The organism is Notoacmeibacter marinus, assembly GCF_002238045.1.
Classification (GTDB): Bacteria; Pseudomonadota; Alphaproteobacteria; order Rhizobiales; family Rhizobiaceae; genus Notoacmeibacter; species Notoacmeibacter marinus.
This window is the reverse complement of the sequence record NZ_NBYO01000002.1, coordinates 791,154-848,824: the sequence shown is the minus strand read 5'-3', so window position 1 is coordinate 848,824 and position 57,671 is coordinate 791,154. Positions and strand designations below refer to the sequence as shown.

Sequence of the window (57,671 nt, the reverse complement as noted above, 5' to 3'; positions counted from 1 at the left end):
CGATTTCACGAACGATCCGCCGATGAAGCGCAACGCCTATATCGAATATTCGGTCTGGAACACGGTTTACGATCCCGATCAGCGCTATGCCGGCGGCAAGTACCCCTTCCAGAGCGACGGCAGCGACACGCTGGCGGAGTGGGTAAAGGCCGACCGGCCGCTGGCCAACCAGGACATCGTCGCCTGGTTCACGGCGGGCTTCCACCACATTCCGCGGATGGAGGACTGGCCGGTCATGTCGACGGAATGGAAGACCGTCCACCTGATGCCGCACAATTACTTCGCCACCAATCCGGCGATGACGCTGCGCAAGGGCAAGTAGCCGACAAGCCAAAACGCCGCCCGGATAGCCGGGCGGCGTGCATCTGGACCCTGCCGCTTTTTATCCCATGGACCGCCGGATTGCCACGCTGTCCGACCGGCAGGGCATGTGCCCCGCCAGGGACGATATTGCGGGCTGACGGTCATCGAACTGCTTGCAGTGGCCTATGGACTGTCGCAAGACGATACCGGCTACTACCGTATCCGACCGCCGATCAAACCCGTGACCCTCAGGAACTGGCCGGACTGTCGGGGCAGGACATCATGGGAAACGAAAGAGACATGGCACGATGATCGAACGTTTGGACACATCCACCCGCATGAGCAAAATCGTCAAACACAATGGCGTGGCCTATCTCTGTGGCCAGGTCGGTGAGGGCGAGACAGTTGCCGAACAGACGCGCGAGTGCCTTTCCCGCATCGAAGCCCTTTTGCAGAAGGCGGGCTCTTCGCCAGAACATATTCTGCAAGCCGTGATCTGGCTGGCGGACATGGCGGATTTCGCCGAGATGAATGCGGTATGGGATGCCTGGGTACCGGAAGGCCATGCGCCGGCCCGGGCATGTGGCGAGGCAAAACTGGCGCGGCCCGCGCTCAGGGTCGAGATCATCGTCACTGCTGCCATTGCCTGAGGTGAGGCACAGGGCAGCACCGACACTGAGGCTGTGATGTTCGCTTGTCCTTCGACATCCGACGCCAGGGTGATGGCCTTGGAGCGCTGCTGACATATCTTATGTCTTGCATGTATGGAAGGAGGCGCGTGCCGATCATGCTGCAAGACAGGACGAAACATGACGATTGGATCGACCGGTTCGAGGGTTTGAACCGGCTGCCCGACGATATTCGCGAGGACCTTCGGAAGCGCAGTCAGATCGTGTCGGTTCCGGCCGGAACGGAGGTGTTCGCGCCCGGCCAGTCCGCCGACAATCTGCTGCTTCTGCTGGACGGCACGGTGCGTGTTCAGCAGCGCTCGGAAACCGGGCGGGAAGTAGCGCTCTATCGCGTCAATGCCGGCGAGAGCTGCGTTCTGACGACCGCCTGCATGCTGGCATTCGAGGATTATTCGGCCGATGGCATTGCCGAGACGGATGTGCGGGCGGTGGCCATTCCGCGCGCCACCTTCGACGATCTGGTCGGCCGTTCGGCCATCTTCCGCGAATTCGTCTTCAAGGCCTATTCGCGACGCATCACCGATCTCTTCGCGCTGATCGACGATATCGTCTTCCAGCGCATGGATGTGCGGCTGGCCTCGCGGCTGCTGGAACTGGCCGATGAGAACGGGATCGTGCACGGCACCCACGCCGTGCTGGCAACGGAACTCGGCACCGCGCGGGAAGTGGTTTCGCGCATTCTGGCCGAGTTTCAGCGGCGGGGCTGGGTGAAGCAGGCGCGCGGCGAAGTGCGCCTCGTCGGCAAGGACGGCCTGATCCGGCTCGTCCGGTCGGCAGGCTGACAAAAAACCGGATCGTTTGGTGATATTGTCACCGAGCGCAGCGGTGAAGCCGTGCGATCCTTCCATGAACCGACAATGGAAGGGAAACGAAATGACGACCAATATGGGAAAAATCGACCGGATTCTGCGGCTTGCCGTCGCGGCGGCTCTCTTCTTCTATGCCTTTGCCGGGGGACTTGCGGCCATGGGCGCGCTGCACTGGGTGGCGGCGGCGGTCGCTGCCGTCTTCACGATCACCGCGCTGGTCGGCAATTGCCCGGCCTACAGCCTTTTCGGCATCAAGACGTGCCGCACGGGTTGATAAGAAACGCTTCGCCGGTCCGCCTCTCAGATCGGCCTGTCCTCCTCGGCCTTTTCCATCAGGCCGACGATATAGCGGGCGAAAAACCAGGTGGGTGGCAGGCCCAGCGGGATGCTGACGAACGCCGCCCAGACCGGCGGGATGACCGGCAGGCCGACCCAAGAGCCGATCAGCGAAGCGAAGAAGAGATTGACGCCGACCGCGCCTATGCCGAACGGCCAGAGCATCAGGGTCAGTCGCGCCGTCCTGCTCATGGCCGCCGCCGCACCGCGTACCAGACCAGCGCAAGCGCTGCGATCAAGGCCACGGTCGCCAGACCGAACCAGAGTTCGGCCGTGGCCGATTGCGCGTTGGGGATTGGCCGGTCGAAGCCGGCTGCCAGAGCGGAGGCCGGTGCCATTGTCAGCAGAATGGTCAGATAGCGAAGCATATCAGCTCTCCACGGTCAGTCGCCGGTAGATTTCCGGCAGGGCACGGGTCAGGCGCTTCGGGTGGGGCAGAAGGTGGAATCCGCCGCGCCCGAAGATGCGCGCGAACCAGTCCTGCCCGTCCTCATCGACGATCACGCCATGGACGATCTGCCCGGCGCGACGTGCTTCAGCGACGGCGACGCGGCTGTCCTCGATCCCGTGCTGGCCCTCGTAATGGTCCAGATCGTTGGGTTTGCCGTCCGTCAGCACGATCAGAAGACGCCGCGCGGCGGTCTCTTCGCCAAGGCGATGGCTGGCATGACGGATCGCCGCGCCGAGCCGTGTGTAGTGGCCCGGCTTCAGCGCGCCGATCCGTTCGGTCACGGCGTGATCCATCGGCTGGTCGAACCCCTTGCAACGGGTGACGAAAACACGGTCGCGTCGCAGCGACGAAAACCCCCATATGCCGAGGCGGTCGCCAGCCGCATCGATCCCGCCCGCCAGCACCGCCAGAGCGTCGCGCGCCACTTCGATGACCGAGGTGTCGCCGACGGCCGCTTCGGTGGAGCGGGAGGTGTCGATCAGGAAGGCGACCGACAGATCGCGTTCGATCTGCCGCGAGGCCTGCCAGATGCGGTCGCTGCCCCGACCGGTCGCTGCCAGATCGGCGCGCGCGGCGATCAGCGCGTCGAGGTCCAGTTCGGTGCCGTCGATCTGGCGCGGCTGTACGATGCGGCGCGGCCGCAGCGCCTCGAATTGCCGGCGGACGGCGCGGACACTCTTGGCGTCCGGTGTGAAGCCGTTTCCGGGTTCCGGGATCGCGTCCGCTTCCAGAACGCGGCAATGGCCGTCCATGTAGCTGCGCGAGCGGAAATTCCATTCGGCATAGGTGTGTTCGCCGGCCAGGCGCTCGTGATCGGCGTCGGCGGGCGACAGATCCAGATGAAGGCGCAGCCGCGTGGCGGCGCGCTTGTCGTTGCGCGTCAGTGAGATGTTGTCCTGATCGTCCGCCGCCTTCTGCGCGTTCTCGTCATCGTCGTCGTCGACGCTGCGGTTGAGGTTCATCGACTCGACCCAGCTCAGGATCGATTCGAAACGGTGGACGATCAGGCTGTCCTTGCGGTTGGCCTGGTCGAGATCGCGGCGGAACGCCATTTTGCGTTTGGTGGTCGCCACGCCGGGCGGTGGCGCGCCCGCGTCGTCCGTTGTTTCGGATGAGGCCGGGCCGCTGCCGGGCCGGGACAGGTGCAACCATATGGGAACAGGCAGGAAGGGCAGCGGCTGGCGCGCGCCATTGTCTCGTTTGCCCTGAAGTTCGATAGGCGGCGTGCCGGAAAGAACGTTGCGGATCGCGGCCTCGATCATCGCTTCGTCCGGCGGGAGCGACAGGCGTGGGCGATAGGCCAGCACCTTTGCCGCCAATTGTTCGTACGCCTTTTCTAGACCGGGACATGTCCGGTGAACCCGCTCTATCAGCGCGGTGTTGATGACGATCTGCGTTTCGTCGCCCTCGTCTTCCGGCAGATCGTTCTCGTGGCAGAGTGCGGCCATCGCCGTCAGCCAGATATAGGCGGAGCGGTTCAGCGCCGGCTCGTCGAAACAGTCCATTGTTGGCGGCAGGCGCATGCATTCGCCGTCGAAGCCGGCCCGGTAGAAGGTCTCGCGGCCCGTGCCGAGCCGCCGGCGGAACGAGCGGCGATGCTGGACGGGAAGCGGCGCCGCCTCGCGCAGTTCGGTTCCCTTCGCGCCGCCCAGGGCGCGGAAGAGGATCGAGAGGCTCGTCCGCACCGATGACAGCGGCACGGCCGCATCGGGAAAGGCCGGCATGGCGCCGAGGCGGCTGGCATAGTCGTGCCAGATGTTGCCGACCGTCTCCTCCGGTTCCATCAGATCGAGCGGACGCAGCGCCATGATCGTTACCCGTAGATCGTGACGACGAGTTCGCGCAGGGCCGTCTTGACGTCGTCATCGTCGGTGAGCGGCTCGATCACCGCGACCTCCAGCGAACGCTCCACGCCCATGCCGCCGGCGATCAGCGTGGCCGCATAGATCAGCAGGCGGGTCGAGACGCCTTCCTCCAGATCCATGCCGGACAGGTTGCGGATATGACCGCCGAGCCGCACCAGCGGCGCGACGCGGCCCGGTTCGAGGCCGCTTTCTTGCGCGACGATGGCGATCTCGTCCTCCGGGGCCGGAAAACCGAAGGTGCAGGACAGGAAGCGCTGCCGCGTCGATGGCTTCATCCGCTTCAGCACGTTCTGATAGCCGGGATTGTAGCTGGCGACGAGCATGAAACCAGGTGGGGCATGAAGCTCTTCTCCCGTCCTGTCGATCATCAGGGTGCGGCGATTGTCGGTCAGCGGGTGGAGAACCACCGTCACATCCTTCCTCGCCTCCACGATCTCGTCGAGATAGCAGATCGCGCCTTCGCGAACGGCGCGGGTGAGCGGTCCGTCGACCCATTCGGTCTGTCCACCGCGCAGGAGATAGCGGCCGATGAGATCGGCGGCGGACAGATCGTCATGGCAGGCGACCGTGTAGAGCCGGCGGCCGAGGCGGGCCGCCATGTGCTCGACGAAGCGTGTCTTGCCGCAGCCGGTCGGCCCCTTCAGCAGAAGGGGCAAACCGTTATTGTGGGCCATCTCGAAGATCGTGCATTCATTACCGGTAGGGCGATAATAGGGAAGCCGATCCTCTTTTGCTGCAAGGCTCATGATCATTCCGCCGGTATCGGGGTGGATTCAGACGATGCCGGGTTCGACGCGCCGGGCGCGATCACCTCTTTGCGGCGGACGACCAGGAGGGCGTACATGAAGAGCAGGGCGCCGATGACCACCGCCAGGCCCGATCCCCAACGCATCACGTAGAAGATCGTCAGGCTGTCCTGCACATCCATGTAGTTCTGGCCCATGACACGCTGCATATGGGTCTGGATCGTGCCGGCAAAGGTCAGCGTGAAGGTCATGAAGCACATGCCGCCGGTCATCAGCCAGAACGACGCCATGTTGAGCACCTGGTTGTAGGGTTCACGCTGCTTCAAGAGCGGCATGGCGTAGGTGAACATTGCCAGGTTGAGCGCGACGTAAGCGCCGTAGAAGGCGAGGTGGCCGTGCGCCGCGGTGATCTGCGTGCCGTGGCTGTAGAAGTTCACGCCATGCAGCGTGTGCAGAAAGCCCCAGACGCCAGCGCCGAAGAAGGCGACGGTGCTCGCGCCGAGCGACCAAAGAAGCGCCGCCTTGTTCGGATGGTTGCGCCGGCCCTTCCAGACCATGACGAAGGCGAAGGACATCATCAGGAAGAAAGGAACGACCTCGAACGTGGAGAATATCGAGCCGAGCCACTGCCAGTAGCCGGGGGTGCCGATCCAGTAATAATGGTGGCCCGTTCCGAGAATACCGGAGAAGAGCGCCGTGGCGACGATGACGTAGAGCCATTTCTCCACGACCTCGCGGTCGACGCCCGTCAGCTTGAGCAGGATGAAGGCGAGGATCGAGGCCATCACCAGTTCCCAGGTCGCTTCGACCCAAAGATGGACGACGAACCACCAGTACATCTTGTCGAGGCTGAGGTTCTCCGGGTTAATGAAGGCGAAGATCCACAGCAGCGAAAGTAGCCACAGCCCCATCAGAAGGACATTGGTGATGGCCGTCTTGCGCCCCTGTAGAACCGTCATCGTGACGTTGATGAGGAACATCACCGCAGCGACCAGAATGCCGAGCTTGACCCAGAGGGGCTGCTCCAGGAATTCCCGGCCGCCATGGATTTCGAAGGCGTAGCTGACGACGGCGCCGAGCGTGCCCACCATGAGGATGACGAGCTGGATATAGGCCATGACCGGCGACCAGATTTCGCGCTCGCTCTCTTCTGGAATGAGGAAATAGGCCGCGCCGAAAAAGCCGAGCAGAAGCCAGACGATCAGCGCGTTGGTGTGCATCATGCGCAGAATGTGGAAGGGGAAAATCTCCGCCAGAAAATTGGGCGCGACATAAACCCAGCCTGCGACAAGCCCGACCAGGACCTGCACGGCGAAGAGAGCCAGCGCGCAGAGAATGTACGGGTAGGCGATCTTTTGCGTTTGATATTTCATCGGTCCGTCTCCTCAACCCGCATCGTTGGGCGGCCAGCCCTGAAGGTTCGTTTGGTCGGCCCAGCGCAGGAATTCCGCCAGGCCGCGCTTGTCTTCCTCGGTCAATTCGAAATGCGGCATCTGCCGCCGGCCCTCGATGCCGCTCGGCTGCGCCTCTATCCAGGCATCGAGGACTTCGAACGCTCCCTCCGGATCGTCCTGAACACCCCAGCGCGTCATCACATTGCCGAGCTCCGGCGCGAAATAGGCGCCCTCGCCATGCAGCGTGTGACAGTTGATGCAACTGTGGCGTTCCCACACCGACTTGCCGTGCGCGACGGCTTCGGTCAGGGGCGCGCCGGCCGTCGATGTGTTGACGATGTGATAGTGGCTGTGGACCGCCAGAGCGATGAACACGACGACGAAGAACAGCGAGCCGCCATAGAAGATGTTCCGCGCCCGCGATTTGGTCAGCATCTCGGCCATCCGCAGGTCTCCTTTCCCGGTTGCAATTCCCTTCTGTCTAGTCAGCGCGAGCGCAGGCGAGTTTGCGCCAACGCAACGTTCGGAACGATCATTCGGAAAGGCCGGCGGCCGGAACGCCTGCAAATGGCGAACCAGAGGCGGCATCGATGACGATGAATGCTGGGAAAGCGCGATCCGCGTCGCGGCTCAGGCCGGTCGGGCGGTGCTGAGAGCCGTCAGGCTCTGTGGTTCGCAGACCATGATCTGCTTGCGCCGGCTCTCGACGATCCCCTGTTTCTGCCACGCGCTGAGAAGACGGCTGACCGTATGCAGGGTCGTGCCCGTCATGTCCGACAGATCCTGCCTTGTGATCGGAAAATCGATGAGAATGCCGCCCTCGGCCTTACGGCCCGTCTGGTCGACCAGACGCAGAAGCGTACTGGCCACGCGCTGCTCCACATGCAGGACCGACAATTCGATGATGCGGGTCTGCATCTCGCCGAGCCGTTCGCCGACGGTGCGGTAAGTCTCCGTGGCAAAGCCCTCGTAGCGGGCGATGAATTGCGGCCACAAACTCATCGGCCACCACAAGACGATCGCTTCGGAGACCGTCTCGACGGTTGCCGGATAGGTCGACCGGCCAAGCGCCCGCGCGATTCCGAAAAGCTGGCCCGCCGGCACGTGGAGCGCCGTCACATGCTCGCCTTCAGGGGTAATGTGCAAGGCGCGCACCGTGCCGTCCAGCAGGAGGTAGAACCGTCCTGCGTCCTCGCTCTCATGATAGACCGTTGCTCCCTCTTCGAAGCGCTGGGAGGTGGCGAGATCGAGGATTTCACGGATCTGCTCGCGGCCAAGCAGCGAGAAGGGCGGCAGATGAGCGAGGAGGCTTTCGTCTAGCTTGGCCACTGTTCCATCCTAGCGTTTCCTACGATCCTGCCGGATTTGCGGCCGGCCCTGCCACGACCGGATCAAAGTTTGTTCTGGCGCAATATGCCTGTGCGACATCCTTCCTAAAAGAGGGTGTTCGACATTCCAATACAGAAAGGAAATGGCAATGTTCGCCAGGATCAGCGCAGCGATGGTGATCGCACTCGCACTCGCGGGCGCAGCAACGGCCGCTACCGTCGAAGTGGAAATGCTGAACAAGGGCGAGGAGGGCACGATGGTGTTCGAACCCGCCTTCGTTCGGATTCAGCCCGGCGATACGGTCAAGTTCATCGCCGCGGATAAGGGGCACAACGCCGAATCCATCAAGGGCATGATCCCCGAAGGGGCCGAGCCCTTTGCCGGCAAGATCAACGAAGAGATCGAAGTCACGCTGGAAGCGCCGGGCATCTATGGCGTCATGTGCAAGCCGCACTTCGCCATGGGCATGGTGATGACCATTGCCGTCGGCGACGAGGCCGAGATGCCAGCCAACTACCTGGAAGGCCGGTTGCCGCCGAAAGCCAAGCAACGGCTGGAAAATTCTCTCTCCAACCTCTGAACACGGCCCTCAACCGATGGCCTCGATGTCCTACACAATAGGAGAATGACATGACCAAATCGAACGAAAGCGGATCGGTCTCCGCAACACGCCGGACCGTCCTCCTCGGCACAGCGCTGGCCGGCGCCGCGACATTGACGGGAGCCGCTGCAACGGCTGCCCCGACCGCGGGCACGATCATGCCCAAAATGCCGAAAATGCCGAACCCGGCCATTCTTCGGGTGCAGCAGGAGAAAGCCGCTCCAGCCGATCTGACCGGCTATGAACGGGTCAAACAGGAACTGGTAAGGCCGCCCTTTGCGCCCAAGCACGACCAGGTCGCCAGCGGCGATCCGAAAATCGTAGAGATCACGATGACCGTCGACGAGAGGCTGATGGTCGTCGACGAAGACAGCGGCGCATCGATCTGGGCTATGACCTATCACGGGTCCGTTCCGGGCCCGCTCATCATCGTCCATCAGGACGATTATGTCGAACTGACGCTGCGCAGCCCGTCGAAGAACCAGCTGGAGCACAATATCGACTTCCACGCCTCCACGGGCGCGCTCGGCGGCGGTGGGCTCACCCACATCTACCCGGGCGAGGAAACCGTGCTGCGCTGGAAAGCCACGAAGGCCGGTCTCTTCACCTATCACTGCGCGCCCGGCGGCGCGATGATCCCCTACCATGTCTGCCACGGCATGAACGGGGCTGTCATGGTTCTGCCCCGCGACGGTCTGAAGGACGGCGACGGCAATCCGCTGCGCTATGACGAGATCGCCTATATTGGCGAGCAGGACTACTATCTGCCGAAGAACGCCGACGGAACCTACAAGACCTACGCCAATGCCGGCGACGATTACGCGGATTCGCTGGAAGCCATGCGGACGCTGACGCCGACGCATTCGGTCTTCAACGGTGCAGTCGGAGCGCTGACCGGCTCTAATGCGCTGAAGTCGGAAGTCGGCAAGACCGTCCTGATGATTCACAATCAGGCCAACCGCGATACACGGCCGCACCTGATCGGCGGTCATGGCGATTATGTCTGGGAGAGCGGATCGTTCACCGACGCACCTCAGACCGGCCTCGAAACGTGGTTCATCCGCGGCGGCAGCGCCGGCGCAGCGATATACACCTTCAAGCAGCCGGGCGTCTACGCCTACGTCAACCACAATCTGATCGAGGCCGCTCTTCTGGGCGCAACTGCCCATTTCGTGGTCGATGGCGAATGGGACAACGCGCTGATGGAGCAGGTGGTCGCACCGCGCACATCGGAAACCTGAATTGAAGGGTCCCTGAGATGAGAGTTCCCACTGCCACGCATGTTCTCATCCTGGCCGGTATCGGTCTGGCCGGGATTGCCGTGACAGCGGGGGCTCTCGCTTTTGTCGACTGGGGCGGGCGATCCGGCGATCTATCGGTCCTGCCGGAAACCGTTCCCGTCAGACTTGTCGTCGAAGGCCGGCCGAAAACACTTTGGGTTCAGCCTTATGAACTGTCGGTCGCAGAGTGGAACGTCTGCCACGAGGATGGCGGTTGCGATCTGAAACTGCGCTCCAGCACCGGAGCCGATCCGGCGCGTCTGCCGGCGACCGGCCTCAATCACGACGACGCTATGCAATATGTTCGCTGGGTCAGCGAGCGGACCGGCCATTCCTTCCGTCTGCCAAGCGCGGCCGAATGGGCTGAGATGGCGAAAACCGTTATGCCGGAAAAGGCCGATCCGATCTTCGACGCGCCCGAGTTGAGCTGGGCGTCCGCCTATGTCCTCGACGAGCAAAAGAGCCGGACACTCAAACTGATCGGCTCCCACTCCCGATCACCAGATGGTATCGGCGATCTGGACGGACCGGTCTGGGAATGGACACATGACTGCTACTCCAGCAACATCGATCCCGAACACTGCCCGGCCTTTCTTGTTGCCGGCGAGCATGTGACCACCATTCCCTTTCTGGAACGAGACCCGGCGCGGGGCGGCTGCGCCGTCGGCTCGCCCCCCGCGCATCTCGGCCTGCGCCTCGTGACGGATGACGAACCGCCCACCGACTGATTTGCGGGCTTGTCTGAGTTGCCCCACGAAAATTGCCTCCGGCAGCGGACAAACAAGCCGGTTGGCCCCCATCCGCTCAGAACTTGTCATACGCTGCGTTTGCGCTGCTGAAGAAGCGCCGGTCCGTAGGCCAAGGCGAAGCCGAAAAAGGCGATGCACCACAAGATACCGGCAATCTCCAACATCGCCGGCAGGGACACGAAGGATTGCGCGAAGCGAAGGGCCATTGCGCCGGTGATGGCCAGGTAGATGACGACCGTCCATCGATCCGCGTGGAGCCGTTGGCCGGTATGGCCGAGCGTTGCGCGTGTCATGACGGCCAGCGTCATCGTGCCGATCGCGCCGGCCATCCACAGATGCTGGGCCGCCTGAAGCGGGACCGCTGCCGGCCAGAGGATCGCGGCACCGACGGCCAGTGCGCCGAGCGGCACGAACAGATAGGCGATGTGAAGGATCGCGACCAGCGCTTCGGCATGGGTCAGGATACCCCGCCAGCGGGCGAGCCGGAATAGATGGCCGAAACCGAGGAGAATGAGCGCAAGGCCGGTCAGAAAATATTGCGGCAGCAGCACCCAAAGCAAAAGGGCGCCAATGCTGAACAGGAGCAGCCCCTTATCGTAAGGTTGCATCGGCGGCACCGGCAGCACCGTGCTTTTCTGCTGGACCAGCCAGTTGCGGGTGAAGGAGGGGATGATCCTGCCGCCAATGACGGCGATCATCGTCAAAGCCGCACCGAGGCCGAGTCGGATGCCGAAACCACCTGCCGGATAGCCGCCCCATGCCGCTTCCAGATGATAGAGCAGGTTGGCGAGCGTGAAGACCGCCAGCAGCGCCAGGACGATCAGGTTGCGCCAGTTCTTCCCCGCGACGATTTCACGCAGGATGACCGCGCCGAGCAGAACGGTGAATGCCAGATCCAGCGCGGCAACCAAAACCGGATTGAGATAGGCCGAGAAGAAAATCGCGACGCGCCCGGCAAGCCATATCGCCGCCAGCAATCCGAGAGGCCAGCCGACCACTGGCAGTCGTCCCGTCCAGTTCGGCACCGCCGTCAGCAGAAAACCGGCGATGATGACGCTGAGATAGCCGAAGAGAAAGGCGTGGGCGTGCCATGACACGGGGTCGAAACGCGAAGGCAGGGACAGCGCGCCGGACAGCGTCACGATCCAGACGACCATGGCGAAGCCGGCCCACAGCGCGCCGAAAAGGAAGAATGGCCGAAAACCGTAGGATAGCAGGGCCGGACCCTGCCAACGCCGTATCTGTTCTGCGGACGATAGCGGCATGGGTTACTCGCTGAAGGGTTGGAGCGCCTGACCGACCGGTTCTTATGCGTCGTCACGAGCGCATTGGCTGTTCGATATGGCGCAAGGCTCTCGATTTTGACGTCGACTTTGGCACACGATCCCAAGGCCGGACTTGACTTTGGTCAGGTTTCGCCTGGGATCGGGAGCGTCGAATGTCGTTTATGGTCGCCCGACCAAGGGGGTCCGACCGTTCGGCGTTCATTCCTTGCGTCATCTTTCCTCAACGAAGCGCCTTTCGCCTGACTTTGGTCAAGTCGCCATGGCCGTCGATCGGCAAGTGTCAGAATGAGTTTGAACGACACCAATTCGGGAATGGACAGTGGCTCGGCGATTCTGGGTGACCGGCATGATGGCGGTGCTTGCCATCCTGGCCCTTTCGGTTCCGGGATACGCGGCACCGCTTCTCAACACCTATCTCGACGATGTGCCCGTAGCGGAGATCGTGCCCGGCGCCCAGAGCTACGGGACGCCGTTGGCCGAAGGTGCGGTGGTGCCGGCCGTTCGGAACGGCGAGACGCTGGGCCATGTCTTTCTGACCTCGGATTTTGTCACGACGACAGGCTATTCCGGCAAGCCAATTCATATTCTCGTCGGGGTCGACGCCGATGCGAAGGTGACGGGCCTTCGCATGGTCGAGCACTCCGAGCCGATCGTGCTGATCGGCATTCCGGAATCGAAAATCAACGCTGTCATCGACCGCTATGTCGGTCTCGATCTGATCGCAGAAGCCGAAGCTGGGGGCTCCGCCCACGATCTCGACATCGTTTCCGGCGCAACGGTCACGATCATGGTGATCGACGATTCCATCGTGCGGGCGGGACTGAAGGTCGCCCGCTCGCTCGGTCTCGGCGGACTGATGGTCGAGGAAACGTCCGGCATCACGAAAACGCTGAAAGCCGATCCCGATCCGGCGATTGTCGACTGGCCGACCCTGGCGGGCGACGGGTCGATCCGGCCGCTGACGCTCGATGTGGGGCAGGTCAATGCCGCCTTCGCCGCGTTGGGCGATGAACGGGCGAGCGCCCGGCCCGAACCCGGCGATCCGTCCGACCCCTTTGTCGATATGCGCATGGCGCTGGTCTCGGTGCCGGAGATCGGCAAAAGCCTTCTCGGCCCGGCGGAATACGGCAATCTGCAAAGCTGGCTTAGTGAAGGCGAACACGCCATACTCGTTGCCGGACGAGGTCGCTATTCGTTCAAGGGATCGGGCTATGTGCGCGGCGGCATTTTCGACCGTATCCAGCTCGTGCAAGGCGACGTTTCGGTGCGCTTCTTCGACCGGCAGCACCGGCGTCTCGGCAGAATCGCAGCCGAAGGGGCGCCATCCTTCAACGAACTCGATCTGTTCAGAATTCCTGCGGATGTCGGCTTCGATCCGGCCGAGCCGTTCCGTTTGCAGCTTCTGGTTCAGAGGCCGGTGGGGCCGATCGACAAGGTGTTCACGACCTTCGATCTCGGCTACGTCCTGCCGGACCGTTTCGTCGAGACGGTCTCTCCCGAGCCCCCTACCGCCGAACCGCAAGTGTCCGGCGAACTGGCCGCTTCCGATCCCGGCGAACTGACCCATCTGTGGAAGCGGATCTGGGAGGCGAAGACTGTCGAAGTCGCCGTGCTCGGCGTAGCGCTGCTCGTTCTCACCGGCGTCTTCTTTTTTCAGATGCAGATCACGCGCAGCGAGCGCTTCACCTTCTGGTTCCGGATCGGTTTTCTCACTTTCACACTCTTTTTCCTCGGCTGGTACGCCAACGCGCAATTGTCCGTCGTCAATGTGCTGGCCTTCGTCTCGGCGGCAACGACCGATTTCTCCTGGTCGGCCTTTCTGATGGATCCGTTGATCTTCGTTCTGTGGTTCTCCGTTGCCGCTTCGCTTCTGTTCTGGGGGCGGGGCGTCTTCTGCGGCTGGCTCTGCCCGTTCGGAGCGCTGCAGGAATTGACCAACCGGCTGGCCAAACTCGCACGCATTCCGCAGATCACCGTGCCATGGGGCCTGCATGAACGGCTCTGGCCGCTGAAATACATCATCTTTCTGGGTCTCTTCGGCGTTTCGCTCTATTCACTCTCCCTGGCGGAGGAGCTGTCCGAAATCGAGCCTTTCAAGACGGCGATCATCCTGAAGTTCCAACGCGACTGGCCCTATGTCGCTTTCGTGGTGGCATTGCTTGCCGCGGGGCTGTTCATCGAACGCTTCTACTGCCGGTATCTCTGCCCGCTCGGCGCCGCGCTCGCCATTCCGGCGCGGCTGCGCATGTTCGACTGGCTCAAGCGCTACCGGGAATGCGGCAATCCCTGCAAGCGCTGCGCCAATGAATGCATGGTGCAAGCCATCCATCCCGAAGGGCACATCAATCCCAATGAGTGCCACCAGTGCCTGCATTGCCAGGTTCTCTACCAGAGCCCGACCAAGTGCCCGGTGGTCATCAAGCGCGATGCGAAACGCGCCAAATTCATGCGCAGCAACAGCCCCCATTCCTCCGCAATCAATCCGGCCGAACCGTCCAATAAGAGCCGGCCCACCCTCATCGAACCTACACAAGGAGCATGACGATGACCGACAAAACCACCAGGGGACTGGGCGTTTCGCGCCGCGATCTCCTTTCCGCCAGCGCCGTTGGCGCGGTTGCAGCCGGGACTGGTATCGGCGGCGCGATGCTGGCTGGCAACGCCATTTCGCCCGCCCGCGCGGAAACCGCCGGCGCGCCGCATCTGGCGCCCGGAGAACTCGACGAATATTACGGCTTCTGGTCGTCCGGCCAAACGGGCGAACTGCGCATTCTGGGCGTGCCGTCAATGCGCGAGCTAATGCGCGTGCCGGTGTTCAACCGCTGCTCGGCCACCGGCTGGGGCCAGACCAATGAGAGCCTGAAGATCCTGACCGAGGGCCTTCTGCCGGAAACCAAGGCCTATCTGGCCGCTCAGGGCAAGGTCACCTACGACAATGGCGACCTGCACCATCCCCACATGTCGTTCACCGACGGCACCTATGATGGCCGCTATCTGTTTATGAACGACAAGGCCAATACACGCGTGGCGCGTGTGCGCTGCGACGTCATGAAGTGCGACAAGATCATCGAGATCCCAAATGCGCACGACATTCACGGCATGCGGCCGCAGAAATATCCGCGCACGGGCTACATCTTCGCCAATGGCGAGCACGAAGCGCCGCTGCCCAATGACGGCCGGATCCTCGACGATCCGTCGGCCTATCGCTGCATCTACACCGCCATCGATGGCGACACGATGGAGGTGGCCTGGCAGGTGATCGTCGATGGCAATCTGGACAACACCGATTGCGACTATCAGGGCAAATACGCCTTCTCCACCTCCTACAATTCGGAGATGGGCGTCAACCTCGCCGAGATGACCGCGTCGGAGACCGACCATGTGGTGGTCTTCAACATCAAGCGGATCGAAGAGGGCGTCGCCGCCGGCGATTACACCGAAATGAACGGCGTGCCGGTCCTCGATGGCCGCAAGGGCTCGAAATATACGCGCTACATTCCGATCCCGAACTCGCCGCACGGCATCAACACCGCGCCGGACAAGAAGCATGTGGTCATCAACGGCAAATTGTCGCCGACCGTCTCGATCATGGATGTCGAGAAGCTCGACGCCCTGTTCGAAGGCGATGCCGATCCTCGCTCGGCCATTGTCGGCGAACCGGAACTCGGCCTCGGCCCGCTTCACACGGCCTATGACGGCCAGGGCAACGCCTTCACCACGCTGTTTCTCGACAGCCAGGTGGTGAAGTGGAACATCGGCAAGGCGATCCGCCAATATGCGGGCGAGGAGGTCGACCCGATCATCTCCAAGGTCGATGTCCACTACCAGCCGGGCCACAACTCCACGACGATGGGCGAGACCGCCGAGGCCGATGGCAAGTGGCTGATCTCGATGAACAAGTTCTCCAAGGACCGGTTCCTGAATGTCGGGCCGCTCAAGCCGGAATGCGAACAGCTGATCGACCTCTCATCGGACGAGATGAAAGTCGTGCACGACGGTGCGACCTTCGCCGAACCGCACGATTCCATTCTGGTGCATCGGTCGAAGGTGAGCCCGAAGGTCGTCTGGGACCGCGACGATCCGATGTGGGAGGATGCGCGCAAGCAGGCAGAGGCCGATGGCGTCGATCTGGAAGACGGTGCGCCGGAGCCGATCCGCGACGGCAACAAGGTGCGGGTCTACATGCACTCCGCCGCGCCGGTCTTCAGCCTCGACAAGTTCACGGTCAAGCAGGGCGACGAAGTCACGGTCTATGTGACAAATATCGACGACATCGACGATCTGACCCACGGCTTCACCCTGGCCAATTTCGGCGTCGCCATGGAGGTCGCGCCCAAAGCAACGGCCTCGGTGACGTTCATCGCCGACAGGCCCGGCGTCCACTGGTTCTACTGCCAGTGGTTCTGCCATGCGCTGCATATGGAAATGCGCGGCCGCATGTTCGTCGAACCGCGGGCGACCTGACGCCATGAAACCGGCTGCCGCGATCCTTGTTGCGTTCGTCGCCTGCTTCCCGGCGGTCACGGCCCATGCGGCCGAGATCGTCGTGGAGGCACGGCCCGGCGCGCTCGCGGCGGCCCTCGAAACGACCGCGTCGGGGGACGTGCTTCGCCTGTCTCCCGGCGCGTATAAAGGGCCGATCGTAATCGAGCGACCGCTGACGCTGCGCGGCGAAGGGGCGCATATCGAAGGGCCAGGCACCGGCACGGTCATCGTTGTCGATGCGCCCGATGTCACGGTTTCCAGCCTGCGCGTCACCGGTTCGGGTTCCTCGCACGAGACCCTCGATTCCGGCATCAAGCTGACGCAGAAGGCCGCCCGCGCCGTCATCGAAGACAATATCGTGACCGGCAATCTCCACGGCATCGACGTGCATGGCGCGGCCGACGCGCAGGTGCGGCGAAACACGATCACCGGCCGCGACGATCACCGCATGAACGCCAGGGGCAACGGCATCTATATCTGGAACGCGCCCGGCGTCGTTGTCGAAGACAATAGCGTGCGGCTCGGCCGCGACGGCATCTTCGTCAACACCAGCCACAATGACAGCTTCTACCGCAACCGCTTTTCGGAGCTGCGCTTCGCCATCCATTTCATGTATGCGAATGGCGCGGAGATCGCCGGCAATGTCTCGACCGGCAATCATCTGGGCTATGCGGTCATGTATAGCCGCCATATCCGCATGAGCGGCAATGTGTCGGATGGCGATCGCGACCACGGCATCATGCTGAACTACGCCAATGACGCGGCCATTGAGCGCAATCTGGTGCGCGATGGCGGCAAGAAATGCCTCTTCATGTACAATGCCAACCGCAACCGGATCGCCGACAACCGGTTCGAGCGTTGTCCGATCGGCATTCATTTCACCGCCGGTTCGGAGCGCAACGCCATCAGCGGCAACGCCTTTATCGGCAACCGGACGCAGGTCAAATATGTCGGCTCCAAACGCCATGACTGGAGCGAAGAGGGCCGGGGCAATTACTGGTCCGATCACGCCGCCTTCGACATCGATGGCGACGGCATCGCCGATCAGCCATTCCGGCCCAATGACCGGATGGACGAGGTGCTCTGGACCCAACCGGCGGCGCATCTGCTCGTCGGCAGCCCCGCCGTTCAGCTGATCCGCTGGGCGCAACGGGAATTTCCGGCCCTTCTGCCAGGCGGGGTGGTGGATACCGCGCCTTTGATGCAGCCCGTTCCGCTCAACGAAGGATCGCCCTCATGAGCGCAGTGCTGAAACTTGCGGCCGTGTCGAAGCGCTTTCAGAAGGTCGTCGCTCTCGACGATGTGTCGCTCGCTGTCGCGCCCGGCGAGCGCGTCGCGCTTCTGGGCCACAATGGCGCCGGCAAGACGACCCTTTTCCGGCTGGTCCTGGGCTTCATCCGGCCCGACGCCGGCGCGGTCACGATCGACGGCCATGCGCCGGGCGCCAATGCCGCCCGCATCGCCGTTTCCTATCTGCCGGAAAACGTCGCTTTTCCGAAAACGCTGACCGGGCGCGAAATCGCGCGCTTCTACGCCCGCCTGAAAGGGGCGCCGAAGGCCGACGCCGACAGGGCGCTCGAGCGGGTCGGCCTTGCCGACGCCATGAACAGACGGGTCGGCGGCTATTCGAAAGGAATGCGGCAAAGGCTCGGTCTGGCCCAGGCGCTGGTCGGCAGGCCTCGCCTGATGCTGCTGGACGAGCCTACATCCGGCCTCGATCCGATCTCGCGGCGCGATTTCTACGAACTTCTCGATGAGGTCGCGACGGCCGGCACCGCCGTTCTTCTGTCCTCGCACAGCCTCAGCGAGCTGGAAGCGCGGACCGACCGTGTCGCCATATTGCGGTCCGGCCGGCTGGTCGCCGATGCGCCGCTGGCGCAGTTGCAGGCCGACGCCGCCCTTCCCATCCGCATTCGCGTTCGGGCCCGTCCCGATCATGTCGAAGAGGTCTCGGCCCGGCTCGGCGGAGACCGTATAAATGGCCAGTCGGTCGAGCTTCTCTGCCCGCTGCCGCAGAAGATGGACCGGCTCGCCGCCATTTCCGCGCTCGGACCGCTGGTCACGGATTTCGACGTCGCGCAGCCCAGCCTCGACGACATCTACCGCCATTTTTCCGCCACCGGCACGGGAGGCGCGTCATGATCGGTCACATCACGGCTATCGCGGCGACCGAAATCCGCATCGGGTTCCGCAATCGCTGGGTGCTTCTGGCCACCGCCATTCTGGCGCTGTTCGCGCTGGTGCTGGCGTTTCTGGGGTCTGCCCCGACCGGCGACGTCAAGGTTGCGCCGCTGACGATCACCGTGGCCAGCCTCGCCACGCTCTCCGTCTATCTGGTGCCGCTGATCGCGCTTCTTCTGGCCTTCGATTCCATCGCCGGCGAGGTCGAGCGCGGCACCCTGCCGCTCCTGCTCGCGACCCCGGTGTCCAGAAGCGCCGTCATTCTTGGCAAGGCGCTCGGCCAACTTGCGATCGTCGCGGTGGCGATCGTCATCGGCTACGGGATCGCGGCGCTCGCCGTCATTGCGATGGCCGGCGGCGCGACCGACGGGTTGTCCGCGCTGCTGCGACTGCTCGCGACCAGTATCGCGCTCGGCGCGGCCTTCATCGCCATCGGAACCATCGCCAGCGCGTCCGTCCGGCAGACGGGCACGGCGGCGGCGCTCGCCGTCGGCATCTGGCTGGTCGCCGTCGTTCTCTACGATCTCGGCCTGCTCGGCGCGCTGGTCGCCGATCCGGACGGCGTGTTCGCCAGGACGGCCTTTCCGTTCCTGCTGCTGGCCAATCCCGCCGATGCGTTCCGCCTCTACAATCTGGCCGCGCTCGATATCGGCGCGGAGGCGACCGGCTTTGCCGGCGCCAGCGCAGCCTTGCCCTTCCCCGTCGAGACCGCCCTGCTGTCGCTCGGAATCTGGATCGTGGCGGCGCTCGGGGCGGCAAGCATCGTTTTCAGGAGGCTCGAACCATGAGATTTCTTGCCGTGCTGGCCACCGCTCTGCTGGCGGCGTGCCAGCCGCAGACCGCCGAAAAGCCGCGACCGGTTTCCATGACCGCCGAGGCGACCGGTCATTACTGCCAGATGATCGTACTGGAGCATGAGGGTCCGAAAGCGCAAGCCCATGTCGCCGGACTGGATCATCCGCTCTGGTTCAGCCAGGTCCGCGACGTGATCGCCTTTCTCCGAATGCCCGAAGAAACCGGGGAAGTGCGGGCCGTCTATGTGTCCGATATGAGCAAGGCATCGTCCTGGACCGAACCGGGACCGGACAACTGGACCGACGCGCAAACCGCCCATTACGTGATCGGCAGTGAGAGGCGGGGCGGCATGGGCGCGCCGGAAGCCGTCCCCTTTTCGGAGAAGGCGGAAGCCGAGGCGTTCGCCGAGGCGCATGGCGGCGAGATCGTCTCGCTCGCCGACATTCCGGACGCCTATGTGCTGGCGCCGGTGGACGTGACGCCAACCGGGGCGACCGAAGCGGGAAAAGACGAAGGGGAGGCGTCCCGATGAGCATCAATCGCCGCCGCTTCATCCAGATCGCCGCCGCTTCGTCGGCGTCGCTGCTGATGGCCGGCCCGGCCTTCGCCGCCGCCCATGTCCGCTGGTCCGGATTCGCCATGGGCGCCGGCGCTTCGCTCACCATAGCCGGCCTGCCGGAACAGGAAGCGCAGCCGCTGATTGCCGCGGCCCGTGCCGAGATCGAGCGGATGGAGACCCTGTTCAGCCTCTATCGGCCGGGCAGTGAAATCGTTCGGCTCAATCGCGATGGCCGCCTCGCCATGCCGTCGCAGGAGATGGTCGCGCTGCTGTCCATCGTCGGCACGGTCCACGAAGCGACGGACGGTCTGTTCGATCCGACCGTGCAACCGGTCTGGTCGCTATTGGCCCAAACCGGCGGCCGGCCGGATCGGGTCGCGCTCGATGCCGCGCTCGGCAAGGTCGGCTGGCAGGATGTTCGAATTGGTAGCGACGAGATCGCCTTCGCACGAGATGGCATGGCGCTGACGCTGAACGGTATCGCGCAGGGCTACGCCACCGATCGCGTCGCGGCGTTGCTCAAAAGTGCGGGCCTTGCCAATGTTCTGGTCTCCGTCGGCGAGATATCGGCGCTTGGCGAGCGGGAACCGGGCCAACCCTGGCGGGTCGGCCTGGCGGAAGCCGGCGACAGTGATGCAGAGGAGACGCTTGCGCTGACCGATATGGCCGTCGCAACGTCGGCTCCCAAGGGCACGTCGTTCGACGAAAGCGGGGCAGTCGGTCATATTCTTCATCCGAAGCGCGGGCCGGTCGCGGGCCAATGGCGGCGTATCAGCGTCATTCACTCATCGGCCGCCATAGCGGACGGGCTCTCGACGGGGTTTGCCCTGCTGCCGGCGAAAGGGTTGGCCGTGGCTCTTGCAAAGACGGGCGGCCGGGCCATCGCTGTCGACCGGCTTGGCGCACGCACCGTTTTGTCGGGCTAGGAAAGCCTCAGCCGCGCTTGCCCGAACGGATCACTTCGGCGCGTTCCTGATCGACGAAATTGCGCAACCGTTCAATATCGTCGATCAGCGCGACATTGTTCTTGATCTCCACGCCCTGGCCTTTCAGGCGGTGAAAGGCGCGCGACAGGCTTTCCGGTTTCATGCCGAGACGGGCGGCAATGAGGGTCTTGTCGTAAGGCAGAGCCAGCATGCAGGCGCCACTCTCCACACGCGTCAGGGATGAAAGAAATTCCGCAACCCTCTGCGCGCCCGTATGGGCTTTCAACTGTTCGATCTGCCGTATGAGCAAATGCAGATGCCGCGATGTGGACGCCAGCATGGCCAGGCCGATCTCCGGATTTTCCGCCATTCGCTTCTTGAGGTGACGAGCGGGAATACGCGCGATTCGCGATTCCGTCACGGCCTCGCCGCTCGCCGGATAGGCGCCGTCGATGAAGGCCGCGGCTTCGGCAAAATTCTGCCCATCGGTAAAGATGCCGACCACGGCTTCGTCGCCGCCCGGCGTAACACGGTAAACCTTGATCCAGCCTTCCAGCACCACGAAAAAGGCGTCCGCCGGCTCGCCCTGCAGGAACAGCACTTCGCCGCGCCCCGCCGTCATCACCGACGCGCCGGACAGGAGCGATTGCAGAACCGGCTCGTCCATGTCCTTGAAAAGGTTCGACCCGCGAATAATCTCAAGGTCGCCGGGCTGTAGAAGCAGTGCCGACGAAGATTTGGCCGACATCGGTTCATCGCAGTCGGGGATCTGTCTATGCAATTGTGCCCTCCCACTGAAGTGGGTACCGTGCGCCTGTTTGCCGGCTCGATGGTCGGATGTGCTGTCTTAGCCGTCAAATCATACCGAGGCCAGCCGCCGATGGCGCTATCGGCACGAATCCGAAACGGGCAGGCCGTGGTGCGGGCGCTTCATCTGATAATCCATATCAGTCGCGGCGATGTGCGGCGCGATCTGCTAGCCGACCATCTCGACCGCAATCGCCGTGCCTTCGCCGCCACCAATGCAGATGGAAGCGACGCCCTTCGACAGGCCGTGGCGTTTCAAAGCGCCGAGGAGCGTGACAATGATGCGTGCGCCGGACGCGCCGATGGGGTGGCCCAGCGCGCAGGCGCCGCCATGAATGTTGACCTTCTCATGGGGGATCGAGCGCTGCTGCATCGCCACCATCGGCACCACCGCGAAGGCTTCGTTGATCTCGAAGAGATCGACATCGTCATAGGACCAGCCGATTTTCTCAAGGAGCTTGTCCATCGCGAAGATCGGGGCCGTGGTGAACCAGCCCGGCTCGGCGGCGAAGGCGCTGTGGCCGACGATCCGGGCGATGGGCGCCGCGCCGTCCTTTTCGGCCTGCGCCATGGTGGACAGGACGAGCGCGGCCGCGCCATCGTTGATCGACGAGGACGACGCCGCTGTGATCGAGCCATCCTTGCGGAAGGCCGGGCGCAATTGCGGGATCTTCTCGGTCTTGATGCTGCGCGGGCCTTCATCACTGTCGATGACGGTTTCGCCCCGTCGCGACGAGACGGTGACGGGCGTCATCTCCCAGTCGAACCCGCCATCCTTGTTGGCCTTGGCGGCGCGATCCACGCTTGCGATGGCGTAATCGTCCTGGGCGTCGCGCGTCAGCTGATATTTTTCGGCGCAGTCCTCGCCGAAGGTACCCATGGAGCGGCGCGCGCCATTCGGCGCGATGTCATAGGCATCTTCGAGCCCGTCCAGCATCATGTGGTCGAGAACCTGACCGTGGCCGATGCGGTAGCCGCCGCGCGCCTTCGGTAGCAGATAAGGGGCGTTGCTCATGCTCTCCATGCCACCGGCGACGATCGTCTCGCCCTGGCCAAGCATCAGCGCGTCATGGGCGAACATGACCGCTCGCATACCCGAGCCGCAGACCTTCGAAATGGTCGTGCAGGGCGTCGCCTTGTCGATGCCGGCATGGATGGCCGCCTGCCGCGCCGGGGCCTGACCAAGGCCGGCGGGCAGGACGTTGCCCATGAACACCTCGTCGACGGCTTCGCCGGACGCATCGGCTTTCTTTAGCGCCGCATCGATGGCCGCCGTGCCGAGTTCGGTTGCCGAAACGCCGGCAAGCTCGCCCTGGAAGGCGCCCATGGGGGTGCGCGCCGCGCCGGTGATGACGATGGTCTGTGACGACATGGCGAAATCCTTTTACGGTTCGGCAGGGATGGCTGCTTCACTCATACGCCGAGCTGGCGACGGTCGTCCACGACCTTGCCGTCATTGGGAAGGCTGCCCGGCCGGTCGAAGACGATCTCGCCGCGAAGGCGGCATTCCGCGCGTAACGCCTCGGCCAGCTTTTCCGCCAGCCCGTTCGGTTCGGCCTCGGATTCCACATGCAGCGTCAGCCGGTCATGGCCTTCCTGCTCGGTGACGATCAGACGCGCCCGGTCGATGCCGCCGAAGGGTTCGATGATGCGGGCGACCTGGGCGGGATGGACGAACATGCCGCGCACCTTGGTGGTCTGATCGGCCCGACCCATCCAGCCCTTCAGGCGCGGCCCCGTGCGCCCGCAGGGCGAGGCCTCCGACATGAAGGCCGAAAGATCGCCGGTGGCGAACCGGATCAGCGGATAGAGCGGATTGAAGGTGGTGACGACGACTTCGCCGACCTCTCCTGGAGCTACCGGCGTTCCGGTGCCCGGACGGACGATCTCGACCAGCGCGTGCTCGTCGGTCATCATGCCGTCCGCCGGTCCGCCGCTCTCATAGGCAATCAGCCCCAATTCCGCCGTGCCATAGCATTGGCGCACGGAAATGCCACGTGCCTCGTACCATTCGCGAAGGTTCGGAAAGAGTGGTCCGCCGCTGACGAGCGCGCGTTTCAGGCTGGACGTGTCGAGACCGTTCTCGTCGGCGCGCTCCAGGATCGTTTTCAGGAAGTCGGGTGTGCCGACATAGGCGGTGAGACCGAGCTTGACGATGGCTTCGCCCTGCTGGTCAGTATTGCCGACGCCGCCCGGAAAGACGGCCGCGCCGACGGCCGCGCAGCCATGGTCGAACATGAAGCCCGCCGGCGTCAGATGATAGGCGAAGGCGTTCAGTACGCGGTCGTCCGCCCCGATGCCGGCGGCATGAAGCGCGCGGCCCATGCGCCAGTGTTCCTCATCGGCTTCCGGCTCGATGATCGGACCCGGCGACAGGAAAAGCCGCCGGAACTTGCCGGTATTCTGCGTCGCCAGTCCGCCGAGCGGCGGATGCTCGGCCTGAAGGGCCGGCAGATCGGATTTGCGCAGAACCGGCAAATCGCCTAGCGCGCGGCGATCACGGATGCCATCCGGATCGATCCCGGCAAGCGCGCGCTCATAGTAGGGCGCGTTCTCAACCGCGTGGGCGATCTGGATCCGCAGGGCCGAGAAGAGATCGGCCTCACGATCGGTTTCGGTTCGCGTCTCGAGCGCGTCGAAGAAATTGGACATGGGTTCCTCCGTTCGCCTCAAAGCCAGCGCTTGCGGCGGCGGAAGCTCTTGACGTTTCGGAATGAGCGGCGTTCGCCGCCGCCAAGGTAGAACTCCTTGACGTCCTCATTCTCGACCAGTTCGGCGCCGGTGCCGTCCAGCACGATCTTGCCGTTCTCCATGATGTAGCCGTAATCGGCCACTTTCAGCGCCATATTGGCGTTCTGCTCAACGAGCAGGATGCTGATGCCCAGTTCCTCGTTCAGGCGGCGGATGATGCCGAACACTTCCTTCACCAGAAGCGGCGACAGGCCCATGGACGGCTCGTCCATCATGATCAGCTTCGGCTTGGCCATCATGGCGCGGCCGATGGCCAGCATCTGCTGTTCGCCGCCGGACAGGTAACCGGCCAGGCCCTTGCGCTCCTGCAAGCGCGGAAAGAACTTGTAGACCTCGGCGATCTCCGCCTCGATATCGGCGTCCTTGCGCGTGAACGCGCCGAGCCGGAGATTTTCGCGGATGGTCATGTCCTGGACGATGCCGCGCCCTTCCATGACCAGAAAGATGCCGTCCCGGACCTTCCGGTCGGCAGCCATGCGGGTGATGTCCTTGTCGTTGTAGGACACGGTGCCGCGCGTGATTTCGCCATCCTCGGTGCGTAGAAGGCCCGCAATGGCCTTCAGCGTGGTGGACTTGCCAGCGCCATTGGCACCGAGAAGCGCGGTGATCTGGCCGCGGCGGGCATTGAGCGACATGCCGCGCAGCACGAGGATCACATCGTTGAAGACCACTTCGACATTGTTCAGCGATAGTATCGTATCGCCGGACGTAGCAGCCGGATCGTCTTTTTTCGGGGCGTCAGCGGTCATGGTCATGAGCGGTGGCTTTCCACTTGGCTTGCCAGAGGCGTGGCCGGCCGGCCCGGAGGGGCCGGCCGGATCGATGCATTCGTGTTACTGGCCGAGCCACTCGTCGCGGCGCGGCACGTCGATCTCGGCGATCTTCTCGATCACGGCTTCGCCGTCCTTGAAGGTTCCGGAATTGATCGTGACTTTCAGCAGGCCGCGATGATCCTCAGTGGTCCAGTTCGAGGGCGAACAGACGCCTTCCAAACCTTCCGGAACCCAGTCGGCCTTCTGGTACATGCCATCGCGGATGTTCTTGCCCTCGATGCCGCCATTGGCCTTGGCCCACTCCATGGCTTCCTTCATGTAGTAGGCCGAGCAGATGCCGCGAATGTAGTGATGCGTCGGACGGTCGCCGACCTGACCGCCGCCATTCTCGGCGATCTTCTTAACCAGTTCCATGCCCGGCACATCGGCGCCATAGAACGGGGTGGAGGACGGGAAGATCAGGTTCTGCGCTTCGGCGGCTTCCACGGTCTGGTAATCGCCGGCCCACGGGTTGCCCATATAGGTCGCGTCGACGCCGACGGTGTTGCAGCTCTTGATGAGCGAGACGACCGATCCGCCAAGATTGCCCATATAGACGTAATTGGCGCCGGTATCCTTGATCGTCAGGCACTGCGCCTTGAAGTCACCTGGCGCGAGTGGCACCACGACGGGCGGCGCAACATTGAAGCCCAACTCTTCAGCATAGGAGCCGCACGCCTCTTTCGGCGCGTTCGGATAGGGGTGGTTGTCACCGGTATGCACGAAGGTCGGCTTTTCGATGCCCTTTTCCTTGGCATCGTCGGCGGCCCACTGCACCAGCGCGCGGCAGGCGTCGGAATAGGACGGCCCGTAGAAGAAGTTGAAGGGCGCGGGAGATTTGGTCGTCGGATTCTTGCCGGTGGGATCGGTCAGATGCGCCGAATAGGAGGCTGAAACGGTCGGGATTTCGGCACGTGCGACGAAGGAAATCAGCGCCTCGGTATCGGCCGTGCCCCAACCCTGAAGGGCCACCATGTCGTTGCCCACCCATTTCTTGAACTGGGCGATCGCTTCGGGAACCTTGTAGGCGTAGTCGACCGTATCGAGTTCCACCATGGTTCCATCAATGCCGCCATCGGCGTTGATCTGCTTGAAGGCGTCGGAAACGCCCGGGCCATACTGCTTGCCGACAAAGGATGTCGGTCCGGTATAGTCCGCCAGCTGGCCGACGAGAACGCTGTCGTCCTGCGCTAGGGCCGCGCCGGACAGAATGGTGCCGGCCGCAAAGGCGGTGGCGAAGGTCAGTCTTGTGAGCGACGTCATGGTCGATCCTCCCAGTCGCGGTCTTGTTCGGTTCGGGATGGTGGCGGTGCCGCGAGGACCGCCGCGATCCTTGTCGCCGCCCCGTCACTCCCCAGACAGGGCGGCAATGGTCGTTCGTATCAATGCGAGAACGGGTAGAGCTTCCAGCTGGCGCGCATCATGCGCCAGCGGTGAACCAACCCTTCCGGTTCCAGCACGAGGAAGAGAATGATCGCCGCGCCGACGCTCATCTGCTTGATGTAGGCGGTGCCCTGCGCGATGGCCGGAACGACGGTCGCGACAGCATTGGCGAAGATCTCCATGGCCTGGGGTAGCAGCAGAATGAAGGCCGCGCCGAGCAGCGATCCCGATACCGAGCCCAGGCCGCCGATGATGATCATCGCCAGGAATTCGATGGACAGCAGAATGGTGAAGCCTTCCGCCGAAACGAAACCGAGATAGTGGCCGTAGAGCGCGCCGCCAATGCCGGCGAAAAAGGACGAGATGCCGAAGGATAGGATGCGGTACTTCGTCAGGTTGATGCCCATGATCTCGGCGGAAAGGTAATGATCGCGCACCGCGACCAGCGCCCGGCCGTCTCGTGTGCGGGCAAGGTTGGCCACGCCGACGAAGGAGACGATCACCCAGAAGAGGACGAGATAGAGATAGCTCGCATCGCTATCGAGTGCATAGCCGAAGAAGCTCGCCGTTTCGGCCAGCGAACCGTAGGTGCCGCCCGTGAACCAGTCTGCGCGAGCGAAGAAGTCCTGCAGGATATATTGCGAGGCCAGCGTCGCGATGGCGAGGTAAAGCCCTTTCAATCGCGCGGCGGGTATACCGAAGATCATGCCGACGGCCATGGTCATCATCCCGGCGAGGGGAATGGCCAGCATGACGGGAATGCCGTTACCGGCAATCCAGGCCGATGCGAACGCGCCGAAGCCGAAGAACGCACCGTGACCGAGCGAAATCTGACCCGTCATGCCGGTCAGAACATTCAACCCCAGAGCCGCGATGGCGTAGATGCCGATCAGGATCAGCTGGGACAGGACGTAGCCGCCGAAGAAGAGCGGAGCCAGCGCAACCAGCAGGATACCGCCAATGACAAAATAGGTCTCGTTCTTCGTCTTGAAGAGCGTGCGATCGGCCGCGTAGGAGACCCGGAAATCGCCGGTCGGTCTTGGATTGGGTACATGCGCCATCAGTTTACACTCGCTCGATGTCGGGCGTGCCGAACAGGCCGTAGGGTTTGATCATCAAAATGATGAGAAGGACGTAGAAGGGCGCCACGGAATACATGTTGCCGATCTGCAGATATTGGCCGTCGACGAATTCGGCGAGGTTCTCCAAAATGCCGATGGTGAGCCCGCCGATAATGGCGCCGACGATGGAGTCGAGCCCGCCGACGATGACCGCCGGGAACACCTTGATGCCGATGATGGCCAGCGAGTTGGAGACGGCGGAGACGAGGCCGATCACGACGCCAGCGATACCGGAGACCACCGCCGAGATGGCCCAGGCCATGGCGAAGACGCGGCCGACCGAAATACCGAGCGATTGAGCGATCTGCTGGTTCCAGGCCGTGGCCCGCATGGCCAGTCCCCAGCGCGAATACTGGAAGAACCAGAAGAACATTCCCATAACGACCAGCGACAGAACGAGGCTCATCAGATAGGCGGTTTCGACATTCAGCCCGCCGATCGACACCGTTGCCTGATCGAAAACCTGCGGAAAACGCACGGCGTTGTTGCCGAAGATCCAGTTCATCGTGGCCTGCATGAAGATGGACAGGCCGATGGTCGCCATGATGACCGAGATGACCGGTTCGCCGACGAGCGGCCGCAGCAGAATGACCTGCACCAGAATGCCGAATACCATCATGAAGACGAGCGAGAAGAGGAAGGCCAGCCAGAAGGGCAGACCCATCGACACGACCAGCGACAGGCAGACCCAGGCGCCGAGGACGACGAATTCGCCTTGGGCGAAGTTCACCACCTGGGTCGATTTGTAGATCAGCACGAAGCACATGGCGACGATGCCGTAGAGCATGCCGACGATGACGCCGTTGACGAGAAGCTGGAGGAGAAGTGAGGTGTTCATGCTGCCTGGCTCTCCGTCGGTTTGGCGTCCGGCGCATTGTCCAGCGTCTCGATCGCGAGCGTCGTGACGATGCGCTGTTTGGTGCCGTCCTGGAAGTTGATGACCGTATCGATGTCGACATGATCGGCGCCGGAATAGATACGTTCGATAATGTCTTCGTATTTCTCCGCGATCACGCTGCGGCGAACCTTCTTGGTGCGCGTCAGTTCGCCGTCGTCCGCGTCCAGCTCCTTGTAGAGGAGCAGGAATTTGGTGATGCGCTGCTGGGCCGGCAGGGTGGCGTTGACCTTTTCGACCTCTTCGCGCAGCAGGGCGTACACTTCCGGACGCGAGGCCAGGTCGGAATAAGTGGTGAAGGAAATGCGCCGCTCCTCGGCCCATTTGGCGAGGATCGGATAGCGGATGCAGATCATCGCGGCCAGATACGGCCGGTCCTTGCCGAGGATCACGGCCTCGGCGACATAGGTCGAGAATTTCAGCTTGTTCTCGATGAATTGCGGCGAGAAGCGCACCCCGCGCGAGGTCGTGGCGAGATCCTTGATGCGGTCGATCACGATGAGGTGCCCCTTATCGGTCAGATAGCCGGCATCGCCCGTTTCGAACCAGCCATCGTCGGAGAAGCATTCTTTGGAGGCTTCGGGATTGCGATAATAGCCGGCCATCATGTGGGGGTGGCTGACCAGAACTTCGCCGAGACCTTCAGAGTCGGGGTCGCGGATGGTCAGCGTGCAGCCCGGCATGGGAAAGCCGACTGTCTCGTAATCGACGTGACCGGCCTGGTGAACCGTATGGGCGCCGAGCGCTTCGGTCTGGCCGTAAAGCTGTTTCAGCGGCAGGCCCATGGCCTGGAAGAACCGGAACGTATCCGGCCCCATCGCGGCGCCACCGGTGGCGGCGGATTTCAGGCGCGAAAAGCCGAGCCGGTCGCGCAGATAGCGGAAGAGGAACCATTCCGCGGCTGAGGAGCGCTTGCCATTTTCCATGGCCGCCATGCCGCGCTTGACGCCCCAATGATAGATGCGACGCTTCCATGGCCTGGCGTCCATGATGCGCGCACGGATATCAGCGGCAACGGTTTCCCAGGCGCGGGGCGAAAGCAGGACGAAGGTCGGTCCGATCTCTCGCAGATCGGCCATCATGGTTTCTTCTTCTTCGGGGAAATTCACCTTCATCCGGGCCAGGAAGTTCCAGGCAACCGAATACATCTGCTCCATCACCCAGGAAAGCGGCAGGACGGCCACATATTCGTCTTCGGACCCGCGCGGATCGGCGCGCAGATAGATCGCGGCATGGCCGATGAAGGCGTCGCCCGTCCATTCGGCGAGCTTCGGATTGGAAGTCGTACCCGACGTCGTGCAGAGAATGGCGACATCGGCGCCATCGGTCTCGTCGACCATGCGGGACCAGAGGTCCGCATCGGCGTCCAGCAGCGCCTTGCCGCGCTCTTCCAGATCCTCGATGGAGATCAGGCGCGGATCGTCATATTTCAGCATGCCGCGAGGATCGGTGAAGACGATGGCCTTCACGCTCGGAATGGTGTCGCCGAGTTCGAGCAGCTTGTCGACCTGCTCTTCGTCTTCGGCGACGATCACCTTCGGCTTGGCGTAATCGGCGAGATAGCGGATTTCGTCTTCCAGCGCGTCGCGATAGATGCCGAGGCTCATGGCGCGGCAGGCATGGGCGGCGACTTCGCCCCAGACCCATTCGGGCCGGTTGTCGCCGATAAGCGCGACGACATCGCCCTGGCCGACGCCAAGATCGCGGAACGCAGCTGCCATGCGCGAAATGTGGCCCTCGACCTCGGCCCAGCTATAGCTGATCCAGATGCCGAACTCCTTCTCGCGCTGGGCGATCACATCGGGGAACAGCCGGGCGTTGCGTTGCAGGAGCTTGGGCAGCGTCTTAAGCTTTGCAGCTTCCTGCAGATCGGCGGAAGCCTGCGACCAGCCGATTTCGTCGCCGGATATTTTCAGGCGCGGCGCGTTCATGCTGAGGCCCTTTCCTGCTCTTCGGCAAGGGCGTGCAGCATTTCGTCATCCTCGCCGAGATAAGCTTTCTTCACATGCTCGTCGGCCAGAACATCCTCAGGCTGGCCGGCGGCGATCACCCTACCGAAATCCAGAACGGCCACGCGGTCGGACAGGTCGACGACGACGCCCATATCGTGTTCGATCATCATGATGGTCATGGCGAACTCCTCGCGAAGCGCCAGAATGAAGCGCGCCATGTCCTCTTTCTCTTCCAGATTCATACCGGCCATCGGTTCGTCCAGAAGGATCAGTTCGGGCTCGATCGCCATGGCGCGCGCCAGTTCGACCCGTTTGCGCAGGCCGTAGGAGAGAATGCCCGCCGACTCGTTGCGGACGTGCTGGATTTCAAGGAAGTCGATGATGGTCTCGACGTAGCGCCGCTCGTTCAGTTCCTCACGCCGCGCGCCGCCGACCCAATAGGCCATGCCGGTCAAAAAATTGTTCTTCAACCGGTGATGGCGGCCGACCAGAATATTGTCCAGAACGCTCATATGACTGAACAGGGCGAGGTTCTGGAAGGTGCGCCCGATGCCGAGATTGGCGCGGTCGTTGATCGAATGCTTCAGCAGATCGTTGCCGCGCCATTCGATCTTGCCCTCGGTCGGACGATAGCGTCCGGAGATGCAGTTGAGCATCGATGTCTTGCCGGCGCCGTTCGGTCCGATGAGCGAGAACAATTCACCCTTGCGCACATCGAAATTGACGTCGCTCAGCGCCTTCACGCCGCCAAACCGTAGTGAAACACCATCCACCCGCAGAAGCGTGTTGTCGTGATCCGCCAAACAGAATCCTCCCGTAGACGCCTAATGTGCGGGCCGGGCCCGTAAGGCCTCGTCCGCGTTCCTCCCTGCGCCGTGTTTCTACGCTCGGCAATAATTGTTTCCAGAGTTTTGCAGCCGACGCAATTGCCGGCAAAATCGCATTCGCCCTTGGGAGGGCTTTGCCAAAGGCGCTCTTCGCTGGCACGTTCCGGGCAGGAATGAGAGAGGAGGCCTGCGGCGCAATGTCCGTGGAGTTTTTACCCGATACGCTCGACATGCTGAAGGCGGGACTGGACCGCATTGATCAGGGTCTGACCCTGTTCGACGCCGATTTGCGGCTCGTCTTCGTCAATGAGCGCGCCTGCGATCTTCTCGATCTGCCCGAAGAGCTGAGCCGGCCCGGCACGCCGTTCGAGGCGCTGATCCGCTGGAACGCCATGCGCGGCGAATATGGCGCGGGCGAAGTGGAGGACATGGTGGCGGAACGGGTGCGCACGGCGCGTCTGTTCCGCAGCCACACGCTGGAGCGGGTTCGGCCGAACGGCGTGGTGCTGAACGTCTCGGGCTGGCCATTGCCCGGAGGCGGGTTCGCCACGCTCTATTCCGACATCACGGTGCAGCGACGTCGCGAACTGGAACTGGAACGACGCATTCTGAAACGCACGGAAGAGCTTCGGCAAAGCGAAGAGCGGCTCCGTTCCATCGCCAGCGAAGTACCTGCCGGCATCGCCTATCTCGATGTCGACGGCATCTTCCGTTTCGTCAATCGGCGGTTTGCGCGGGCCTATCAGCTCGACATGCACGATCTGGTCGGCAGATCGGAGCGCGACATTCTGTCCCCGGATACCTGGGCGCGGGTGCAACCCTTCTTCGCCCGCGCCCGAATGGGCGACGCGCAAACCTTCGACATTCCGATCCACTTTCCGGACGGGCGAACCCTGGAAACCCGCACCTTTCTGCGGCCGGACCGCGCGGCGGACGACAGCGTCAACGGCTTCTACGTGCTGACGGTCAACATCACCCGCGAGAAGATGGCGGCGACGGCCCTGGCACAGGCGCAGAAGATGGAGACGCTCGGCCAACTGTCATCGGGCATCGCGCATGATTTCAACAATCTGCTGACCATTATTCTCGGCAATCTCAAACCGCTCGCCGAGCGCATCGGCGACGACGATCTGCGCCGCGAGATGGTCGATCCGGCGATACGGGCCACGCGACGGGGCGCCGATCTGATGCGCCGGCTCCTGGCGGTGGCGCGGCGGCAGCCACTCTCGCCGGTGCCCATCGATCTTTGCGACTGTGCACGGACCATTGCCGACCTGGTGCGTCCGTCCATCGGCGAAGACACCGAACTCGTTCTGGATTGCGGGTCAGATACACCGCTTGCCCATGCCGACCCGGCCTTGCTGGAAACCAGCCTTATCAACCTCGTCATCAATGCGGCCGACGCCATCGGTGGACGAGGCACGATCACCATTGGCACGCAAGCCGGGATCGACGGCACGGTGGCCATCACAGTCTCCGACGATGGCGAGGGCATGGATGAGACGCGCCGGGCGCGCATTTTCGAGCCCTTCTATTCGACCAAGCCGGGACAGGAGAGAAGCGGGCTCGGCTTGACCATGGTGCAGGGCTTCGTCACCGATTCCGGTGGAACGATCGCGGTGGCGAGCGAACCCGGAGAAGGCACGGTTTTCACGCTGACCTTGCCGGCAGCCGATCTATCCGCCAACGCCAGCGGAGCCGAGCAGGAGGATGGCGTGGCCGGAGCGACGCCGACCTTTCCGCTGACCGGCAAGCTGGTGCTGCTGGTCGACGATGAAGAGGCCGTCCGCCATGTGCTGCGCCGCGATCTGGTCGCGTCGGGCGCGCATGTTCTGGAGGCGTCGAACGGGGCGGAGGCGCTCGATCTGCTCGAGGGCGTGCCGGGAATTGCCGCCGTGGTCTCCGACGTTTCCATGCCGGTGATGGGCGGGCTGGCTTTGGCCGTGGCCATCCGGCGCAGCTGGCCGACCTTGCCAGTGGCGCTGCTGTCCGGTTATGGCGCGGAGGCGATGGACGGGGCACTGCCGGCGGGCGTTCCGCTGATGCATAAACCCGTCGATGCAGCAGGCATCGCGGCGACCCTGGCCATCGCGGTCGCGCGGGTCGAGGAGATGCGCAACGCCGATCGGGAGACGATGAATTGAGCGGCGAGAACCTCATCTATCTGCTTGAGGACGAGCGCGATCTCGCCGATGTCTTTCGCCGCGCCCTGGAAGAGGCCGGGATGGAGGTGCGCCACTATCAGCGTCTTTCGGCTTTCCGCACCGCGCTCGGCGATGAAACGCCGTCGCTTTGCATCATCGATCTCGGGCTGCCGGATGGCGACGGTCTTTCCATTCTCGGCGAGCGGCTGGGCGCGGCGGCCATTCCGACCGTCGTCGTCAGCGGCCGGGGCACGCTGGACGACCGCCTGAAAGGACTGGAGCAGGGGGCGGACGACTATCTGCCAAAACCGGTCGAACCGGCGGAGCTTGTCGCCCGCGTCAAAAGTGTTTTGCGGCGCGCACGCCATGTCGCATTGCCTGCCGAGACGGAGGGCGGTTCCGGCGGTAAACATGCTGTTGCCCGGTTTGCCGGCTGGCAGGCCGACTTCACCACTTATGAGCTGACCGGGCCGGACGGGCGGGTGCAGTCGCTTTCCAAGGCCGAGGCTGAGATCCTGCGCGCCTTCCTGAATGCGTCGGGCCGGGTCATCACGCGTGATTTCCTTCTGGAACGCCTGTTCGCCAGCGGCGAGGAGCCGTTCGACCGCAGCGTCGATGTGCGCGTTTCCCGGCTTCGCAAGAAGCTGAACGACACGCCGAAGACATCGAATCTGATCCGGACCGTCTATGGCGCGGGCTATGTGTTCGCCAGCCCCGTGGAGTGGGCCGGCCCCTAGATTGTGGTCACGAAGCGCGCATCCGGCAATGTGGTCATCGCGGTGGTCCCAATATGGCGCGTGATCATGTACCGATTATGCCCGCAAATGCGTTATTGGCGGACATTGCGACGCATAAGTTCCCTTCCAAAAGTTGCCGAAAAGGACTCTCCGATGCTCTCCTGTTCGTTTCATGACAAGTCCGACGCGGCGCCGATGATCCTCTATCTGCACGGTCTGGGAGTTGCGGGATGGAGCTGGGACCCGGTGATCGGAGCGCTGCGCGAATATGGAGCGGTCGTTCCCGATCTTCCCGGCCACGGCGGGAGCTGCGACACGCAGTGGCGCTCCCTCGACGATACCGCCGCACGCGTAGCGGAGTTGGTCGACAGTTTGCCGGAGGATCGGCCACTGCATCTCGCCGGCCATTCGCTCGGCGCCTATGTGGGTCTCATACTCCTCACCCTGCGGCAGGAGCGTTTCGCCAGTGCCGTCCTATCCGGGTTTCATGTCACGCCACCACCGCGCCCGAACCTCCTGAAGCTCGCCTATGTCGTCAATGGTTTTGTCATTAGGGTGCCGCCACTTCTGCGGCGTTTTGCCGCCGTGTTCGGTGATGAAGCGGTTCAGAAGCGCTTTGTCGAGGGAGCCGGGGCGATATCGTCGCGGACGATCCGTCGCGCCGGCATTCAGGTCGTCGAATTTAAGCCGCCCGCCAGGCTTGAAGCGCTGAGCTTGCCTCTTATGGCGATTGCCGGGGAAGCGGAGCCCGAAGCGATCCGCTTCGCTCCTGACCGGCTCTCACGGCAGTTGCCGAACGTCTATCCACGTATTCTGCATGGTCGCGACCATATGTGGCCCATAAAGGAGCCGCAGACATTTGCCGATGCGCTAAGGGCGCATGTCAGCGGCCAGTCCGAAACATGGGCACCGGTCGCGTAAACGGCTCAGGATGACGTTTAGTAATGGCGTATTCCCCCTCGCAGGCAAACCGATAGGCTGGCGGCAGGAACGTCGCGGATCGCTCGCACCCCCGTCATTCCGAAAGGCGTGTTGGGAAGAAGCGGCGGAATAGGCTTCAGTCCTAGACCAGGTAGATCGAACCACGCCGTATCCACCTATCTGGCGTAGCGGAAAGCGGCTTGCAATCTGCCGAGCCAAGTGTCATGAATGAACGACCATTCATATATTGAGGCAACGCCCACGGTGCTGAAGACCAAACGGCCCGATACGCGAAACGAAGTGCGCCGTGAGGCGCTGCGGCTGTTTGCCGAGCGCGGCTATGCGGCCGTTTCGATGCGCGACATCGGCGAGGCTGTGGGTGTGCGCCAGGGCGCGATCTACAACCATTTCGCCAGCAAGCAGGACCTTCTCGCCGATCTGATGACCGGGCATATGGAGACGCTGATCGAAGCGCTCGACGAGGCTTTGGACGGGTTGGATGGCCCGGTTGCCCGCCTGGCGGCCTTCGTGCGCTTCCATGTCGGCTATCATATCGACAAGCCGGACGACGTGTTCATCGCCTATATGGAACTGCGCAGCCTGGAGCCGGACCACCGGCAGCGCGTTCATGCCCTTCGCAACCGCTACGAAGCCGTTCTTCGCGGTATTCTGACCGATGGCGCGACGCAGGGCGCATTCCGCATCCCCGACATCGCCGTCCAGACCCGCGCCATCATCGCCATGATGACGGGCGTCACGGTCTGGTACCGCGAGGGCGGGCGGCTCGGTCGGCGAGAAACCATCGAGGGTTACGTACAGATGACAATGCAGAGCGTCGGCATAAATGATCCGGCGGGAGGAGACAAATAATGTTCGATCAGACCATGAATTTCGCGCTCGGTGACGACATCGAGGCGCTTCGCGACATGGTTCGGCGCTTTGCCGCCGCCGAGATTGCGCCGCGCGCTGCCGAGATCGACGAGACCAACCAGTTCCCGAACGATCTGTGGAAGAAGATGGGCGATCTGGGCCTTCTTGGAGTCACCGTTTCGGAAGAGTATGGCGGCGTCGATATGGGCTATGTCGCCCATTGCGTGGCGCTGGAGGAGATTTCCCGCGCCTCGGCCTCGGTCGGCCTGTCCTACGGCGCCCATTCCAATCTCTGCGTCAACCAAATCAAGCGCAACGGCACCGAAGAGCAGAAGCAGACCTATCTGCCCAAGCTGATTTCCGGCGAGCATGTCGGCGCGCTGGCCATGAGCGAGCCGGGCGCCGGCTCCGATGTGGTGTCGATGAAGCTGCGGGCTGAAAAGCGCAATGACCGCTTCATCCTGAACGGCAACAAGATGTGGATCACCAACGGGCCGGATGCCGATACGCTGGTGGTCTATGCCAAGACCGAGCCGGATGCCGGGCCGCGCGGCATCACCGCCTTCCTGATCGAGAAGGATTTCAAGGGGTTTTCGACCGCGCAGAAGCTCGACAAGCTGGGCATGCGCGGCTCCAACACCTGCGAACTCGTCTTCGAGGATTGCGAGGTGCCCTATGAGAACATTCTGGGCGAGGAGAATGGCGGCGTGCGCGTTCTGATGAGCGGGCTCGACTATGAGCGCGTCGTCCTCGCCGCCGGCCCGCTCGGCATCATGGCGGCCTGCCTCGACGTGGTGGTCCCCTATATTCACGAGCGCGAACAGTTCGGTCGACCGATCGGCACCTTCCAGCTGATGCAGGCCAAGGTCGCCGACATGTATGTCACGCTCAATGCGTGCCGCGCCTATGTCTATGCCGTGGCGGCATCCTGCGACCGGGGCGAGACCACCCGCAAGGACGCGGCCGGCTGCATTCTCTACGCGGCGGAAAAGGCCACCCAGGTCGCGCTGGAAGCCATCCAGGCGCTGGGCGGTAATGGCTACATCAACGAATATCCGACGGGCCGCTTCCTGCGCGACGCAAAGCTCTACGAAATCGGCGCCGGCACGAGCGAAATCCGCCGTATGCTGATCGGCCGCGAACTGTTCACGGAGACGGCATGAGCGCGCTTCTTACAAGCCAGATCGCCACACGGTCCGAGGCATTCGAGACCAACCGAAAGGCGATGGAAGAGCAACTCGCGGCGGTGCGGCAGATTGCCGACCGGGCGCTCGAAGGCGGCAGCGAACGGTCCCGCGAGCGGCATCTGTCCCGCGGCAAGATGCTGCCCCGCGACCGGGTGCAGAACCTGCTCGATCCGGGCTCGCCCTTTCTCGAAATCGGCCTGCTGGCGGCGAACGGCCTCTATGGCGATGAAGTGCCGGCGGCGGGCGCGATTGCCGGCATCGGGCGCGTCATGGGCCGCGATGTCATGGTGCTCGCCAATGACGCCACGGTGAAGGGCGGCACCTATTACCCGCTGACGGTCAAGAAGCATCTCCGCGCACAAGAGATCGCCGAACAGAACCGGCTGCCCTGCGTCTATCTGGTCGATTCCGGCGGCGCGAACCTGCCCAATCAGGACGAGGTTTTCCCCGACCGCGATCATTTCGGCCGCATCTTCTTCAACCAGGCGCAGATGAGCGCCAAGGGCATCGCCCAGATCGCCGTCGTCATGGGCTCGTGCACCGCGGGCGGCGCCTATGTGCCGGCGATGAGCGACGAGACAATCATCGTCAAGGAACAGGGGACGATCTTCCTGGCCGGTCCGCCGCTGGTGAAGGCCGCGACGGGCGAAACCGTCACGGCGGAGGAACTGGGCGGCGGCGATCTGCATACGCGCCTGTCCGGCGTCGCCGATCATCTGGCCGAGAACGACGCCCATGCGCTTGTCATCGCGCGGCGGATTGTCGGCAATCTGGCGCCGGCGGAGCGTGCGCCGCTCAATCTGACCACGCCGGAGGCGCCGGCCTACGATCCGTCCGAGATCATGGGCCTCGTGCCGGCCGATCCGAAGGTACCGTTCGACATTCGCGAGATCATCGCGCGGATCGTGGACGGCTCGCGCTTCGACGAGTTCAAGGCGCGGTTCGGCGAAACGCTCGTCTGCGGCTTCGCCCATCTGCACGGCATGCCGGTCGGTATCCTGGCCAATAATGGCGTGCTGTTCGCCGACAGCGCCGTGAAGGGCGCGCATTTCGTCGAACTGTGCAGCCAGCGGAAGATCCCGCTGCTCTTCCTGCAGAACATTACCGGCTTCATGGTGGGACGGCAGGCCGAGGCGGGCGGCATCGCGCGCCATGGCGCCAAGCTCGTCACCGCCGTTTCGACCACCGCCGTGCCGAAGATCACGATGATCGTCGGCGGCTCCTACGGCGCCGGCAATTACGGCATGGCCGGCCGCGCCTATTCGCCGCGGTTCCTCTGGTCCTGGCCGAACAGCCGCATCGCGGTGATGGGCGGCGAGCAGGCCGCGCAGACGCTTGCGATCGTCAAGCGCCAGGCCATGGAAAAGCGTGGTGAGGAATGGAGCGTCGAGGACGAAGCCGCCTTCCGCAAGCCGACCGAAGAGATGTTCGCCCGCCAGAGCCACCCGCTCTACGCATCGGCGCGGTTGTGGGACGATGGCGTGATCGATCCCGCCAGAAGCCGCGACATTCTGGCGCTATCGCTCGCCACCACGCTGAACGCGCCGATCGACGACACGCGCTTCGGCCTGTTCCGGATGTGAGGAGAAAGATATGAGCATCAACAAACTCCTCATCGCCAATCGCGGCGAAATCGCCTGCCGCGTCATGCGCACAGCGCGCGATCTGGGCATCGCGACCGTCGCCGTCTATTCCGACGCCGACGCCAACGCCATGCATGTCGCCATGGCGGACGAAGCAGTGCGGATCGGGCCGGCCCCGGTCAGCGAAAGCTACCTCAAGGGCGACACGATCATCGAAGCGGCCAGGCGCACCGGGGCGGATGCGATCCATCCCGGCTACGGTTTCCTGTCCGAAAACCCCGATTTCGTCGAGGCGGTCGAGAAGGCCGGGCTGATTTTCGTCGGCCCGTCCGCCGACGCCATTCGCGCCATGGGACTGAAGGATCAGGCCAAGGCGCTGATGGAAAAGGCCGGTGTTCCGGTCGTTCCCGGCTATCATGGCGAGGAGCAGGATCCCGCCGCGCTGAAGGCCATCGCCGGCGAGATCGGCTATCCGGTTCTCATCAAGGCGCGGGCCGGCGGCGGCGGCAAGGGCATGCGCCGTGTGGAGCGGGAAGACGAGTTCGAGGAAGCGTTCGCCAGCGCGCGGCGCGAAGGGCAGAACAGCTTCGGCGACCCCACCTGCCTGATCGAGAAATATATCGACAAGCCGCGCCATATCGAACTGCAGGTCTTCGGCGACAATCACGGCAATGCCGTTCATCTGTTCGAGCGCGACTGCTCGCTGCAGCGTCGCCACCAGAAGGTGATCGAGGAAGCGCCGGCACCCGGCATGACCGAAGAGATGCGCGCCGCGATGGGCGAAGCGGCCGTGCAAGCCGCCAAGGCGGTGAACTATTCCGGCGCGGGCACGGTGGAATTCATCGTCGATGCGTCGGACGGGCTGCACCCGGACCGTTTCTGGTTCATGGAGATGAACACAAGGCTGCAGGTCGAGCATCCGGTCACCGAATATGTGACGGGCCTCGATCTGGTGGCGTTGCAGATCCTCGTGGCCAATGGCGAGAAGCTGCCGTTCGAGCAGGACGATCTGCAACTGATGGGCCACGCCTTCGAAGCGCGGCTCTATGCCGAGGATGCCGAGGCCGGATTTCTGCCGGCCACGGGGGATCTGGACACGCTGGTCTTCGCGCCGGAGACGGAGGATGTCCGCATCGATACGGGCGTTCGGCAGGGCGATTCGATCACCCCGCATTACGATCCGATGATCGCCAAGATCATCACCTACGGTGCCGATCGCGCCAGCGCGCTGGCGAAGCTCAAACGCGCACTGGATGAGACGATCATCACCGGTTCCGTTACCAATCGCGCCTTTCTGTCGCGTTTGGCGGACGATCCCGAGTTCGCGGCCGGCGATGTCGATACCGGTCTGATCGGCCGTAAACAGGACGAACTGACGGCCCGCGTGGAGGCTGACGCCGAAACGAAGGCGCTGGCCGCCCTCGCCATGCTGACGCCGGGCGCGGCATCGGCCGACGCCGCCGATCCGTTCGCCGCGCTTCATAATTTCCGGCTTTTCGGACCGGCGCGGCAGATCGTTCTCTTCGACGATGGGGAGGGCGGGCAGATCGAAATCGCCGTCGAGCGACGGCGCGACGGCACCCGCCATGTCGTGCTGCCGGACGCGACAGTCGATTTCGACAACGTGGCGGTTGGCGATGACGGCGCGCTGACCGTCCATCGCGATGGCCTGATGAGCCGGGCGACCGTGGTTCGTAGCGGCTCGACGATCACGATCTCTCGAAACGGTCAGACGCACAGCTTCACCCGGCACGATCCGGCCGCTGCGCTGGACGATGCGGGCGGCGACGGTCTGATCGCGCCGATGCCGGGCCTTGTCCGGCAGGTGAACGCGGCAAGCGGCGATCGCGTGGAGAAGGGGCGCACGCTGATCGTGCTGGAAGCCATGAAGATGGAGCATTCGCTGACCGCGCCACGCGATGGCGTCATCGCCGAACTGATGGTCGGCGAAGGCGATCAGGTCGAGCAGGGCGCACTGCTGCTGCAACTGGAACCGGAAGAGGGCTGATCGCATGGCCGACGAGGTTCTTCTCTTCGAAATGGCGCCGCGCGACGGTTTGCAGAACGAAGCGACGCCGATTCCGACCGACCGGAAGATCGCGCTGGTCGACAAGCTTTCGGCCTGCGGCTTCCGGAAGATCGAGACCGCCAGTTTCGTCTCGCCGAAATGGGTGCCGCAAATGGCCGACGGCGCGGAGGTTCTGGCGGGCATCGACCGGCGCGCCGGCACGCTCTACACTGCACTGACGCCGAACATGAAGGGGCTGGAGCGCGCCATCGCGGCGAAGGCCGATGAGGTCGCCATCTTCGCCAGCGCGTCGGAAAGCTTCAGTCAGAAGAACATCAACTGCTCCATCGCCGAGAGCCTGGAGCGGTTCGCCCCGATCGTCGAGGCAGTGCGCAAGGCCGGTCTACCCGTGCGCGGCTACGTCTCCTGCGTCACCGATTGCCCCTATGAGGGGGCCATCGCGCCGGATGCCGTCGCGCAGGTCGCGGCCGATCTGGAGGCGCTCGGCGTGTATGAAGTCTCGCTCGGTGATACGATCGGGCAGGGCACGCCCGAGAGCGTTGCCGCCATGCTGCAGGCGGTTCTGGAGCGTCTGCCGGCCGATAAGCTCGCCGGTCACTATCACGATACGGGCGGACGCGCCCTCGCCAATATCCGCGTCAGCCTGGAGAACGGGCTGCGGACCTTCGACGCTTCCGCCGGCGGGCTTGGCGGCTGCCCCTATGCGCCGGGCGCCAAGGGCAATGTCGCGACCGAAGCGGTGGTCGAAATGCTCGAAGCGGAAGGGTTCGTGACAGGGATCGATCAGGCGGCGCTGGCCGAGGCCAGCCGGTTCGCGCGCACACTGAGAGCGACGTGCTGACCGCCGGTGCGGACTGGCAGGCCGTTCGCGACGCGTTTCGTTGGGCGATCCCCGCGCGCTACAATATCGGCGTCGATGTCTGCGACCGCTGGGCGGATGCGGAACCGCAGCGCGAAGCCATTGTCGATGTCGGGCCTGACGGCGCGGTGCGCCGCTACAGTTTCGGCGACCTCAAGACCCTGTCGAACCGGCTGGCGGGCGCATTGGCCGCACGGGGAATCGGACGGCGCGCCGACAACGCGCATGGCGACCGGATCGGCGTTTTGCTGCCGCAGCGGATCGAAACGGCGGTGGCCCATATCGCCGCCTTCAAGCTCGGCGCGATCTCCATTCCGCTTTTCAAGCTCTTCGGACCGGAGGCGCTCCTGCACCGGTTGGCCGATTCCGGCGCTTCGGTCGTCATCACCGATGCCGAAGGCGCGACCAAGCTGGCACCGTTACGCGCCGACCTGCCCGATCTCAGGCTCGTGCTCTGCGTCGACGGGCCGCAGGACGGCTGCGAGGATTACGCGGCCTTCTGCGCCGAGGGGCCGGAGGATTTCGCGCCTGTCGATACGGCGGCGGACGACCCGGCGCTGATCATCTACACATCCGGCACGACCGGCGCGCCGAAGGGTGCCCTTCATGCCCACCGCGTTCTGCTCGGCCATCTGCCGGGCGTCGAGATCAGCCACGATTTCCTGCCGCAGCCGGGCGACCGCATCTGGACACCGGCGGACTGGGCCTGGATCGGCGGCCTGCTCGACGTGCTGCTGCCGGCGCTGCATCACGGCGTGCCGGTCGTTGCCCACCGCTTCCGAAAGTTCACCGGCGAGGCGGCCTTCGCCTTCATCGCCGAGCACGAGATCCGAAACGCTTTCCTTCCGCCGACCGCGCTGAAGATGATGCGGCAGGTGCCGGCGGATGCACGGCCTGCGGTTGCAATGCGCTCGGTCGCCAGCGGCGGCGAAACGCTCGGCGCCGAACTCATCGACTGGGGGCGCGAGGCGCTGGGCGTCACCATCAACGAATTCTATGGCCAGACCGAGTGCAACATGGTCGTGTCCTCCTGCGCCGCGCTGGAGCCGGCGGAGCCTGGCGTTATGGGCCGGCCCGCGCCCGGCCATGAGGTGACGGTGGTGGACGCCGAAAACGGCGCCATCCTTCCGGCAGGCGAAGAGGGCGCGATCGCCGTGCGGGCGCCCGATCCGGTGATGTTTCTCGGTTACTGGAACCGGCCCGAGGCGACCGCCGAGAAATTCGTGACCGGCGATGTTCGCGATGGGTGGATGCTGATGGGCGATCGCGGCGTGCTGGAAGACGATGGGCGCATCCGCTTCGTCGGGCGCGACGACGACGTGATCTCGTCCGCCGGCTACCGGATCGGTCCCGCCGAGGTGGAGGATTGCCTTCTGCGCCACCCGGCGGTTCAGCTTGCCGGCGTCATCGGCTGGCCCGATCCGCTGCGCGGCCATGTGGTCGCCGCCTTCATCGTGCCCGCCGAGGGCGTCGCGCCGTCTGACGATCTGGCCGAAGAGATCGCGCACTTCGTCAAGGCGCGCCTGGCGGCGCACGAATATCCGCGTATCGTCCGGTTCATCGATGAGATGCCGATGACGACGACGGGCAAGATCATTCGCGGGCGCCTGCGCCAGCTCGCTTCGGAAGAAACGGAGACCTCGCCATGAAAACGGATTTCGAGACGCTGGCCGTTGCCGTCGATGATCGGGGGGTCGCGGCACTGACCCTGAACCGGCCGGACAGGAAGAACGCGCTTTCCGCCACGATGATGGACGAGCTGACCGCCTTCGCCCGGCTGGCCGAAGAGGACCAGAGCATACGCGCGGTGGTGCTCTCCGGCTCCGAAGGCACGTTCTGCGCCGGGGCGGATCTGAACTGGATGATGACGCAGATCGAGGCCGACCGGGCGGGCCGGATGGCGGAAGCGCGGCGTCTGGCCCTCATGCTGAAGGCGCTGAACGAGATGGCCGTGCCGCTGATCGGCCGGATCGAAGGCGTGGCCATGGGCGGCGGGGTCGGCATGGCCTGCATCTGCGACGTCGCCATCGCGGCAGAGGATTGCCGCTTCGGCTTCACCGAGACGCGGCTCGGGATCATTCCGGCAACCATCAGCCCCTACGTGCTGGCGCGAATGGGCGAGGGCAGGGCGCGGCGCGTCTTCATGAATGCGCGTCTGTTCGGCGGCGTGGAGGCTGCGGCGCTGGATATGGTGGCGCGCGCCGTGCCGGCGGCGGATCTGTCCGAAGCCGTGGAGGCGGAGGTGGCGCCCTATCTGAAATTGCCGCGTGGGGCTGTCGGGCGGGCCAAGCGCCTGGCCCGCTCGCTCGGTCCGACGATCGACGAGACGGTGATCGAGGCGACCATCGAGCAGCTTGCCGATACGTGGGAAGCCGACGAGGCCCGGGAGGGCATCGCCGCATTTCTGGACAAGCGAAAGCCGCGCTGGAGCTGACCCCCCGCTCAGTTTCCGTAAGGCCGCGCGGCCCGGCAACTTGTTTTCAAGCTGCCGGATCGTTCCCCCGATCAGAAGCGGTAGGTGATACCCGTGCCGATCATCCAGGGATTGATGTTGGCTTCGCCGGTGAACAGATTGCCGGCGGCGTCGCGGCCTTCCCAGTCCGTCTCGACGAACAGCTTCTTGACGTCGAAGTTCATGCCCCAATTGTCGGTGAACATGTAGTCGAAACCGACCTGCAGGGCCGCGCCGAAGGCATCGTCGATATCGAGCGAAGCCAGCGGACCGTCGCCCTCTTCCTCGAAGAAGATGGTGTAGTTGACGCCAGCGCCGACATAAGGCTTGAAGGCGCCGAAATTGGTGAAGTGGTACTGCAGCAGCAGTGTGGGCGGCAGGACCCAGGTGGAGCCGACATCGCCGAGGCCAGCGCCGTCTTCCTCGATATTCGTCTTCGTCGTGCCGAGGATCAGTTCGGCGGCGATATTCGGGGTGAAGTAATAGGTGATGTCGAGTTCGGGAATGATGGAATCGGAGAATTCCAGATCGGACCCGGGCACCTGATCGATGTTGCCGCTGTCTTCGATGATGACCCCGACAGCGCGTGCGCGGACCTGCCAGCGGCTCGGCGCAACGGACGTTTGCGTATAGTCGGTGTAATCCGCCGCGTAGACCATGGGAGATGCGGCCATGACGAGTCCGAGAGCCGTAAGGCCGGTCCGGGCGAGAGTTTTAGCGATCATGATTAAACCCCTCTAATCGCTTTGTTTTCGACGCCGGGACGCTAGACCTGCACCATAGGAATAATTTGATATGGATCAACGGATTTCGAGCCATGGTGTCGCTGTTGCCGATTTGTCACGGCGGTGTTGCCACGAGCGGTCCGGAGGATGAAAATGCTTACCCGCGGGCGCTGCCGTCCTGCACTGGTTTTGCAAAAAGACCCTCTGCGCGCAAAGGGTTGTTCATTGTCGGTTGTTGAAGTTGTTATGGTCGAACAAACCAGATGCGGAATTGGGGCTTCTTCCCTAACCGCCGGGAACGAGAATAGGCGGCTATGAACAATCTTCGCGGCAAGACGCTCCGGGCGTCCGGGTTTCATGCGCCGGTTTGCGGTGAGGTCGATTCGTTCGCCGATAGCCTGATCGCGATCGACGAGAACGGCGTGATCGAAGCCGTTCATCGACCCGGCGAGCCGGACTATGACAAGGCGCTCCGCGCTGCGACGGATGGCGGTGCGCTGGTCGATCTGCCGGATGGTGCCATTCTGCTGCCCGGATTCGTCGATCTGCACATCCACGCGCCGCAATATCCGCAGCTCGGCAATGCGCTGGACGTGCCGCTTGAGGTCTGGCTGCAGAGCCATACCTTTCCGCTGGAAGCACGCTATGCCGATCTCGCCTTCGCCCGGCGGTCCTATACGGTTCTGGTCGACGACCTACTGGCGTCCGGCACAACCACGGCGGTCTATTACGGCACCATTCATGACGAAGCGAACCGTCTTCTCGCCGATCTTTGTATCGAAAAGGGCCAGCGTGCCTTCGTCGGCAAGGTCGCGATGGACAATCCGGCGGAGTGCCCCGACTACTATCGCGATAAGAGCGTCGATGCCGCGTTGAAGGCCACGGCGGGCCTGATCGAGCATATCCGCGGCCATCCGGACAATGAGGACAGCCTCGTTCGGCCCATCGTCACGCCGCGCTTCATCCCGTCCTGCACCGACGATCTGCTTGCCGAACTCGGCGCGTTGGCCAAGGACCATGATTGCCACACGCAGACCCATTGCTCCGAAAGCGACTGGGAGCACGGCTATGTGATCGACCGGCACGGTATGAGCGATACGGAAAGCCTCGACCGGTTCGGGCTACTGCGCGCCGGCACGGTGCTGGCGCATGGCAACTTCCTTTCGGCGAGCGACATGGAGGTGATCGAGGTGCGCCAGTCGGCGGTGGCGCATTGCCCGCTCTCCAATATCTACTTCTCCGACGCGGTGTTTCCGCTCAAGGCGGCTCTGCGCAAGGGGCTGCGCGTTGGACTCGGTACCGATATTTCGGGGGGTCCGTCGGCCAGCATGTTCGACAGCGTTCGCAGCACAGTTTCCAGCGCCCGCCAGCTGGAACGCGGCACCGACCCGTCGCTCGGTCGCGATGAACGCTCCACACAGGGCGATGTGCGGATCGATTTTCGCGAGGCGTTTCATCTGGCGACGGCAGGCGGCGGCGCCGCGGTCGGTCTTCCGGTCGGCGCCTTTGCGCCGGGCTTTCAGTTCGACGCGATCATGATCGATCCGGAGGCGGTGTCCGGCACGATCCGGCTCTGGCCGGATCTTTATGAGGGCGATCAGGTTCTGCAGACGATTCTGTTCACGGCCAGCCGCGCCAATATCGCTTTGGTCTGGGTTGGCGGGCAGCATCGCTCGGGCACGCCCGACCGCCAGTAAGCGGTGAGCCCTCTCGGCGGCTAGGCCGTGCCGACAACCTTGACGTCGACCGGGTTGAAGCAGGCGCAGAGGCGTTCGTCCATCGTTTCCAGCGGCGGCTCTTCTTTCCGGCATCGGTCCATCACGTTGAAGCAGCGCGGATTGAAGTTGCAGCCTTCCGGCGGATTGAGGGGCGAGGGCAGTTCGCCTTCCAGCCGGATGCGGTTCTTTTCGGCAAACGGGTCGGCCACCGGTGTCGCGGACAGAAGCGCGGCCGTGTAAGGATGGCGCGGCCGGTTGAAGACGGTTTCCGCTTCACCAACTTCCACGGGTTTGCCGAGATACATGACCATGATCTCGTCGGCGATGTGCCGCACGACGGACAGATCGTGACTGATGAAGAGATAGGCCAGGCCGAACTCGTCCTGCAGATCCATGAGGATATTGAGGACCTGCGCCTGAATGGACACATCGAGCGCGGAAACCGGTTCATCCAGTACCAGGACCTTCGGGTTGAGCATCAGTGCACGGGCGATGGCGATACGCTGGCGCTGGCCGCCGGAGAACATATGCGGGAAACGCTGGTAATGCTCGGCGCGCAGGCCGACGCGCTCCAGCATCGCCTTGGCCTTGTCGCGCCGGCTTGCCGCATCTTCATCTGTGTTGATCTTCAGCGGCTCTTCGAGGATCGCGCCGATCTTCTGGCGCGGATTGAGCGAGCCGTAGGGGTTCTGAAAAACGATCTGCACCGCCTTGCGCATTTCGGCGGAGGAGCGGTCGAGCGGCTTGCCATCGATCGTGATGGTGCCTTCGACGGGCTCTTCGATCATGGTGACCATGCGACCGAGGGTCGATTTGCCGCAGCCGCTCTCACCCACCACGGCGAGGGTGCGCCCGGCATGCAGATCGAAGGAGACGCCATCGACTGCGTGGACGGTGCCGCTTTCGCGGAACAGGCCGCGCGAGACCTCGTAGCGCTGCTTCAGGTCGCGGGCAACCAGCAGGGGCTCTTCACCACCGACATGACGGGTGCGGAGAACCGGGGTTTCGTCACTGGGCTGCGCCATACTCATTCCATCATCTCCGCCATGGCCTGACCGATATGTTCGGGATCGGGATGGCCCCGCGGCACGCCCTGCTCGAGCGGATAGTTACACAGCGCATGTCCGAATTCCGCGCCCTGCCGCTCGACGCTGCGCCTGCAAAGATCGGTGGTGAAAGCGCAGCGGGGCGAGAAAAGGCAGCCATTCGGCCGGTCATCGGCGCCCGGAACCTTGCCGGGAATGGCCGGCAGGCGGCCATGCTTGGTCGCCCGCTCGGGCAGGGCCGACAGAAGCGCGGCGGTATAGGGATGGTGCGGACTTTCGAACAGCGGGCGCACATCCTGCTCCTCGACGCGCTGGCCGGCATATTGGACGTGCACGCGCTGCGCCGTTTCCGCCACCACGCCCATATCGTGCGTGATCAGGATCAGCGCCATACCGCGCTCTTTCTGCAGATCGGCCAGAAGATCGAGGATCTGCGCCTGGATGGTGACGTCGAGCGCCGTCGTCGGTTCGTCGGCGATCAGAAGCTTCGGATTGCAGGCCAGCGCCATGGCGATCATGACGCGCTGGCTCATGCCGCCCGACAATTGATGGGGAAATTGCGACAGGCGGGTTTCGGGCGAGGGGATGCCGACGAGCGACAGCAGCTCGATCGTCCGCTCCTTGCGCTCGGCGCGGCCAAGACCGAGATGCTTGCGCAGCGATTCGCCGATCTGGAAACCCACCGTGAAGCAGGGATTGAGGCTGCTCATCGGCTCCTGAAAGATCATGGCGATGTCGCGACCGAGCAGCTTGCGGCGCTCGCGCGTCTTCATCGCCATCAAATCCCTGCCATCGAATTCGAGCCGGTCGGCCGTCACTGTCGCCGTGAAGGGCAGCAGGCCCATCAATGCCAGCATGGAGACCGACTTGCCGGAGCCACTCTCGCCGACGATTGAGAGGATGTCGCCGCCATCGCAGGAGAGGGAGACATTGTCGACGGCGCGGAACGGCCCTGTCGCCGTGGCGAAGGTGACGGAAAGGTTCTCGATATCGAGTAGGGGCATGCTCAGCTCTCCCTCAGCTTGGGGTCGAGCGCATCGCGCAGGCCGTCGCCCATCAGATTGATGGCCAGCACCGTGGTGAGGATCGCAAGGCCGGGGAAGGTGACGACCCACCAGGCCCGCAGAATGAATTCGCGCGCCTCGGCCAGCATGGTGCCCCATTCGGGTGTCGGCGGCTGCGCGCCCATGCCGAGGAAGCCGAGCGCGGCGGCGTCGAGAATGGCATTGGAGAAGGCGAGCGTGCCCTGCACGATCAGCGGCGCCAGGCAGTTCGGCAGAATGGTGATGAACATCAGCCGCAGGATGCCGGCGCCGGCGACTTCGGCGCTCGTCACATATTCGCGGCGTTTTTCGGCGAGGACCGAACCGCGCGTCAGGCGCACGAAATGCGGCTGCAGGATGAGCGCAATCGCGATCATCGCATTGATGAGACCCGGCCCGAGAATCGCGACCAGCACCAGCGCCAGAAGAAGCGACGGGAAGGCAAGGATCACGTCCATGACTCGCATGATGGCAGTATCGATCCAGCTGCCGAACCAGCCGGCGATCAGCCCGACGATCACGCCCACGGAGACCGAAAGGGTAACGACGAACAGACCGACGAATAGCGAGAAGCGCGCGCCATAGATCAGGCGCGACAGAAGGTCTCGGCCCACGGCATCGGTACCGAGAAGATAGGCGCTGGAGCCGCCTTCCTGCCAGACGGGTGGCAGGAGAAGCGCGCTGCGATCCTGCGCGGCGGGATGGTAGGGCGCGATGAGCGGCGCGAAGATCGCGATCAGGACGATGGCGACAAAGACGACGAGCCCGATGACCGCGCCCTTGTTCCGCGAGAAATAGTGCCAGAATTCGCTCGCACGCTGCCGGCGGATCGCCCAGACAGTGACTTCGCCGGCGGGCTTGGTATGAGCGTCCGATTCCTGTGCTTCAATATGGACCATATCGGTTCCTCAGTGCCGGATGCGCGGGTTGACGAGGCCATAGGTGACGTCAACCAGAAGATTGACGACCATGACAATGCCGGCGATCAGCAGCAGGCCGCCCTGCACCACGGCGTAGTCGCGCTTGAACACGCTATCGACCATCCACTTGCCGATGCCCGGCCAGGAGAAGATCGTCTCGGTGAGAATGGCACCGGCCAGTAGCACACCAACTTGAAGGCCGATTGTGGTGATGACGGGGATCAAAGCGTTGCGAAGCGCGTGCAGCCCGATCACCCGGCGGGGCGGCATGCCCTTAGCACGCGCGGTGCGGACATAATCCTCGCCGAGCACCTCCAGCATGGCGGAGCGGGTCTGGCGCGCGATGACGGCAAGCGGGATCGTCGCCAGCACAATGGCCGGCAGGATCAGATGGCTGAGCGCGGATTTGAAGGCGCCGGCCTGGCCGGACAGCAGGCTGTCTATCAGCATGAAGCCGGTGACTGGCGGAAAGAAGTAGAGAAGCGAGATGCGCCCCGATACCGGCGTCCATTGCAGGATACCGGAGAAGAGGATGATCAGCAGAAGCCCCCACCAGAAGATCGGCATGGAATAGCCGACCAGCGCAACACCCATCAGACCCTGATCGAGCCAGGAACCGCGCTTGACGGCAGCCAGAACGCCGAGCGGAATGCCGACGGCGACGGCGATGATGATCGCGACCGTCGCCAGTTCGATCGTGGCGGGAAAGAGCGTGAAAAACTCTTCCAGAACGGGACGCTTCGTTACGATCGACGTGCCGAGGTCGCCTTGCAGCGCGCTCCAGGCATAGTCGAAATACTGAACGATGAGCGGCTGGTCGTAGCCGTAGAGGCTGCGCAGTTCGGCGTAGCGCTCGGCGCTCATGCCGCGTTCGCCAGCCAGCATGAGGATCGGATCGCCCGGAATGAGGCGGATGAAGGCGAAGGTCACGATCGAGACCCCAATGAAGGTTGGGATCAGCAGACCGAGCCGGTGGAGGAAAAAGCGGAGCATGGGTTCGCGAATGGATCGGGGGCCGGGTTTTCACCCGGCCCCCGGCCAACCTTATTCGGCGATGTCGACGCCCTCGAAGGCGTGGCCTCCGAGCGGGTCCTGCTTATATCCGGTGACGTTCTTGCTCATCGGCATGACTGTCACAGAATGGGCGATGGTTGCCCAAGGCGCCTCGCGCTTGAAGACTTCCTGAGCCTGCTTGTAGAGCTCGGCGCGCTCTTCCTGCGTGCCGCTCTTGGCCTTGGTGATAAGGTCGTTGAACTCCTCATTGCACCACTGGGCGCGGTTGGAGCCACCCACGGCGTCGCAACCCAGAAGCACGGCAAGGAAGTTGTCCGGGTCGCCATTGTCGCCGGTCCAGCCCAGCAGCACCGCGCCGTCGCGGTCTTCGGCCTTGGAGCGCTCCAGATACTCGCCCCATTCATAGGAGACGATCTCCACATCGACGCCGATCTTGCTGAAATCCTCCTGGATCAGCTCGGCCATCCGACGGGCGTTCGGGTTGTAGGGGCGCGCCACGGGCATCGCCCAGACCTTCATGGAAAGGTTCTCGACACCGGCATCGGCCAGCATCTGCTTGGCCTTTTCGGGGTCGTAGGCATCGTCCTCGATGGCCTCATTGTAGGACCACATCGTCGGCGGGATCGGGTTCTTGGCCGCCTCGCCGGCGCCCTGGAAGACGACGTCCAGAATGGCCTGCTTGTTGATGGCCATGTTGAGCGCCTTGCGCACTTCCGGCTTATCGAACGGCTCGACCTTGGTGTTGTAGGCCAGATAGCCGACATTCAGGCCTTCCTGTTCCATGACCTGCAAATTGTCGTCACCCTTCAGGCTCTCGATATCCGCCGGGTTCGGGTAAGGCATGACCTGGCATTCGCCGGCCTTCAGCTTCTGCTGGCGCACGGAGGTGTCCGTCGTGATGGCGAAGACCAGATCGTCGATCGGCTGCTTGCCACGGAAATAATCCGGATGGGCCTTGTAGCGGATGACGGCGTCGGGCTGATAGGCGACGAACTGGAACGGGCCGGTGCCCACCGGCTTCTGGTTGAGGTCGGCTTCATTGCCCGCCTCGGCCAGCTGGTCGGCATATTCCTTGGACAGGATGGAGGCGAAGTCCATGGCGAGGTTCGCCACGAACGGCGCTTCCGGACGGGTCAGCTTGAACTTGACCGTCATGTCGTCGACCTTCTCGATCGATTCGATCAGCTCCGGCATGCTCATGCCGTTGAAATATTCCCAGGATGCGCCCTCGACATACTGATTGAACGCGTTGTCTTCCTTCAACTGGCGTTCGAACGAGAAGATCACGTCATCGGCGTTGAGATCGCGGCTCGGCGTGAAGTAGTCGGTGGTGTGGAATTTTACGCCCGGCGCAAGCTTGAAGGTGTATTCCAGCCCGTCGTCGGAGACTTCGTAGCTCTCGGCGAGGCCGTTCTCCAGTTCGGTCGTGCCAGGCTTGAACTGCATGAGGCGGTTGTAGACGGCCTTCGACGAGGCATCGAATGTCGTGCCGGCGGTATAGAGCGCGGGGTCGAACCCTTCGGGCGAGCCTTCCGAGCAGTAGACCAGCGTTTTGGCCTGCGCGGCCAGCGGCATGCCGATCGCCATTGCGGCGGTCAGGGCGGTCGCGGCTAGAATTTTGCGACTGAATTTCATGATATGACGTCTCCCAACGTTGATATTCTTGCTTCTTGGCAAGGGCTTCGCCTCCGCGGGAAAGAAAGGCCGTGGGGCGTAGCCTTGGCGGCAACAAACGCCAGAATTGATCGGATGACAAGGTGTGACCCAAGGTAAGTGGTCGATTGCGTGGCGGGCTGTCCACAGAAGACGGTCTTTCCCAAACGTGATTTTTATTGGAAAAATATAACTTTACGAGCGGAGGAGAGGTGTTCGAGATCGAGGGGTTCGGGCTTCGGACCGATCAATGGAAATCGCGTGATTTCGGAATGATCCGCGCCTGACGGGGATGGCGCTGCGGCGATGGCGACAGCGGGTTTCGCACGTGGTCGGCCCGGCACATCTGGATCGTCAGCGGCCCTTCGGAAAGGCGTTCGAGCGCGTCGCTCCGATCCGTCATTTTTCGCGCCACCACATGCATGATGTCGGCGTCGCGCTGGACCACGCCTTCCACCGCCATCAGCCGCGCAGTCATCACGGTCTTGCGGAACGCCGCCATCACTTTCGGCCAGATGACGAGGTTCGCGACGCCGGTTTCGTCCTCCAGCGTGATGAAGCAGACGCCCTTGGCGCTGCCCGGCCGCTGGCGAATGAGAACGAGGCCGGCGATCCTGACCGGGCTGTTGTTTCTCGCCGTCTTGAGTTCCTCGGCCGTGACATAGCCCTGCTGCGCCATGGATTTGCGCATGAAGCGCATCGGATGCTCTTTCAGCGACAGGCGCGTGGTCTGGTAATCGGCGACCACATGTTCGCAGGCCGCCATGGCCGGCAGCGCCACCGGGGTCTCTTCCCCTTCGTCCCGCGTCTGGCGGAAAAGGGGCAGATCGGGCGCGTCGCGAATGGCGCGGGCGTCCCAGAGCGCGGCGCGCCGGTCGAGCCCGAGCGAGCGGAAGGCGTCGGCGGCCGCCAGTCTGTGAATCGCGCCAGCGCCAAGACCGGCTCGGCTTTTCAGACTCTCAACGGTCTCGAAAGGCCTATCGCGCGCCGCGATGAGCCGGATCGCAACCTCTTCACCCAGCCCCTCGATCTGCCGGAAGCCGAGACGCAGCGCCCAGCCCGTGCCGGACGGCTCCAGCCGATTGTCCCAATCGCTGAAATTGACGTCCGCCTCGCGCACCTCGACATCATGGTCGCGCGCATCGCGGACGATCTGGGCCGGGGCGTAGAAGCCCATGGGCTGCGAATTGAGAAGCGCGGCGGCGAACGCGTCCGGGTAGTGGCATTTCAGCCATGACGAGATGTAGACGAGTTTGGCGAAGCTCGCCGCATGGCTTTCCGGGAAGCCATATTCGCCGAAGCCCTTGATCTGATCGAAGCAGCGGCGGGCGAAAGCCTCGTCATAGCCGCGCTTCACCATGCCGCCGACCATGTCGTTCTGCAGCGCGCCGATCGTGCCGCGCGAGCGGAAGGTCGCCATTGCCTTGCGCAGCTCATTGGCCTTGGCGGGCGAGAACTTCGCCGCTTCCAGCGCGATCTTCATCGCCTGTTCCTGGAAGATCGGTACGCCGAGGGTGCGCTTCAGAATGTTCTTCAACTCGTCCGGATCGTTGGGCGGGGCGGGTTTCGGGTATTCGACGTCTTCCAGCTTGTTCCGCCGCCGCAGATAGGGGTGGACCATGTCGCCCTGGATCGGGCCGGGCCGGACGATGGCGACCTCGATGACCAGATCGTAGAACTTTTCCGGCTTCAGGCGCGGCAGCATGTTCATCTGAGCGCGGCTTTCGACCTGAAAGACGCCGAGGCTGTCGGCCCGGCGCAGCATTGCGTAAGTCTCTTCGTCATCCGGTTCGATGGAATTGAGTTCGAGCTTTCGGCCGTAATGGGCCGCGATCAGGTCGAAGCATTTCCGGATGCAGGTGAGCATGCCGAGCGCCAGCACATCGACCTTCAGGATGCGCAATTCGTCGATATCGTCCTTGTCCCATTCGATGAAGCTGCGATCCGGCATCGCGCCATTGCCGATCGGCACTGTCTCGGTCAGCGGCCCTTCGGTCAGGATGAAGCCGCCGACATGCTGGCTGAGATGGCGCGGCATGCCGATCATCTGGCTGGCGAGTTTGATCGTGCGTGACAGGACCGGATCGGACAGATCGAGCCCGGCCTCGCTGACGTTCTTCTCGCCCATTTCGCGGCCGAAACTGCCCCAGACGGTGCGGGCGAGCGCGCTCGTCACATCCTCCGACAGGCCCATCGCCTTGCCGACCTCGCGGATGGCCGAGCGCGGGCGGTAATGGATCACCGTGGCGCAGAGGCCAGCGCGCTGGCGGCCATATTTCTCATAGATGTGCTGGATGACCGTTTCGCGCCGCTCATGCTCGAAATCGACGTCAATATCGGGCGGCTCCTCGCGGTCCTCACTGATGAAACGCTCGAACAGCATCTCGTTTTCGGCCGGATCGACGGCGGTGATGCCGAGCACGTAGCAGATGGCGGAATTGGCCGCCGAGCCGCGACCCTGGCACAGAATATGCTGGCTTTTGGCGAATTCCACGATGTCGTGAATGGTCAGGAAATATTGCGGAATGTTCTTCTTTTCGATCAGCGCCAGTTCTTTTTGCAGCGTATCGCGAACCTTCTGCGGCACGCCGTTCGGATAATGATGCGCCGCACCGGCCCATGTCAGTTTTTCGAGCTGGCTCTGCGCGGTTTCACCCGCCGGCACCGTTTCGTTGGGATAGTGGTAGGAGAGATCGGTCAGGCTGAACCGGCACATATCAGCGACCTGTCGCGTCGCGGCAATGGCGTGCGGCCACTCAGCGAAGAGCCGCACCATCTCGTCCGGCGATTTCAGATGCCGCTCCGCATTGGCGTCGAGCAGGAACCCCGCCCGGTCGACGCTCGTCTTCTCGCGGATGCAGGTCATGATGTCCTGCAAGGGCCGCCGGGCGGCCTCGTGATAATGGACATCATTGGTCGCCAGAAGGCCAAGGCCATTCTGCCCGGCGATCCGGTCGAGCCGGTTGATGCGCGCGCGGTCGTCGCCGCGATAGTGATGGCAGGCGGCCAGGTGGCGCAGAGTCGGCAGGGCGGAGGTCAGCGCCGACAGATCGTCCGGCGGATCGTCCGGCGGAACCATGATGAGCTGGATGCCCTCGGCATGGGCGGCAAGATCGGTCAGATCAATGTCGCAGACGCCCTTCTTCTGCCAGTTGCCGTCCGCATCGTGCATCTTGCCCTTGGAGAGCAGGCGGCAGAGCCGGCCATAGGCGTCGCGGTCCATCGGATAGGCGAGGAAGGTTTCGCCCGTCATCAGTTGCAGGCGGCATCCGATCAGCGGCTTGATATGCGCCTGAACCGCATTGGCATGGATGCGCACCACGCCCGCCAGGCTGTTGAGATCGGCAATGCCGAGCGCGTCATATCCGAGTTCATGGGCCGTGCCGACCAGTTCCGCCGCGTCCGACGCGCCGCGCAGAAAGGAAAAGGCGCTCATCACGCCCAACTCGACATAGGGCGAGCGCGGGTTCCAGCGGAAGCGAGGTTCGACCATCTTCTTGGGATGCTGGTTGTCGTTGAGCGGCATGGCGATCCCTCACGCGAAAAGGCCGTGCAGGAACCAGCGCGGCTCGCCGCCGCGCCCGTCGCCATGCAGGCCCTCGCGATAGAGCCAGAAGCGGCGGCCGGTCGCATCCTCGACCCGGTAATAGTCGCGCAGCCGTGTGCCGGCGCGGTCGCGCCACCATTCCGGGGCGATCCGTTCCGGCCCCTGATAGCGGGCGATGCGGTGAGGGCGGCGACGCCAGACGAATTGTGCGGGCGGGCCTTCCGGCACGGCATAGAGGACGTGCACCTCTTCGGCCGGGTCGAGCAGGCGGAGCGGACGTTCCTTTGCCTTGTCTTCAGCCGCCATCGCCTCCTTCGCCAATGACGAGCCATTATGGCGGGCGCGTTCCGGCACATGGCTCGCATAAGGCAGCGGACAGTAAATGGCGGCGTCGCCGAACCGATTGGTGAGCCGGTCGATCAGGCGCGGCAGGTCGAGCGTGTCGTCGGACGGCGCGGTCAGATCGCTCTGAACGGTCTTCATCGGATGGGCGGCGATGGCCTCCAGGGCCATCACATCGAAGCCGAAGCCCGGATCGAGCTGTTCCACCCGTTCGCGAAAGAGCGAGGCCATATGTGCCGGATCGCGGGTGGGCGCGGCGGTGGCGGCCTCGATGCGACCGATCTCGCCATCGGTGCGGTAAACGGTGAGTCGGATGCGGCGCGCGCCGTGTCCGGCCTCCAGCAGAAAGGCGCAGAGCTGACGGAAGAGGTCCGGCAGATGGTTCGCCGGGTCGACGATCGGTTCGGCCAGGCTCTTCTGGACATGGAAGGGTGGCGCTTCGTCCGGCGCAGTCAGCGGCTCATCCGTTCGCCCCAACGCCTGATCGAGGCGCAGAAGCGGGTTGGCGACAAGTTCGCTGCGGGAGAAACGGCGCGTCAGATGCAGGCGCGGCACGGCCATCAGATCCCCGATGCGGCGCAGGCCAAGCCGGTGCAGCAGAAGGATCGTGTCCGGCTCGAGCCGCAGGCTGGCGACCGGCAAAGGGGCAAGGTCCGCCGCCGGATCCGTGCAGAGTGTGTGGCTTTCGCCATAATGGGAGAAGGCATGAGCCGCGCCGATGGTGGGCGCTATGGCAATGCGGCAGCCATAGCCGAGCGCGCCAAAGCGCGCTTCCATATCCGCCAGCATGGCCGCTTCGCCGCCCCATAGATGATCGGCGCCGGTCGTATCGAGCAGAAGGCCGCTGCCTCCTTCCGCGATGCTCCACGGGCACCAGCGCCGCGCCCAGAGCGCCAGCTTTTCCAGCGCCGCTTTGTCGCCGGCGGGGTCGGCCTGTTCGAAATGGACCGTCGGGCAGAGGGCGCGCATATCGACGGCGCGCGCGCCCTTGCGGATGCCGGCTTCCCGGGCCGCTTCATCGAGGTCGTGAATGATCGGGCCTTTCGGGCCATCGGTTATGAGAGCGAGCGGCCCATCAGGAGGCGGCGCGGCGCGCCGGCGCTTGCGCAGCCGCATCCAGCGCTCCATCGGAAAGCGCGGGAACCAGATCGAGACGATGCGCCGCGCGGTCATAGGACGCCACCCAATGGCCGGGACGCCGCTCGCGCGAACGAAAGAGTTCGGCATGCCAGAGCGGACCGCCCGGCGCCTTTGCATCGTCCGGCAGGGGCGAGGATGGCAGCGATTGCAACCGCCAACGCTCGCGCGCGGCGCTGAGGTCGGCGCTCGCGCCATGGCGGATCAGCCAGCAGGGAATGCCGGAGGTCTCGGCACGCATGGCAAGGCGCTTGCTGGCGGTGAAATCCAGCGCTTTCGGATTGCCCCAGAGTTCGGCGACAACCGCCGAAAGGGCGCCGCAGCGCAGCCCTTCCTCGGCGGCGGTCAGCACATCGGCGGGTTTGGCGAGGCGTGCGCGGATGAAGGGGATCGTCAGGCAATAGGGTTCGCC

51 protein-coding genes (2 of these 51 cut by a window edge) are annotated in these 57,671 nt (G+C 63.6%); 25 read left to right on the top strand and 26 right to left on the bottom strand.

The genetic code is table 11. The features are described from left to right. The 4 genes from B7H23_RS12170 to B7H23_RS12150 form a co-directional block, all read left to right on the top strand. Positions 1–322, top strand: partial view of a copper amine oxidase gene (locus tag B7H23_RS12170; protein ID WP_094077638.1) — the end only. It extends 1,667 nt beyond the left edge of the window; the window shows 322 of its 1,989 coding nt (coding positions 1,668–1,989); the start codon falls outside the window, past its left edge; the stop codon is at positions 320–322. Between the two features lie 289 nt (positions 323–611). Beyond that, positions 612–953, top strand: a complete 342-nt coding sequence (locus tag B7H23_RS12160) for a RidA family protein (protein ID WP_094077636.1) — start codon at positions 612–614, stop codon at positions 951–953. Between the two features lie 137 nt (positions 954–1,090). Then, positions 1,091–1,774: a Crp/Fnr family transcriptional regulator gene (locus B7H23_RS12155; protein ID WP_094077635.1), complete on the top strand. Its 684-nt coding sequence runs from the start codon at positions 1,091–1,093 to the stop codon at positions 1,772–1,774. A gap of 91 nt (positions 1,775–1,865) precedes the next feature. Then, a complete protein-coding gene (locus B7H23_RS12150) occupies positions 1,866–2,075 on the top strand; it encodes a YgaP family membrane protein (protein WP_094077634.1) in 210 nt (69 codons plus the stop codon). Positions 2,076–2,101: 26 nt separating this feature from the next. Here the strand turns inward: B7H23_RS12150 and B7H23_RS12145 are convergent, their stop codons facing one another. The 7 genes from B7H23_RS12145 to B7H23_RS12115 form a co-directional block, all read right to left on the bottom strand. Next, a complete protein-coding gene (locus B7H23_RS12145) occupies positions 2,102–2,329 on the bottom strand; it encodes an NnrT protein (protein WP_094077633.1) in 228 nt (75 codons plus the stop codon). Then, a complete protein-coding gene (locus B7H23_RS12140) occupies positions 2,326–2,505 on the bottom strand; it encodes a protein NnrT (RefSeq protein ID WP_094077632.1) in 180 nt (59 codons plus the stop codon). The genes B7H23_RS12145 and B7H23_RS12140 overlap by 4 nt, the downstream gene beginning before the upstream one ends. Position 2,506: 1 nt before the next feature. Next, positions 2,507–4,396, bottom strand: a complete 1,890-nt coding sequence (locus B7H23_RS12135; protein WP_094077631.1) for a nitric oxide reductase activation protein NorD — start codon at positions 4,394–4,396, stop codon at positions 2,507–2,509. Positions 4,397–4,401: 5 nt separating this feature from the next. Further along, the gene (locus B7H23_RS12130; protein WP_094077630.1) at positions 4,402–5,199 is read right to left on the bottom strand and encodes a CbbQ/NirQ/NorQ/GpvN family protein; all 798 of its coding nucleotides are present in this window, start codon (positions 5,197–5,199) and stop codon (positions 4,402–4,404) included. Positions 5,200–5,201: 2 nt separating this feature from the next. Further along, positions 5,202–6,572, bottom strand: a complete 1,371-nt coding sequence (locus B7H23_RS12125; protein WP_094077629.1) for a cbb3-type cytochrome c oxidase subunit I — start codon at positions 6,570–6,572, stop codon at positions 5,202–5,204. 12 nt (positions 6,573–6,584) lie between these two features. Further along, positions 6,585–7,037, bottom strand: coding sequence for a c-type cytochrome (locus B7H23_RS12120; protein WP_094077628.1), 453 nt, complete (start codon positions 7,035–7,037; stop codon positions 6,585–6,587). Between the two features lie 186 nt (positions 7,038–7,223). Beyond that, positions 7,224–7,922 carry a Crp/Fnr family transcriptional regulator gene (locus tag B7H23_RS12115; protein ID WP_094077627.1) on the bottom strand — a complete coding sequence of 233 codons (699 nt, stop codon included), beginning with the start codon at positions 7,920–7,922 and terminating at the stop codon, positions 7,224–7,226. A gap of 148 nt (positions 7,923–8,070) precedes the next feature. Here B7H23_RS12115 and B7H23_RS12110 point away from each other — a divergent pair, with 148 nt between their 5' ends. The 3 genes from B7H23_RS12110 to B7H23_RS12100 are packed head-to-tail and all read left to right on the top strand — an operon-like array spanning position 8,071 to position 10,531. Next, positions 8,071–8,502, top strand: a complete 432-nt coding sequence (locus B7H23_RS12110) for a pseudoazurin (RefSeq protein WP_094077626.1) — start codon at positions 8,071–8,073, stop codon at positions 8,500–8,502. A 50-nt stretch (positions 8,503–8,552) separates the two neighbouring features. Beyond that, on the top strand, positions 8,553–9,764 hold the full coding sequence (gene nirK / locus B7H23_RS12105; protein WP_094077625.1) for a copper-containing nitrite reductase: 1,212 nt from the start codon (positions 8,553–8,555) through the stop codon (positions 9,762–9,764). A 17-nt stretch (positions 9,765–9,781) separates the two neighbouring features. After that, positions 9,782–10,531, top strand: a complete 750-nt coding sequence (locus tag B7H23_RS12100; RefSeq protein ID WP_094077624.1) for a formylglycine-generating enzyme family protein — start codon at positions 9,782–9,784, stop codon at positions 10,529–10,531. Between the two features lie 86 nt (positions 10,532–10,617). Here the strand turns inward: B7H23_RS12100 and B7H23_RS12095 are convergent, their stop codons facing one another. Beyond that, on the bottom strand, positions 10,618–11,817 hold the full coding sequence (locus B7H23_RS12095) for an NnrS family protein (RefSeq protein WP_094077623.1): 1,200 nt from the start codon (positions 11,815–11,817) through the stop codon (positions 10,618–10,620). 367 nt (positions 11,818–12,184) lie between these two features. Between B7H23_RS12095 and B7H23_RS12090 the strand changes: the two genes are divergently transcribed. From B7H23_RS12090 to B7H23_RS12060, 7 genes are read left to right on the top strand one after another with little or no spacing between them, the layout of a single operon-like run. Next, positions 12,185–14,380, top strand: a complete 2,196-nt coding sequence (locus B7H23_RS12090; RefSeq protein WP_094077622.1) for a NosR/NirI family protein — start codon at positions 12,185–12,187, stop codon at positions 14,378–14,380. Between the two features lie 2 nt (positions 14,381–14,382). Then, complete coding sequence (nosZ, locus tag B7H23_RS12085) at positions 14,383–16,302, top strand: TAT-dependent nitrous-oxide reductase (protein WP_094077781.1); 1,920 nt, start codon at positions 14,383–14,385, stop codon at positions 16,300–16,302. Positions 16,303–16,306: 4 nt separating this feature from the next. After that, positions 16,307–17,563: a nitrous oxide reductase family maturation protein NosD gene (locus B7H23_RS12080; protein WP_094077621.1), complete on the top strand. Its 1,257-nt coding sequence runs from the start codon at positions 16,307–16,309 to the stop codon at positions 17,561–17,563. Further along, positions 17,560–18,465: an ABC transporter ATP-binding protein gene (locus B7H23_RS12075; RefSeq protein WP_094077620.1), complete on the top strand. Its 906-nt coding sequence runs from the start codon at positions 17,560–17,562 to the stop codon at positions 18,463–18,465. The genes B7H23_RS12080 and B7H23_RS12075 overlap by 4 nt, the downstream gene beginning before the upstream one ends. After that, positions 18,462–19,292 carry an ABC transporter permease gene (locus tag B7H23_RS12070; protein WP_094077619.1) on the top strand — a complete coding sequence of 277 codons (831 nt, stop codon included), beginning with the start codon at positions 18,462–18,464 and terminating at the stop codon, positions 19,290–19,292. Before B7H23_RS12075 ends, B7H23_RS12070 begins: the two co-directional genes overlap by 4 nt. Continuing rightward, positions 19,289–19,831, top strand: coding sequence for a nitrous oxide reductase accessory protein NosL (locus B7H23_RS12065; protein WP_094077618.1), 543 nt, complete (start codon positions 19,289–19,291; stop codon positions 19,829–19,831). The genes B7H23_RS12070 and B7H23_RS12065 overlap by 4 nt, the downstream gene beginning before the upstream one ends. Further along, entirely contained in the window at positions 19,828–20,784 is a 957-nt protein-coding gene (locus tag B7H23_RS12060; RefSeq protein WP_094077617.1) for an FAD:protein FMN transferase, read from the top strand. Before B7H23_RS12065 ends, B7H23_RS12060 begins: the two co-directional genes overlap by 4 nt. Positions 20,785–20,791: 7 nt before the next feature. Here B7H23_RS12060 and B7H23_RS12055 read toward each other — a convergent pair whose 3' ends face one another. The 9 genes from B7H23_RS12055 to B7H23_RS12015 all read right to left on the bottom strand — a co-directional run bounded on the left by B7H23_RS12055 (position 20,792) and on the right by B7H23_RS12015 (position 31,284). Next, positions 20,792–21,532: a Crp/Fnr family transcriptional regulator gene (locus B7H23_RS12055; RefSeq protein ID WP_206608897.1), complete on the bottom strand. Its 741-nt coding sequence runs from the start codon at positions 21,530–21,532 to the stop codon at positions 20,792–20,794. 228 nt (positions 21,533–21,760) lie between these two features. Then, positions 21,761–22,963: an acetyl-CoA C-acyltransferase gene (locus B7H23_RS12050; protein ID WP_094077616.1), complete on the bottom strand. Its 1,203-nt coding sequence runs from the start codon at positions 22,961–22,963 to the stop codon at positions 21,761–21,763. A 41-nt stretch (positions 22,964–23,004) separates the two neighbouring features. Further along, a complete protein-coding gene (locus B7H23_RS12045; protein WP_094077615.1) occupies positions 23,005–24,243 on the bottom strand; it encodes a phenylacetate--CoA ligase family protein in 1,239 nt (412 codons plus the stop codon). 17 nt (positions 24,244–24,260) lie between these two features. Next, a complete protein-coding gene (locus B7H23_RS12040) occupies positions 24,261–25,097 on the bottom strand; it encodes an ABC transporter ATP-binding protein (RefSeq protein WP_094077614.1) in 837 nt (278 codons plus the stop codon). Positions 25,098–25,175: 78 nt separating this feature from the next. After that, a complete protein-coding gene (locus B7H23_RS12035; RefSeq protein WP_094077613.1) occupies positions 25,176–26,417 on the bottom strand; it encodes an ABC transporter substrate-binding protein in 1,242 nt (413 codons plus the stop codon). A 119-nt stretch (positions 26,418–26,536) separates the two neighbouring features. Beyond that, the gene (locus B7H23_RS12030; protein WP_094077612.1) at positions 26,537–27,598 is read right to left on the bottom strand and encodes a branched-chain amino acid ABC transporter permease; all 1,062 of its coding nucleotides are present in this window, start codon (positions 27,596–27,598) and stop codon (positions 26,537–26,539) included. Positions 27,599–27,602: 4 nt separating this feature from the next. Next, the gene (locus tag B7H23_RS12025) at positions 27,603–28,496 is read right to left on the bottom strand and encodes a branched-chain amino acid ABC transporter permease (protein WP_094077611.1); all 894 of its coding nucleotides are present in this window, start codon (positions 28,494–28,496) and stop codon (positions 27,603–27,605) included. Beyond that, positions 28,493–30,421 carry an AMP-binding protein gene (locus B7H23_RS12020; RefSeq protein ID WP_240535096.1) on the bottom strand — a complete coding sequence of 643 codons (1,929 nt, stop codon included), beginning with the start codon at positions 30,419–30,421 and terminating at the stop codon, positions 28,493–28,495. Before B7H23_RS12020 ends, B7H23_RS12025 begins: the two co-directional genes overlap by 4 nt. A gap of 59 nt (positions 30,422–30,480) precedes the next feature. Further along, positions 30,481–31,284: an ABC transporter ATP-binding protein gene (locus B7H23_RS12015; protein ID WP_094077779.1), complete on the bottom strand. Its 804-nt coding sequence runs from the start codon at positions 31,282–31,284 to the stop codon at positions 30,481–30,483. 245 nt (positions 31,285–31,529) lie between these two features. Here B7H23_RS12015 and B7H23_RS12010 point away from each other — a divergent pair, with 245 nt between their 5' ends. From B7H23_RS12010 to B7H23_RS11965, 10 genes are all read left to right on the top strand, one after another. Further along, on the top strand, positions 31,530–33,476 hold the full coding sequence (locus tag B7H23_RS12010) for a hybrid sensor histidine kinase/response regulator (RefSeq protein ID WP_158215832.1): 1,947 nt from the start codon (positions 31,530–31,532) through the stop codon (positions 33,474–33,476). Further along, entirely contained in the window at positions 33,473–34,213 is a 741-nt protein-coding gene (locus tag B7H23_RS12005; protein WP_094077608.1) for a response regulator transcription factor, read from the top strand. The genes B7H23_RS12010 and B7H23_RS12005 overlap by 4 nt, the downstream gene beginning before the upstream one ends. A 153-nt stretch (positions 34,214–34,366) precedes the next feature. Beyond that, on the top strand, positions 34,367–35,134 hold the full coding sequence (locus tag B7H23_RS12000; RefSeq protein WP_158215831.1) for an alpha/beta fold hydrolase: 768 nt from the start codon (positions 34,367–34,369) through the stop codon (positions 35,132–35,134). Positions 35,135–35,362: 228 nt separating this feature from the next. Beyond that, positions 35,363–36,004 carry a TetR/AcrR family transcriptional regulator gene (locus B7H23_RS11995; RefSeq protein WP_094077606.1) on the top strand — a complete coding sequence of 214 codons (642 nt, stop codon included), beginning with the start codon at positions 35,363–35,365 and terminating at the stop codon, positions 36,002–36,004. A 14-nt stretch (positions 36,005–36,018) separates the two neighbouring features. Next, the gene (locus B7H23_RS11990; RefSeq protein ID WP_476703828.1) at positions 36,019–37,167 is read left to right on the top strand and encodes an isovaleryl-CoA dehydrogenase; all 1,149 of its coding nucleotides are present in this window, start codon (positions 36,019–36,021) and stop codon (positions 37,165–37,167) included. Further along, the gene (locus B7H23_RS11985; RefSeq protein ID WP_094077604.1) at positions 37,164–38,774 is read left to right on the top strand and encodes a carboxyl transferase domain-containing protein; all 1,611 of its coding nucleotides are present in this window, start codon (positions 37,164–37,166) and stop codon (positions 38,772–38,774) included. Before B7H23_RS11990 ends, B7H23_RS11985 begins: the two co-directional genes overlap by 4 nt. Before the next feature lie 10 nt (positions 38,775–38,784). After that, positions 38,785–40,782 carry an acetyl/propionyl/methylcrotonyl-CoA carboxylase subunit alpha gene (locus B7H23_RS11980; RefSeq protein WP_094077603.1) on the top strand — a complete coding sequence of 666 codons (1,998 nt, stop codon included), beginning with the start codon at positions 38,785–38,787 and terminating at the stop codon, positions 40,780–40,782. A 4-nt stretch (positions 40,783–40,786) separates the two neighbouring features. Then, positions 40,787–41,644: a hydroxymethylglutaryl-CoA lyase gene (locus B7H23_RS11975; RefSeq protein ID WP_094077602.1), complete on the top strand. Its 858-nt coding sequence runs from the start codon at positions 40,787–40,789 to the stop codon at positions 41,642–41,644. Continuing rightward, complete coding sequence (locus B7H23_RS11970) at positions 41,638–43,311, top strand: AMP-binding protein (RefSeq protein WP_094077601.1); 1,674 nt, start codon at positions 41,638–41,640, stop codon at positions 43,309–43,311. The genes B7H23_RS11975 and B7H23_RS11970 overlap by 7 nt, the downstream gene beginning before the upstream one ends. Next, on the top strand, positions 43,308–44,096 hold the full coding sequence (locus tag B7H23_RS11965) for a crotonase/enoyl-CoA hydratase family protein (protein ID WP_094077600.1): 789 nt from the start codon (positions 43,308–43,310) through the stop codon (positions 44,094–44,096). The genes B7H23_RS11970 and B7H23_RS11965 overlap by 4 nt, the downstream gene beginning before the upstream one ends. Before the next feature lie 71 nt (positions 44,097–44,167). Here B7H23_RS11965 and B7H23_RS11960 read toward each other — a convergent pair whose 3' ends face one another. After that, on the bottom strand, positions 44,168–44,839 hold the full coding sequence (locus B7H23_RS11960) for an OmpW/AlkL family protein (RefSeq protein WP_094077599.1): 672 nt from the start codon (positions 44,837–44,839) through the stop codon (positions 44,168–44,170). Positions 44,840–45,153: 314 nt separating this feature from the next. On the opposite strand from B7H23_RS11960, the gene guaD reads away from it, so the two are divergent. Next, positions 45,154–46,536, top strand: coding sequence for a guanine deaminase (gene guaD, locus B7H23_RS11955; protein WP_094077598.1), 1,383 nt, complete (start codon positions 45,154–45,156; stop codon positions 46,534–46,536). A 20-nt stretch (positions 46,537–46,556) separates the two neighbouring features. Here the strand turns inward: guaD and B7H23_RS11950 are convergent, their stop codons facing one another. The 8 genes from B7H23_RS11950 to B7H23_RS11915 all read right to left on the bottom strand — a co-directional run. Beyond that, positions 46,557–47,582 (bottom strand): dipeptide ABC transporter ATP-binding protein, encoded by a 1,026-nt coding sequence (locus tag B7H23_RS11950; protein ID WP_094077597.1) that lies wholly within the window; start codon positions 47,580–47,582, stop codon positions 46,557–46,559. A 2-nt stretch (positions 47,583–47,584) separates the two neighbouring features. Further along, complete coding sequence (locus tag B7H23_RS11945) at positions 47,585–48,607, bottom strand: ABC transporter ATP-binding protein (protein WP_094077596.1); 1,023 nt, start codon at positions 48,605–48,607, stop codon at positions 47,585–47,587. 2 nt (positions 48,608–48,609) lie between these two features. Further along, a complete protein-coding gene (locus B7H23_RS11940) occupies positions 48,610–49,545 on the bottom strand; it encodes an ABC transporter permease subunit (RefSeq protein ID WP_094077595.1) in 936 nt (311 codons plus the stop codon). 9 nt (positions 49,546–49,554) lie between these two features. After that, entirely contained in the window at positions 49,555–50,559 is a 1,005-nt protein-coding gene (locus tag B7H23_RS11935) for an ABC transporter permease subunit (RefSeq protein ID WP_094077594.1), read from the bottom strand. 51 nt (positions 50,560–50,610) lie between these two features. Continuing rightward, a complete protein-coding gene (locus tag B7H23_RS11930) occupies positions 50,611–52,215 on the bottom strand; it encodes an ABC transporter substrate-binding protein (RefSeq protein WP_094077593.1) in 1,605 nt (534 codons plus the stop codon). Positions 52,216–52,480: 265 nt separating this feature from the next. Then, positions 52,481–55,726, bottom strand: a complete 3,246-nt coding sequence (locus tag B7H23_RS11925; RefSeq protein WP_206608906.1) for an error-prone DNA polymerase — start codon at positions 55,724–55,726, stop codon at positions 52,481–52,483. A 42-nt stretch (positions 55,727–55,768) separates the two neighbouring features. Next, complete coding sequence (locus B7H23_RS11920; RefSeq protein WP_094077591.1) at positions 55,769–57,295, bottom strand: Y-family DNA polymerase; 1,527 nt, start codon at positions 57,293–57,295, stop codon at positions 55,769–55,771. Beyond that, a protein-coding gene (locus B7H23_RS11915) for an ImuA family protein (protein WP_193791514.1) crosses the window boundary here: on the bottom strand, positions 57,198–57,671 show its 3' portion. 198 nt of this gene lie beyond the right edge of the window; 474 of the gene's 672 nt are visible here — the last part of the coding sequence; its start codon lies off the right edge, out of view — the gene reads right to left on this strand; its stop codon occupies positions 57,198–57,200. Before B7H23_RS11915 ends, B7H23_RS11920 begins: the two co-directional genes overlap by 98 nt.

What these genes read in the sequence shown, in the direction of transcription:
- B7H23_RS12160 (WP_094077636.1), top strand. Translation starts at nt 612, where the DNA reads ATGATCGAACGTTTGGACACATCCACCCGCATGAGCAAAATCGTCAAA.
- B7H23_RS12155 (WP_094077635.1), top strand. Translation starts at nt 1,091, where the DNA reads ATGCTGCAAGACAGGACGAAACATGACGATTGGATCGACCGGTTCGAG.
- B7H23_RS12150 (WP_094077634.1), top strand. Translation starts at nt 1,866, where the DNA reads ATGACGACCAATATGGGAAAAATCGACCGGATTCTGCGGCTTGCCGTC.
- B7H23_RS12145 (WP_094077633.1), bottom strand. Translation starts at nt 2,329, where the DNA reads ATGAGCAGGACGGCGCGACTGACCCTGATGCTCTGGCCGTTCGGCATA.
- B7H23_RS12140 (WP_094077632.1), bottom strand. Translation starts at nt 2,505, where the DNA reads ATGCTTCGCTATCTGACCATTCTGCTGACAATGGCACCGGCCTCCGCT.
- B7H23_RS12135 (WP_094077631.1), bottom strand. Translation starts at nt 4,396, where the DNA reads ATGGCGCTGCGTCCGCTCGATCTGATGGAACCGGAGGAGACGGTCGGC.
- B7H23_RS12130 (WP_094077630.1), bottom strand. Translation starts at nt 5,199, where the DNA reads ATGAGCCTTGCAGCAAAAGAGGATCGGCTTCCCTATTATCGCCCTACC.
- B7H23_RS12125 (WP_094077629.1), bottom strand. Translation starts at nt 6,572, where the DNA reads ATGAAATATCAAACGCAAAAGATCGCCTACCCGTACATTCTCTGCGCG.
- B7H23_RS12120 (WP_094077628.1), bottom strand. Translation starts at nt 7,037, where the DNA reads ATGGCCGAGATGCTGACCAAATCGCGGGCGCGGAACATCTTCTATGGC.
- B7H23_RS12110 (WP_094077626.1), top strand. Translation starts at nt 8,071, where the DNA reads ATGTTCGCCAGGATCAGCGCAGCGATGGTGATCGCACTCGCACTCGCG.
- nirK (WP_094077625.1), top strand. Translation starts at nt 8,553, where the DNA reads ATGACCAAATCGAACGAAAGCGGATCGGTCTCCGCAACACGCCGGACC.
- B7H23_RS12100 (WP_094077624.1), top strand. Translation starts at nt 9,782, where the DNA reads ATGAGAGTTCCCACTGCCACGCATGTTCTCATCCTGGCCGGTATCGGT.
- B7H23_RS12095 (WP_094077623.1), bottom strand. Translation starts at nt 11,817, where the DNA reads ATGCCGCTATCGTCCGCAGAACAGATACGGCGTTGGCAGGGTCCGGCC.
- B7H23_RS12090 (WP_094077622.1), top strand. Translation starts at nt 12,185, where the DNA reads ATGATGGCGGTGCTTGCCATCCTGGCCCTTTCGGTTCCGGGATACGCG.
- nosZ (WP_094077781.1), top strand. Translation starts at nt 14,383, where the DNA reads ATGACCGACAAAACCACCAGGGGACTGGGCGTTTCGCGCCGCGATCTC.
- B7H23_RS12080 (WP_094077621.1), top strand. Translation starts at nt 16,307, where the DNA reads ATGAAACCGGCTGCCGCGATCCTTGTTGCGTTCGTCGCCTGCTTCCCG.
- B7H23_RS12075 (WP_094077620.1), top strand. Translation starts at nt 17,560, where the DNA reads ATGAGCGCAGTGCTGAAACTTGCGGCCGTGTCGAAGCGCTTTCAGAAG.
- B7H23_RS12070 (WP_094077619.1), top strand. Translation starts at nt 18,462, where the DNA reads ATGATCGGTCACATCACGGCTATCGCGGCGACCGAAATCCGCATCGGG.
- B7H23_RS12065 (WP_094077618.1), top strand. Translation starts at nt 19,289, where the DNA reads ATGAGATTTCTTGCCGTGCTGGCCACCGCTCTGCTGGCGGCGTGCCAG.
- B7H23_RS12060 (WP_094077617.1), top strand. Translation starts at nt 19,828, where the DNA reads ATGAGCATCAATCGCCGCCGCTTCATCCAGATCGCCGCCGCTTCGTCG.
- B7H23_RS12055 (WP_206608897.1), bottom strand. Translation starts at nt 21,532, where the DNA reads ATGTCGGCCAAATCTTCGTCGGCACTGCTTCTACAGCCCGGCGACCTT.
- B7H23_RS12050 (WP_094077616.1), bottom strand. Translation starts at nt 22,963, where the DNA reads ATGTCGTCACAGACCATCGTCATCACCGGCGCGGCGCGCACCCCCATG.
- B7H23_RS12045 (WP_094077615.1), bottom strand. Translation starts at nt 24,243, where the DNA reads ATGTCCAATTTCTTCGACGCGCTCGAGACGCGAACCGAAACCGATCGT.
- B7H23_RS12040 (WP_094077614.1), bottom strand. Translation starts at nt 25,097, where the DNA reads ATGACCATGACCGCTGACGCCCCGAAAAAAGACGATCCGGCTGCTACG.
- B7H23_RS12035 (WP_094077613.1), bottom strand. Translation starts at nt 26,417, where the DNA reads ATGACGTCGCTCACAAGACTGACCTTCGCCACCGCCTTTGCGGCCGGC.
- B7H23_RS12030 (WP_094077612.1), bottom strand. Translation starts at nt 27,598, where the DNA reads ATGGCGCATGTACCCAATCCAAGACCGACCGGCGATTTCCGGGTCTCC.
- B7H23_RS12025 (WP_094077611.1), bottom strand. Translation starts at nt 28,496, where the DNA reads ATGAACACCTCACTTCTCCTCCAGCTTCTCGTCAACGGCGTCATCGTC.
- B7H23_RS12010 (WP_158215832.1), top strand. Translation starts at nt 31,530, where the DNA reads ATGTCCGTGGAGTTTTTACCCGATACGCTCGACATGCTGAAGGCGGGA.
- B7H23_RS12000 (WP_158215831.1), top strand. Translation starts at nt 34,367, where the DNA reads ATGCTCTCCTGTTCGTTTCATGACAAGTCCGACGCGGCGCCGATGATC.
- B7H23_RS11995 (WP_094077606.1), top strand. Translation starts at nt 35,363, where the DNA reads ATGAACGACCATTCATATATTGAGGCAACGCCCACGGTGCTGAAGACC.
- B7H23_RS11990 (WP_476703828.1), top strand. Translation starts at nt 36,019, where the DNA reads ATGAATTTCGCGCTCGGTGACGACATCGAGGCGCTTCGCGACATGGTT.
- B7H23_RS11985 (WP_094077604.1), top strand. Translation starts at nt 37,164, where the DNA reads ATGAGCGCGCTTCTTACAAGCCAGATCGCCACACGGTCCGAGGCATTC.
- B7H23_RS11980 (WP_094077603.1), top strand. Translation starts at nt 38,785, where the DNA reads ATGAGCATCAACAAACTCCTCATCGCCAATCGCGGCGAAATCGCCTGC.
- B7H23_RS11975 (WP_094077602.1), top strand. Translation starts at nt 40,787, where the DNA reads ATGGCCGACGAGGTTCTTCTCTTCGAAATGGCGCCGCGCGACGGTTTG.
- B7H23_RS11965 (WP_094077600.1), top strand. Translation starts at nt 43,308, where the DNA reads ATGAAAACGGATTTCGAGACGCTGGCCGTTGCCGTCGATGATCGGGGG.
- B7H23_RS11960 (WP_094077599.1), bottom strand. Translation starts at nt 44,839, where the DNA reads ATGATCGCTAAAACTCTCGCCCGGACCGGCCTTACGGCTCTCGGACTC.
- guaD (WP_094077598.1), top strand. Translation starts at nt 45,154, where the DNA reads ATGAACAATCTTCGCGGCAAGACGCTCCGGGCGTCCGGGTTTCATGCG.
- B7H23_RS11950 (WP_094077597.1), bottom strand. Translation starts at nt 47,582, where the DNA reads ATGGCGCAGCCCAGTGACGAAACCCCGGTTCTCCGCACCCGTCATGTC.
- B7H23_RS11945 (WP_094077596.1), bottom strand. Translation starts at nt 48,607, where the DNA reads ATGCCCCTACTCGATATCGAGAACCTTTCCGTCACCTTCGCCACGGCG.
- B7H23_RS11940 (WP_094077595.1), bottom strand. Translation starts at nt 49,545, where the DNA reads ATGGTCCATATTGAAGCACAGGAATCGGACGCTCATACCAAGCCCGCC.
- B7H23_RS11935 (WP_094077594.1), bottom strand. Translation starts at nt 50,559, where the DNA reads ATGCTCCGCTTTTTCCTCCACCGGCTCGGTCTGCTGATCCCAACCTTC.
- B7H23_RS11930 (WP_094077593.1), bottom strand. Translation starts at nt 52,215, where the DNA reads ATGAAATTCAGTCGCAAAATTCTAGCCGCGACCGCCCTGACCGCCGCA.
- B7H23_RS11925 (WP_206608906.1), bottom strand. Translation starts at nt 55,726, where the DNA reads ATGGTCGAACCTCGCTTCCGCTGGAACCCGCGCTCGCCCTATGTCGAG.
- B7H23_RS11920 (WP_094077591.1), bottom strand. Translation starts at nt 57,295, where the DNA reads ATGACCGCGCGGCGCATCGTCTCGATCTGGTTCCCGCGCTTTCCGATG.